The 41,491-nt window shown below is 42.9% G+C and carries 41 protein-coding genes (1 of these 41 running past the window's edge); 24 read left to right on the top strand and 17 right to left on the bottom strand.

Annotated features, from left to right (window positions below):
* Positions 1–348 precede the first annotated feature (348 nt).
* On the bottom strand, positions 349–1,287 hold the full coding sequence (locus tag C8N29_RS13520) for an acyltransferase (protein WP_107866603.1): 939 nt from the start codon (positions 1,285–1,287) through the stop codon (positions 349–351).
* A gap of 191 nt (positions 1,288–1,478) precedes the next feature.
* Between C8N29_RS13520 and C8N29_RS13515 the strand changes: the two genes are divergently transcribed.
* The 4 genes from C8N29_RS13515 to C8N29_RS13500 all read left to right on the top strand — a co-directional run bounded on the left by C8N29_RS13515 (position 1,479) and on the right by C8N29_RS13500 (position 3,563).
* On the top strand, positions 1,479–1,856 hold the full coding sequence (locus C8N29_RS13515) for a DUF4124 domain-containing protein (protein WP_107866602.1): 378 nt from the start codon (positions 1,479–1,481) through the stop codon (positions 1,854–1,856).
* Complete coding sequence (locus C8N29_RS13510) at positions 1,850–2,170, top strand: DUF6968 family protein (protein WP_107866601.1); 321 nt, start codon at positions 1,850–1,852, stop codon at positions 2,168–2,170. Before C8N29_RS13515 ends, C8N29_RS13510 begins: the two co-directional genes overlap by 7 nt.
* The gene (locus C8N29_RS13505) at positions 2,167–2,424 is read left to right on the top strand and encodes a DUF1653 domain-containing protein (protein ID WP_107866600.1); all 258 of its coding nucleotides are present in this window, start codon (positions 2,167–2,169) and stop codon (positions 2,422–2,424) included. Before C8N29_RS13510 ends, C8N29_RS13505 begins: the two co-directional genes overlap by 4 nt.
* A 134-nt stretch (positions 2,425–2,558) precedes the next feature.
* Positions 2,559–3,563 carry an AraC family transcriptional regulator gene (locus C8N29_RS13500; protein ID WP_107866599.1) on the top strand — a complete coding sequence of 335 codons (1,005 nt, stop codon included), beginning with the start codon at positions 2,559–2,561 and terminating at the stop codon, positions 3,561–3,563.
* On the opposite strand, the gene C8N29_RS13495 is transcribed toward C8N29_RS13500, so the two are convergent.
* From C8N29_RS13495 to C8N29_RS13485, 3 genes are all read right to left on the bottom strand, one after another.
* A complete protein-coding gene (locus C8N29_RS13495) occupies positions 3,544–4,002 on the bottom strand; it encodes an HAD family hydrolase (protein ID WP_146164473.1) in 459 nt (152 codons plus the stop codon). The two genes, C8N29_RS13500 and C8N29_RS13495, sit on opposite strands and share 20 nt — an antisense overlap.
* 259 nt (positions 4,003–4,261) lie before the next feature.
* Complete coding sequence (locus C8N29_RS13490; RefSeq protein ID WP_107866597.1) at positions 4,262–6,145, bottom strand: DEAD/DEAH box helicase; 1,884 nt, start codon at positions 6,143–6,145, stop codon at positions 4,262–4,264.
* Positions 6,146–6,715: 570 nt separating this feature from the next.
* Positions 6,716–7,051 carry a hypothetical protein gene (locus C8N29_RS13485; RefSeq protein ID WP_107866596.1) on the bottom strand — a complete coding sequence of 112 codons (336 nt, stop codon included), beginning with the start codon at positions 7,049–7,051 and terminating at the stop codon, positions 6,716–6,718.
* Positions 7,052–7,272: 221 nt separating this feature from the next.
* Here C8N29_RS13485 and C8N29_RS13480 point away from each other — a divergent pair, with 221 nt between their 5' ends.
* Positions 7,273–8,067, top strand: coding sequence for an alpha/beta fold hydrolase (locus C8N29_RS13480; protein ID WP_107866595.1), 795 nt, complete (start codon positions 7,273–7,275; stop codon positions 8,065–8,067).
* 122 nt (positions 8,068–8,189) lie between these two features.
* Here the strand turns inward: C8N29_RS13480 and folE are convergent, their stop codons facing one another.
* From folE to C8N29_RS13465, 3 genes are all read right to left on the bottom strand, one after another.
* Positions 8,190–8,732, bottom strand: a complete 543-nt coding sequence (folE, locus tag C8N29_RS13475) for a GTP cyclohydrolase I FolE (protein WP_107866594.1) — start codon at positions 8,730–8,732, stop codon at positions 8,190–8,192.
* Between the two features lie 450 nt (positions 8,733–9,182).
* Entirely contained in the window at positions 9,183–11,624 is a 2,442-nt protein-coding gene (locus tag C8N29_RS13470; RefSeq protein ID WP_170106994.1) for a hybrid sensor histidine kinase/response regulator, read from the bottom strand.
* 66 nt (positions 11,625–11,690) lie between these two features.
* Entirely contained in the window at positions 11,691–12,374 is a 684-nt protein-coding gene (locus C8N29_RS13465) for a Smr/MutS family protein (protein WP_239987171.1), read from the bottom strand.
* Between the two features lie 159 nt (positions 12,375–12,533).
* Here C8N29_RS13465 and prmB point away from each other — a divergent pair, with 159 nt between their 5' ends.
* Positions 12,534–13,481: a 50S ribosomal protein L3 N(5)-glutamine methyltransferase gene (gene prmB / locus C8N29_RS13460; RefSeq protein WP_420836671.1), complete on the top strand. Its 948-nt coding sequence runs from the start codon at positions 12,534–12,536 to the stop codon at positions 13,479–13,481.
* A complete protein-coding gene (gene aroC / locus C8N29_RS13455; RefSeq protein WP_107866591.1) occupies positions 13,482–14,573 on the top strand; it encodes a chorismate synthase in 1,092 nt (363 codons plus the stop codon).
* Between the two features lie 51 nt (positions 14,574–14,624).
* Here aroC and C8N29_RS13450 read toward each other — a convergent pair whose 3' ends face one another.
* A complete protein-coding gene (locus C8N29_RS13450) occupies positions 14,625–15,215 on the bottom strand; it encodes a TetR/AcrR family transcriptional regulator (protein ID WP_107866590.1) in 591 nt (196 codons plus the stop codon).
* 58 nt (positions 15,216–15,273) lie between these two features.
* Here C8N29_RS13450 and C8N29_RS13445 point away from each other — a divergent pair, with 58 nt between their 5' ends.
* From C8N29_RS13445 to C8N29_RS13435, 3 genes are all read left to right on the top strand, one after another.
* Entirely contained in the window at positions 15,274–15,732 is a 459-nt protein-coding gene (locus tag C8N29_RS13445; protein ID WP_204509361.1) for a hotdog fold domain-containing protein, read from the top strand.
* Positions 15,733–16,009: 277 nt separating this feature from the next.
* Entirely contained in the window at positions 16,010–17,161 is a 1,152-nt protein-coding gene (locus C8N29_RS13440; protein ID WP_107866588.1) for an MFS transporter, read from the top strand.
* Positions 17,162–17,207: 46 nt separating this feature from the next.
* Positions 17,208–17,480: a metal-sensing transcriptional repressor gene (locus C8N29_RS13435; protein ID WP_107866587.1), complete on the top strand. Its 273-nt coding sequence runs from the start codon at positions 17,208–17,210 to the stop codon at positions 17,478–17,480.
* Positions 17,481–17,550: 70 nt separating this feature from the next.
* Here the strand turns inward: C8N29_RS13435 and cydX are convergent, their stop codons facing one another.
* The 7 genes from cydX to C8N29_RS13405 all read right to left on the bottom strand — a co-directional run bounded on the left by cydX (position 17,551) and on the right by C8N29_RS13405 (position 25,274).
* Complete coding sequence (gene cydX, locus C8N29_RS13430; protein WP_107866586.1) at positions 17,551–17,700, bottom strand: cytochrome bd-I oxidase subunit CydX; 150 nt, start codon at positions 17,698–17,700, stop codon at positions 17,551–17,553.
* A 10-nt stretch (positions 17,701–17,710) separates the two neighbouring features.
* On the bottom strand, positions 17,711–18,847 hold the full coding sequence (gene cydB / locus C8N29_RS13425; RefSeq protein WP_107866585.1) for a cytochrome d ubiquinol oxidase subunit II: 1,137 nt from the start codon (positions 18,845–18,847) through the stop codon (positions 17,711–17,713).
* Positions 18,840–20,411, bottom strand: coding sequence for a cytochrome ubiquinol oxidase subunit I (locus C8N29_RS13420; protein WP_107866584.1), 1,572 nt, complete (start codon positions 20,409–20,411; stop codon positions 18,840–18,842). Before C8N29_RS13420 ends, cydB begins: the two co-directional genes overlap by 8 nt.
* A complete protein-coding gene (gene cydP, locus C8N29_RS17440) occupies positions 20,408–20,605 on the bottom strand; it encodes a cytochrome oxidase putative small subunit CydP (RefSeq protein WP_420836670.1) in 198 nt (65 codons plus the stop codon). Before cydP ends, C8N29_RS13420 begins: the two co-directional genes overlap by 4 nt.
* Before the next feature lie 235 nt (positions 20,606–20,840).
* Positions 20,841–24,047, bottom strand: coding sequence for an efflux RND transporter permease subunit (locus C8N29_RS13415; RefSeq protein WP_107866583.1), 3,207 nt, complete (start codon positions 24,045–24,047; stop codon positions 20,841–20,843).
* Positions 24,048–24,051: 4 nt separating this feature from the next.
* Positions 24,052–25,056, bottom strand: a complete 1,005-nt coding sequence (locus C8N29_RS13410) for an efflux RND transporter periplasmic adaptor subunit (RefSeq protein ID WP_107866582.1) — start codon at positions 25,054–25,056, stop codon at positions 24,052–24,054.
* 14 nt (positions 25,057–25,070) lie between these two features.
* Complete coding sequence (locus tag C8N29_RS13405; RefSeq protein ID WP_107866581.1) at positions 25,071–25,274, bottom strand: YgaP family membrane protein; 204 nt, start codon at positions 25,272–25,274, stop codon at positions 25,071–25,073.
* Positions 25,275–25,418: 144 nt separating this feature from the next.
* Here C8N29_RS13405 and C8N29_RS16770 point away from each other — a divergent pair, with 144 nt between their 5' ends.
* Positions 25,419–25,562, top strand: coding sequence for a hypothetical protein (locus C8N29_RS16770; RefSeq protein WP_170106993.1), 144 nt, complete (start codon positions 25,419–25,421; stop codon positions 25,560–25,562).
* Between the two features lie 343 nt (positions 25,563–25,905).
* On the opposite strand, the gene C8N29_RS13400 is transcribed toward C8N29_RS16770, so the two are convergent.
* Together C8N29_RS13400 and C8N29_RS13395 are read right to left on the bottom strand one after the other, a co-directional pair.
* Positions 25,906–26,709 carry a DUF2059 domain-containing protein gene (locus C8N29_RS13400; RefSeq protein WP_107866580.1) on the bottom strand — a complete coding sequence of 268 codons (804 nt, stop codon included), beginning with the start codon at positions 26,707–26,709 and terminating at the stop codon, positions 25,906–25,908.
* Between the two features lie 169 nt (positions 26,710–26,878).
* The gene (locus C8N29_RS13395) at positions 26,879–27,763 is read right to left on the bottom strand and encodes a LysR family transcriptional regulator (protein WP_107866579.1); all 885 of its coding nucleotides are present in this window, start codon (positions 27,761–27,763) and stop codon (positions 26,879–26,881) included.
* A 145-nt stretch (positions 27,764–27,908) separates the two neighbouring features.
* Between C8N29_RS13395 and leuC the strand changes: the two genes are divergently transcribed.
* The 13 genes from leuC to accD form a co-directional block, all read left to right on the top strand.
* Complete coding sequence (gene leuC / locus C8N29_RS13390) at positions 27,909–29,327, top strand: 3-isopropylmalate dehydratase large subunit (RefSeq protein WP_107866578.1); 1,419 nt, start codon at positions 27,909–27,911, stop codon at positions 29,325–29,327.
* Positions 29,328–29,339: 12 nt separating this feature from the next.
* Positions 29,340–29,987 carry a 3-isopropylmalate dehydratase small subunit gene (gene leuD / locus C8N29_RS13385; protein ID WP_107866577.1) on the top strand — a complete coding sequence of 216 codons (648 nt, stop codon included), beginning with the start codon at positions 29,340–29,342 and terminating at the stop codon, positions 29,985–29,987.
* Positions 29,988–30,129: 142 nt separating this feature from the next.
* Positions 30,130–30,480 carry a hypothetical protein gene (locus tag C8N29_RS13380; RefSeq protein ID WP_107866576.1) on the top strand — a complete coding sequence of 117 codons (351 nt, stop codon included), beginning with the start codon at positions 30,130–30,132 and terminating at the stop codon, positions 30,478–30,480.
* A 22-nt stretch (positions 30,481–30,502) separates the two neighbouring features.
* Positions 30,503–31,576: a 3-isopropylmalate dehydrogenase gene (gene leuB, locus C8N29_RS13375; RefSeq protein ID WP_107866575.1), complete on the top strand. Its 1,074-nt coding sequence runs from the start codon at positions 30,503–30,505 to the stop codon at positions 31,574–31,576.
* Between the two features lie 150 nt (positions 31,577–31,726).
* On the top strand, positions 31,727–32,833 hold the full coding sequence (asd, locus tag C8N29_RS13370; protein ID WP_107866574.1) for an aspartate-semialdehyde dehydrogenase: 1,107 nt from the start codon (positions 31,727–31,729) through the stop codon (positions 32,831–32,833).
* Between the two features lie 78 nt (positions 32,834–32,911).
* A complete protein-coding gene (locus C8N29_RS13365) occupies positions 32,912–33,454 on the top strand; it encodes a hypothetical protein (protein WP_146164472.1) in 543 nt (180 codons plus the stop codon).
* Positions 33,455–33,504: 50 nt separating this feature from the next.
* Positions 33,505–34,512 (top strand): quinone oxidoreductase family protein, encoded by a 1,008-nt coding sequence (locus tag C8N29_RS13360; RefSeq protein ID WP_107866572.1) that lies wholly within the window; start codon positions 33,505–33,507, stop codon positions 34,510–34,512.
* Positions 34,513–34,930: 418 nt separating this feature from the next.
* Positions 34,931–37,621, top strand: a complete 2,691-nt coding sequence (locus C8N29_RS13355) for a motility hub landmark protein FimV (protein WP_170106992.1) — start codon at positions 34,931–34,933, stop codon at positions 37,619–37,621.
* A 90-nt stretch (positions 37,622–37,711) separates the two neighbouring features.
* Positions 37,712–38,509 carry a tRNA pseudouridine(38-40) synthase TruA gene (gene truA / locus C8N29_RS13350; RefSeq protein ID WP_107866570.1) on the top strand — a complete coding sequence of 266 codons (798 nt, stop codon included), beginning with the start codon at positions 37,712–37,714 and terminating at the stop codon, positions 38,507–38,509.
* A 154-nt stretch (positions 38,510–38,663) separates the two neighbouring features.
* Positions 38,664–39,308, top strand: a complete 645-nt coding sequence (locus C8N29_RS13345) for a phosphoribosylanthranilate isomerase (protein WP_107866569.1) — start codon at positions 38,664–38,666, stop codon at positions 39,306–39,308.
* A complete protein-coding gene (gene trpB / locus C8N29_RS13340; RefSeq protein ID WP_107866568.1) occupies positions 39,305–40,516 on the top strand; it encodes a tryptophan synthase subunit beta in 1,212 nt (403 codons plus the stop codon). The genes C8N29_RS13345 and trpB overlap by 4 nt, the downstream gene beginning before the upstream one ends.
* A gap of 134 nt (positions 40,517–40,650) precedes the next feature.
* Complete coding sequence (gene trpA, locus C8N29_RS13335; RefSeq protein ID WP_107866567.1) at positions 40,651–41,457, top strand: tryptophan synthase subunit alpha; 807 nt, start codon at positions 40,651–40,653, stop codon at positions 41,455–41,457.
* A gap of 18 nt (positions 41,458–41,475) precedes the next feature.
* Positions 41,476–41,491, top strand: partial view of an acetyl-CoA carboxylase, carboxyltransferase subunit beta gene (accD, locus tag C8N29_RS13330; protein WP_107866566.1) — the start only. Its footprint extends 845 nt past the window's final position; the window shows 16 of its 861 coding nt (coding positions 1–16); it begins with the start codon at positions 41,476–41,478; the stop codon falls past the right edge of the window.

Genomic DNA, 41,491 nt, shown 5'->3' with positions numbered 1-41,491 from the left:
GTGCGCCAATGGTAGTGTGGCATTCGCCATGTGAGAGTAGGTCATCGCCAGACCCCAATCAAAAAAAGCCCTTCTCATGAAGGGCTTTTTTATTTGTAAAGTCTCAGCCTACTTTTTTGTTCTCAATCTATCCATCCAACGACTCTTCTTGTCTTAAAAATTTCGGTTCATGTATTACGCATGATAATTCAGGCTCTACGTACTCTTCTCATTGAGTGGATTATAACGACGGAATATCGACAAAAATATGTCAGCCAAGTTTATAAGATGGCGTTTAGAGCTTTAGTGATGACAAGAAATAAGATGGACGCCTCCCTCATCAGAAACTGATGAGGGAGTGAGAAATAATTAGCTGGCTTGTTTGAAGGCAATGACATTTTCAGGCATTACTTGTGTTTGTTGCTGCATGGCTTGTAGTCTGTCATCTTTTTCTTGCCATATCTGGTTAATCCATTGTTGGAATTGGGTACGGAATTTCGCATCTTCCTCATAAGAGCCTACTTGTAACTCGCTAGGGATTGCGCGTTTTTGAATATGAATGTTAACGTTTTGGGTTTTGCCAGCCATAAAGTCCCAAAAACTTGGAATTCCATCGGGATAGTCAATGGTGACATCGACTAGCGTATCAATTCGCTCATTCATAATATTTAAGGCATAAGCAATCCCTGCGGCTTTAGGTTTGAGCAGGTGTTTATAAGGCGACTGTTGTTGCTTGTGTTTAGCAGTGGTAAAACGTGTTCCTTCTAGAAAGTTCATGATAGAAACAGGTGTGTGTTTGAATTTCTCACAGGCTTGTCGTGTCGTTTCTAAATCTTTTCCTTTTAATTCAGGATGTTTAGCAAGAAATTCTTTGCTATAGCGTTTCATAAAAGGAAAGTCTAATGCCCACCAGCATAAACCTATGACAGGTACATAAATTAATTCTTGTTTGAGGAAGAATTTAAGCATTGGAGCACGACGGTTAAATATTTTTTGCAGGACAAAAATATCAGCCCATGATTGATGGTTAGCAATAACCATATACCAACCATCGTAATTAATATCGGCAAGTTCGCCAGTAATGTGATACTGCGTATCTTGCGTTTTTTCTAAGTAATAGCTGTTAATACCAATCCACGTTTCGGCAATTTTAATACAACCTTGAGTAGAGGCTTTTTGTAATTGTTGGATAGGGAGTAACTTGGCTGCCGCTAAACTAAATAGTGGCGTGGATAAACCGATAGTATTTACGGCAAGTGCACCCACATTGAGAGACCCTTTAAGCAGGGTAGGTAGTTTTTTTAACATGAAAGCCCCCAATAACGTGCAGGTAAATGAATAGAAAAGAGTCTAACATTGTTAATATACAGTTGTATATTAAATTCTGATGAACAAGCATTGGCCAACTGCGACAAAAATTGCCAAACGCAGTAACGTTGTTGGGAGCAATATGCTATAACTGAAGAGCAAAGGATGCGCATTTAGCAAAGGATTGAGCGATGAAAATAGTGTTTGTGTTATTTAGTTTGTGTGTATTCAATAGCGCGTACGGTCAAACCAATTTGTATCGTTGGCAAGATGAACAAGGACAATGGCATTTTGGCGATGAGGCAAGTCGACAAATGCGTGCGGCAGAGCCTGTCACTATGGCGCCTGAAACACAAAATGTTGTCAAAACGAAAGTGATTAAACTACCTAAAATTAAACCAGAAAAAAATACTAAAGTACGCCAAAAAATCAAAGATGATGTAGAGATGTCGATGCGAGAACGTAAAGAGTGGTGCCATAAAGAAAAACAACGTCTTTATTTGCAGGGCTTAAGAGCAGAAGAAAAATGTCAATACGATCGTGAATGTGTGAGAGCGGTAAAATGGTGACAGAAAAAAATAGCATGGTGAAGTATGTCATTGCTGAGCGCCATGTGGTTGCCAAAATGAAAGCGGGTGATGTGCGTTTAGTAAAGCTACAGATTGGCTTACCAGAACCTGTCGAGGGACGTTGGCAATCCGAGATTGCATTAGATGGTTTGTATCCTAATGTTGTCAAAGTCCCAGGTGTAGATTCGTTTCAATGCCTAAACTTGGCCTTTGGCGTAGTGCGTACGGCTTTAGAAAAATTTGTGGAGTCGGGTGGACAACTCTACTGGCGAGATGGTTCTGGCCCTTTGGGTTTAGCGGATATTTTTTCATGACACAACCGATTGTTAACGGTATTTATCGTCACTATAAAGGTAAAGATTATCGCGTGCTTGCCGTGGCTAGACACAGCGAAACCGAAGAATATATGGTGGTATATCATTTACTGTATGGTGACTTTTCGTATTGGGTGCGCCCATTAGCCATGTTTACAGAAAATATAGTGATTGACGGGGTTGAACAAGCCCGTTTTGTCTTACTAAAAGCAGACGAGCCAATCTCTGCTGTGGCGTTGAAGCACCATGAATGATAGGTGATACATCATTAGTGACTGTTAATATTGTGCGTGTGAGCGGCGTTACTACTAAAGATATCCATGTGATAAATAGATGGCGATTGCCAAGTACCTATATAACAAAAGACGATAATAAGAGAGAGTGAATTATGCAAGGCCATATTTCGGGAACTTATGTGCGCTTGTTATTTGAGTGGTTAAATGACCGAGGTCATCATGCTGAACATGTGTTACAGCGTCCTTGTCCTGAGCTTGATGAGCGTATCCGTATTCCTTTTGAAGATTGGCGCGCGATGTTAGAGCGTACCTATCAAGTCACCCATGACCCATTTTTTGGTTTAGACGTCGGTAGCCGCATTACGCCGCGTCATTTGGGGGTCTTGGGTTATGTCTCTTATTCGTGCAATACCTTAGGTGAAGCCTTATTGCGCTTGCAGCGTTTTGAAGACCTTGTGCATGCAGTCAATGACCTCAAAGTGAGCTTTGAGGGCGACTTGGTACTGTTACAATGGGGCGCTGAGTTGGGCGTGACAGGCGAGTTTGCTGACCAAACGGCGCAATCCGTTTTGGTAAGTTATGTGCGTTATTTGATTTCACCTGAGTTTTCGCCTGTATGGATGAGCTTTATCAATCCCACACCTAGCTCGGTTAAGCCTTATGAGGATTTCTTTCGTTGTCCTGTGCGCTTTGAATCAAACTATACGACAATGGCGTTTCCCGCTTTATGGTTAGCCAAGCCTGTTGCCAAACCTGACCCTGTATTACGCGACATTCTGGACAGACAAGCCGAAAATCTATTACAGCAATTACCTGCCAATGACGAATTTGTGGATGCCTTGCGTCATGCGATTCATGCTGCCATTCATGCTGCAACACCCAATTTAGATGTCGTGGCTATGCGTATGCACTGTTCACCGCGTACTTTACAACGTCGCTTAGATGAGCGTGGTTTGAAGTTTCAAGTGTTATTGGATGACGCACGCTTACAGTTAGCCAAGCGTTATTTGAGTAAAGCAGGCACTTCGTTGAGTGAAATCGCCTTATTGTTGGGCTATGCCGAGCAGAGTGCCTTTAACCATGCTTTTAAGCGCTGGACAGGAGTAACCCCTAAGGTATGGCGTGAAAAAAATGCCGCTATTGTGGCAAGCTGGTAAGAAAAATCACACCTGCTAGATAGCTGTTGACACTGATATAAATCAGGCGCACATCCATTGCTTGTGTTTGATGCAGTTGATTGTAGGCAGCGGGGATGTTAATACCCAATTCCTGCATCAACGGCAAGTTGCCTAATGCAATAATGCGGCCATCAACTAAACCCGTCAAACCATATCCTTGATAGGTTTGAAACTCACTGACGGGTTTAATCGGTAACTGCCGTTTTTGTGCTTCGTGAACAATCGCTTGAGACAGTGGGTGGCTACTACCTTGCGCCAAACTCGCCGCTACATGCAACACCACTTCACTACTAAATCCTGTTCTCACCTGCAGTTCGCTAAAAACAATCTCTGTTGTTTTGAGTGTAGGTGATGATGCGTTTATGACTGGCTTAACTTTATGCTGTTTGGCTAAGTACCAAATAAGACCGATTATCATGGCCACAAGAACAGCAATCAATAAATAAACTGGGGAGTTAATAACACTAAGTTGCATAAAGGTATGGTAGTTGAATCGTGATAATCAAAACCCTAACGGGAAAAGAGATGTACTTAAACGGTCTTTGTGAATTCAGAATTTTAAGCGCATATAGCCACTATAACAGAGACTGTGCGCAAAGGCATGAATTCATACATGAAATATGCGCTATGAATGAGCGAATAAAAAAGGCGAACTTCAGTTCGCCTTTTGCATGTCATTAACGACGTACCCACTCTTGGCTAGCGCGGCGTGGTCGTTGTTCGCTAACAACCTCGCTACTGGCCGTACGACGTGGTTTGTCGTGTAAGGGACGACGTTCATCACGGGCTGGACGTGCACCAAAATCACGAGAGTTTTCGCTAAAACGTCGGGGCTGTTCACGGTTAAACTGATTCCCGTTTGCCTCATCACGTCCTTGGAAGCGTGCTGGACGACGTGTACGTTCAGTCTCACTGTTGAAAGCAGGCGCTTGGTTATCTTCAAAACGACGCGGGCCACGGCCTGCCTCACGACGAGGGGCTTCGTTGCGATAAGGCTCACGCTCTAAGCTGTTGCCTTGAAAGTAATTTGACTCTGCAGGACGGTCAAAACGTTCGGTACGAGCTGTAGAGCGGGCTTCAAAGCGTGGAGCATCGTCAAATTGACGACGTACGGGACGCTCTTCGAAACGTTCACGTTGCGGTGCTGGACGGTCATCTTGACGGAACGCACGGTCTTCAATACGACCATCACGACGACCACCACCACCGCTGTTAGTGCGGCGTTCACGACGGTCATTACTCCAACGCTCTTTGTTACGACCAGCGCCATCACGACCAGCACCCATGCGTGGTTTGGGGGCACGTTGCGGTTCTAAGCCTTCAATTTCTACGACTTCAACGCGTATAGGCAGTAAACGCTCAATACGTTGCCACTTAAAGCGGTCACCATGTTGAATTAAATTGATAGCAACACCACTGCGGCCTGCACGGCCTGTACGGCCAATACGATGGATATAATCTTCGCCGTGTTTGGGTAAGCCATAATTGACCACGTGCGAAATAGACGGTACGTCAATGCCGCGTGCAGCCACATCAGTTGCTACTAACACTTTGATTTCACCACGACGTAAACCCTGTAAGGTACGATTACGCATAGATTGTTTCATATCACCGTGCAATGCACTGGCGGCATAACCTTTGTCACTTAAATCATCGGCCAATAAATCGGCTTCGGCTTTGGTCGCTGTGAAGATAATCATTTGTTGTAAATCATCTTCATTGCTTAATAAGTGGTCTAATAATTTATCTTTATGATTGCTGTCATCGACATAATGCACACGTTGTTCAATACGTTTGTAGTCCATTTGCTCTTGAGCAATCGCAACACGTACGGGGTCATTTAACATTTCTGCGGCTAATTCACCCGTACGGCCATCTAAGGTTGCCGAAAACATGAGGGTTTGACGCGTTTCGGGGGTTTGCCCCACAATCGCATCAATATCATCAGCAAAGCCCATGTCTAACATGCGGTCGGCTTCATCAAAGACCAACATAGATAATTCACTCAAATCAATACGACCTGAGTTCATGTGGTCTAATAAACGACCTGGTGTTGCCACTAAAATGTCAGGCATTTTGGCTAACATTTCTAACTGGCGAGGATAGGGCATCCCCCCGACAATACTGGCACAAATGGTACGACGTAAATATTTATCAAATTGGGTAGTTGCAGATGTCACTTGTTGTGCGAGTTCCCGCGTGGGAGTCAACACAATTAAGTGTGGGCGTGCAGGGGCAGGACGTGGGCGACGACCTTTAGTCCGTGGTGCTGTATTAATTTTTTCGGGTAAGGGTTTTTGCGAAATGAGTTGTAACGCAGGCAACATAAAGGCGGCGGTTTTGCCAGACCCTGTTTGGCTGGACACTAATAGGTCACGGCCAGCTAAAAACGCAGGAATGGCTTGAGCTTGCACGGGGGTAGGCTTTTTGAAATTTAATTCATCCAAGGCTTTAATCAAGGCTGGATGTAAACCTAATGCAGCAAATTCATTTTCAAGAATAATTTCAGAGGCAGCAGTAGTAGACGTAGACAAAGGCAATGCATCATGAGCAGTGGTCATGTTAAAACTTCTATAGTGAGAAGACCCGATGAGGCGGGCAAAAGGCTAACGGCTAGGTGCATAAACACACGCAATCGCTGATTCGGTCAAGAAAAAGCAGACTGACAAGTTAGAACCCTCATATGACGAATGCATTTTTGCATTGCAATGACTTATCTGCTCGGCAAACAAGCCTAAGCGCAGAGGTTCTAAAATAGATGGTGTTGTCCTAATGTGGTGTTAGCCACTCAGGCTTCGACGCCAATCACTAAGACCGATATGACAAGTGTCGTCATACGGAGAGGTGTACAGGGGCTTAAATGACAGTGTACTTTGGGATGATATTGCTCAAAATAAGCAGCAGACGGCCATCAAAAGATGGGTCAATATCCTGAAGTCGTTAAACACTGAAGGCAGCCCGTCAGAACAGGATAAACCTGCAAGACTTTACAATAGATCGGAGGCGAGGCTTTCATGCGTATTGTACGCGGCGCGGATTATATAGGGCTTTTTGATAAAAGGATAGGGCTAATTTTCACAAAGCCAAATTAAACCAGATTGGCGCGTATTGGCTTTGTGTAATGCGAGAAGTTATCGTGGTGCTTCAAAAAAAACATACGCCGTACTGTAGTCACTGATTTCAAAATAGACCTTCTTTTCGGTACTTTCAACGACCATATTTAAATTTTCATCTAAAACGCCATACCCATAACGGTAGGGACGAATGACGCCATCTTCGGTACCTGTTGCGGTACTCAACTTATCTACTTGAATAAAACGTCGAACTAACTTATCGCCTGCATAAATTTCTAATACGCCGTTGGTGCCTGTCCAGTTTTGTAAACTACGACTGATTTTATTTTGCTGCTCTTGTGAGCATGCACTGATTAAACCAAGACTGACTAGACATAAGACGAGTTTTTTCATGATGAAGTTGAACCTATAAAAATACGACTTAGTCGGCCAATGTAACGCGAATGGAGCAAAAAAACATGCGTCATTTTGTACTGTCGTCTGCGCGTATGACAGTGATTGTGGTAAAAGCAGTATCTAAAACGCATTCTTTGCGTAAAAAACTGGCATCTGTATACGCCTCATGTTATCTAACGAGAAATCATAGTGGCTATTTTTAGTAAAGAGATGAACGAATGCCTAAACCGATTCTACATTTTGCGCATGCTAATGGTATTCCTTCGGCGTGTTATCGCAAATTATTAAATGAGTTAGCGCGAGATTATCAAGTGGTGACCTTGCCATTACTCGGTACTGACCCACGTTATCCCATTGATGCCCACTGGAGTCATTTAATCGAGCAGGTGACGGATTCTATTTTGCGACAAAGTGATGGACGACAAGTGTATGTCTTGGGACATTCATTAGGTGCAATGACCAGTTATATGGCGGCACATAAATACCCTGATTTGTTCAAGGGGTTAGTGATGCTTGACCCGCCGTTAATTAATGGTTTGGGTGCCTATTTGCTCCATGCTGCAAAATTATTAGGACTGGATGAAAATATGACCCCTGCGGCTAAAAGTAAAAATCGGCGTGAGGTTTGGCCTAGCCGTACGGAGGCAGCCGCTAGCCTAAGACATAAAGCGTTATTTAAGACTTTTGATGCAGAATGTTTTGCGGATTATATTCAATACGGTTTAACCGATTGCCCCGAAGGTGTACGTTTGACGATTCCTGCCGCGACAGAAGTCGCCATTTTTCGTCATACACCCAGTAATCCGTGGCGTTATCGACACCGTCTTAAAGTCCCTGCGGCGATTGTGGTAGGCAAAGAAAGTCATTTTGCAAAAACAGGTTGTCCTGAGCGTTTGGCTAAACAACAACCTGTCAAGTTAATCTATACCGATGGTGGCCATATGTTTCCGTTAGAGCATCCACTGGCGACCGCCGCTTTAGTCCGCAAGACCTTTATTGAACTTGCAAGCTAAGTCTATGATGGTTTAGTCTATAGACAGCACCTGAGAAAGTCTGGTTTGACTTGTTATTCAAGTTATTGGGTAGGCTAGAGTTCCCACTAGCGGCCATGAGCTCAGGTGCTGATTAACTTGTATTAGGCTTTGATTAAACTCAAAAATTCATTACGCGTTTGTGCGTTATCACGAAAACGACCCAACATCACCGAGCTGCTCATCACCGAGTTTTGTTTTTCTACGCCTCGCATCATCATACACATGTGTTTGGCTTCAATAATCACACCGACACCTTTAGCACCAGTCACTTGTTGAATCGCATCGGCAATCTGTTTAGTTAAGTTTTCTTGAATTTGCAAACGACGGGCAAACATATCCACAATACGTGCCACTTTTGATAAACCAAGGACGTTACCATCAGGTAAATACGCAACATGGCATTTGCCAATAAATGGCAGTAGATGATGTTCGCATAACGAATACAGCTCAATATCTTTAACAATCACCATTTGGTCGTTATCAGAAGGGAAAATCGCATTATTGACAATGGTATTGAGGTCTTCTGTATACCCTTTACATAAGTATTGAAAGGCTTTAGCCGCACGCTTAGGCGTATCAAGTAAACCCGCACGATTAAGGTCTTCGCCGACAGCCGTGATGATGTTAGCGTATGCTTGTTCCATGGTTACACTCTCGGTCAGATAAAGGTAATAAAAAAATGTATAGGGGCTGTTGATATTTTACGTGTGAGCCACGTTGCTGATAAAAATTGACTCAGGCAAGGCACAAAACGCAGTTAATAGTCGTTCTATTGGCCTGTTTTGTCACGTAGAATGAGCCAATTTTTAACGCAATCCACAGGGAAAAAGCTATTTTTTGAGGCTACGTTGTTGTTCATCGCTTATTTAGAATAACCAAACTACGCGCTTCACGCCGTGTATCCTCTAAAAAATACCCTCTTTCGCAACCACAATCAAAACGTCAACAGAACCTAGTATCATAGTCCAAGCGCTGTATACGATTGAGGGCAGAACCTTAGCCTAATCTTATCGGATGGTAAAGACTACAGCGATAGATTTTGTCTTGGACAAAACCTGCGAATCACTGTCGTTGGTGCAGGCTGAAGCAAAACATCAATCAGGTGCTGTGGATAGTATGTCTGATGAGGCATTGGTAGGTGTCTGTGCCGATTTCTGATAGAGGTGAATGAGTTTAAGAATCAGGTCATTTAACATTAAAGGTTTAGTCAGATAATCGCTCATCCCTGCTGCTAGACATTTTGCTTGATATTCAGGTAATGCATGGGCGGTTAAGGCAATAATGGGAATAGGGGATAGACTATTTTCGGCTTCCCATGCTCTAATTTTTCGGGTGGCAGCAATACCATCTAAAATAGGCATTTCGCAGTCCATCAGAATCACATCAAATGCGTCATGTTGTTTGCTAATCAGGGCAAATGCCTCTTCACCGTTATGTGCCAGTATGGGGTCTATACCTAATTGTTTAATCAATGAGCTGAGTACCAATTGGTTAACCGCATTATCTTCTGTTAATAAAACCCGTAATTTACCCAGTTCTAACCACGGTAATGCAGGTAGAATGGGGTTGGTCATGGTGAGAATTTCGGTGCTTAATTTACAAGGTAATAATAAAATAAAGCTCGTGCCTTCACCGATTTTACTCTGAACATGAATGCTCCCGCCCATTAACTCAATAAGCTGCTTACTAATCGCCAAACCTAAACCCGTGCCGCCATATTTACGCGTAATGGATGGGTCGGCTTGATGAAAGGCAGAAAATAAATGTTCAATCTGATGTTTAGTCAGACCAATCCCTGTGTCACTAATAATAATTTGTACTTGTACTGTCTTTATATTGATTTGTACCACTCGTTTGGCTTGTAGTTTGACAGTGCCTTTGGGGGTAAATTTTAAGGCATTACTCAATAAGTTAAATAAAATTTGTCGTAAACGGGTGGGGTCGCTTTCTATCCATTGGGGTAAGTCTGAATCAATTTCACACAACAGTTGTACAGGCTTTGCTTCAGTATTAGCCGATAAAATATCGTAAACACTAGAAATCAGTTTAGGTAAATTAAAGCTGGTGGCTTCTAAGCTAATATTGCCAGAATTGATTTTGGAGTAATCTAAAATATCATCAATAATATTCAGTAGTAATTTACCTGAGCTATTTAGTAGCTGAGTATATTGGCGTTGAGAGTGATTTAAGTCGGTAGATTCTAATAATTGAGTTACCCCCATAACGGCATTCATTGGGGTTCTAATTTCATGGCTCATACGGGCTAGAAATTCGGTTTTAGCGGCACTCTCGGCTCTGGCTAATAACATTTCTTGTTCTTGATAGTCTCGTTCTTGCTGTAGGGTTTTTAGGCGTTGTGCTAAGGCAATTGACAGTAAAATTTGTTGTACGGCGAATGCAACTTGTGCGCCCAGTAAGGTATGCGCAATATCGGAGCCACCCATGTGCATCATTAAAATCATGGCAGCACCGATGAATAGTAGTAAGCCCCACGCTAAAATAAACAATCGGGCTTGCGCTAAACCATCATGCCAACGTTTAATACCGACTAAAAATAAGGAAATAATAACCAATAAGCCAATCAAGGAATTAGCCGTTGCAATATAGGGAGTAGGCAGCCAAATATGTAAAAATGCAAATAATGCTAAAATAATAGCAGACCATTTTAGTGTTTTATGTAATCTGGGAAGTGCTTTAGTATTTAAATAGCTACGAGCAAATAACGTGCCTGTAGCCAGTGATAAAAATGAAAAACTATAGACAGAGTAATTATTCCACGTAGTTGCTGTTGGCCAAAATTGATATAGAGACCCTTGCTCGGTGGCAAAAAATAGCAAGGTACACAGCACATAGCCAATATAAATAAGTTGTACTTTTTCTTTGGTTAAAATCAATAACAGAAAGTGATAGCAACATAGCCCAATCACAATGCCATAACAAATCCCAATTAAGGTATCTTCACGGGTATCTGTTTTGATAAACATGGGGAAGGAGCTTAATCGTAAGGGTAAATAATAGTTACCTGTGGTTTCTGCTCTTACATAATAGGTGAGATTAAATTCGGGCGGTACAGCGAAAGGAATGGCTAAGGTTCTGGTTTCTAATAAGCGAGTATTATAAGCGACATTGTCGCCAATCGCCTGTTTTTTATAATGTTGGCCATCTGGCTGATAAAACTCTATCGTGTCAAATATATTAAAATTGCTGGATAATACTAAATCAATATGCGTAGACGATTGATTCTGAATTTGCCAACGAAACCAGCAACTGGGTTGACGAAAACCAAATGAAATTTCATCACGTTGGAGTGGGTGAAACTTTACCTGCTGAATAGTGTCTATGGTATGTGTATGAGACGGGTCACAGACATAGTCTACATAAGTGGCGAGGCGGACTTTACTAAAATCCGAGTTGATGAGCAGCGTTTGTTGTGCATAGCTTTGGCTGAAACCAAATAGCCATAACAAAAGCCATAACATAACAAATAGAAAATTTGGACGATGCTCACACATGCGTGGCAACAGCATATACCTCATTGATAGCATTTCCTTGTCATGTGATACATACCTTGCCTATCTTCATCACGCAGGAGCTGAGTGTGACTAGCGCGTCGTTTCGGCTTTTTTATTTTCTTTCTTTAATAGCACTAAAACTGCCCCGTTACCACCCTCTTTTGCGGGGGCGCTATGAAAAGCTAAGACCGCGCGGTGTTGTTGTAGCCAACCATTGACACAGGTTTTTAATAAGCCCGACTGAGGACTGTTGCCATAACCTTTACCATGGACAATTTTAATAATATGGATACCTTCGGCTTGTGCATCATAAATCAGTTGTAAAATCGCTTGGCGAGCTTGCTCCACCGTACAGCCGTGTAAGTCAACTGCCGCTTTCCATATCAAATGGCCGTCTTTCAATTTCTTAAACACGCTTTGTTGAATCCCGATACGTCTAAAGCTCAAAATCGCTTCACTGGCAACAGGATTGAGTAAAGCGACCGTATCAGAAAGTGCTTCGTAGGGCGTATCGGCAGCACCTTCGGCAGCAGCGCGGCGGGCAATGATATTGGTGTCCCATGCAACATGCCTTGGTTTTATGGGTGGCGCTTTGACCTCGGTGATTAATCGTTTTACGCCCTGAGTGGCTTGGGCAAATAGGGTGGCTTCATCAACATCGTCATTGTATAAATGTGACTTGGTAGGGGCATTGACAGGCGATGGCTTAGGCTCTGCGGCGAGTTTTTCTTGCACTAATTGTTTCTTAAAGTCAGAGAGAAGTTTTTTATTCATAACGACCATTCATACGCGATATTATCGCCATAGTATACAATCGCTTGGCCTTAACCTATATGTTTATTTACGGCGAAATCACTACTGGGCAATTAAGACTGCTACAATTAGCGGTTTTATTGTTAGTTACTTTGACTTATTTTCTGTGAGGACGTGGGCGTGGAAGACACCCTGTTAATACCGAGTACCACCTTTGCTGAGGCGGTTGCCGAATTATCAAGCATTCGTGATTTTATCCGTTTTACTGTCACGTGTTTGCGTGCGGCTGATGTGCATATTGGTCATGGTAGCGAAGACCCTTTTGCCGAAGCTAGTGCTTTGGTAATGCAAAGTTTGTCATTGCAATGGTCGGCTGACCCCGAAATTTTAGATGCCAAATTGTTGACTAGCGAAAAACAAGCCATTGTTGAGTTAATCGACAAACGTGTTAATCAGCGTATTCCTTTAGGCTATTTATTAAATTTAGCCTATTTTTGTGGTCATCCCTTTTATGTTGATGAACGTGTGCTTATTCCACGTTCTCCAATTGCCGAATTGATTGACAATGGTTTTCAAGATTATATTAATCAAGAGCCACAACGCATTTTAGATTTATGTACAGGTTCTGGGTGTATTGCTATTGCGTTGGCTTATGCCTTTCCTGATGCTATTGTTGATGGCACAGACATTTCTTTAGATGCTTTATCTGTCGCAGCGGTTAACGTTGAACATCATAACTTGATTGAAAATGTTAATTTGATTGAGTCTGACTTGTTTAGCAAATTACCTAATCAACGTTATGACTTAATTGTCAGCAATCCACCGTATGTTGATGCCCAAGATATGGCTGACTTACCTGATGAATATCAAAAAGAACCCGAATTAGCGTTAGCCGCAGGTGCGGATGGTTTAGATATTGTCCGTCAAATCTTGGCACAAGCCGCAGACCATTTAACAGACGATGGTTTGTTAGTCGTGGAAGTAGGTAACTCTGAATGGGCGTTAGCTCAAGAGTTTTCCGACGTGCCTTTTACATGGATTGATTTTGAGAAGGGTGGCTCTGGTGTGTTTGCGTTAACGGCGGAACAATGTCGTCAATATCAAGCAGTGTTTCAGGAGAGCTTATAAATGGCAGGTAATACTATCGGTCAATTATTTCGTGTCACTACCTTTGGTGAGTCACATGGTTTGGCATTAGGCGCGATTGTGGATGGTGTGCCACCGAATTTGTCACTCACCGAAGCTGACTTACAACTGGATTTAGACCGCCGTAAACCCGGTACGTCACAGTTTGCTACACAGCGTAAAGAAGAAGACCAAGTTAAAATTTTATCAGGCGTGTTTGAAGGCAAAACCACAGGTACGCCGATTGGTTTATTAATCGAAAACACCGACCAAAAGTCTAAAGATTACGGCAATATCGCCACAACGTTTAGACCCGGCCATGCCGATTATACCTATAGCCAAAAATACGGTTTTAGAGATTATCGGGGTGGCGGTCGTTCTTCTGCGCGCGAAACAGCGATGCGTGTTGCCGCAGGTGGCATTGCCAAAAAATATTTATTTGAAAAGTTTGGCATTGTCATTCGTGGTTTTGTGCAACAAATTGCCCATATTAAAGCCACTGAATTAGATTGGGATTATGTCAATCAAAATCCTTTCTTTTGTGGTGATAAAAATGCTGTGCCTAAGTTTGAAGAATTAATTACTCAATTACGCCGTGATGGCACAAGCTGTGGCGCACGTTTATGTGTGGTTGCAGATAATGTGCCTGTGGGTTGGGGTGAGCCAGTTTTTGACCGTTTAGATGCCGATATTGCCCACGCAATGATGAGCATTAATGCGGTGAAAGCGGTCGAAATTGGTGATGGTTTTGCGGTTGTTGAACAGTTTGGCCATGAAGCCCGTGATGAGTTAACCCCACAAGGCTTTACCGCGAATCATTCAGGTGGTGTGTTAGGTGGCATTTCGAGTGGTCAACAAATTGTCGTGTCGATTGCCCTTAAACCCACATCCAGTATTACCACCGCAGGTAAAAGTATTGATTTGCAAGGTAATCCGATAGAAATGCTGACCAAAGGTCGACATGACCCTTGTGTGGGTGTGCGCGCCACGCCGATTGCCGAAGCGATGTTAGCGATTGTATTGATGGATCACTTTTTGCGTCATCGTGCGCAGAATGCCGATGTGGTGATGCCGTTAAAACCAATTGCACCTTAAAAAACTTTCCCTCCCCTCATTTAGGGGAGGATTAGCGAGAGTAGAAAGATACTAGTTATTTTTAATACTCTGCCATGCAGCATCTGCCAAAATCTCTTTATATGCTTCTAATGTCGTTTTCGTTCGTCCTGCTAACCAATGACGTGCGTAGTCATGGGTTGCACCAATAATTAAGGCAGACATCAGCGGGGGGGCAAATAGTTTAATACTGCCCGCTAAAACATGTGGTCTAAACCACGTCTCTATAAACTGATAAAACACTTTATTCTCTGCACTAAAGGTTTCGGCTGCCTTGCCATGTTTAACCGCTCCTCGATGATGAAAACAATAGCTCGCCCATGCAGGATTGTCAGTTATCCATTCGACGTTGGCATAGACAATCGCTTTAATACCTTGTTCAGCGGTTTGTGCGGCATTGACACGCTCGCGCAATAGCTGAGCGAATTGACGCATACCTTCAATAAATAGCGCGGCAGCAATCTCATCTTTTCCGCCAAAGTGATGGTAAATACTACCGACACTGGCATTGGATTCTTGGCGAATCATCTCAATCGTTGTGCCTTCGATACCGTATTTATCGAAACAAGCGAGAGCTGCCGCTAATATGGCTTGCGGGCGTGTTGGCGTAGTCATTTCGGTCATTGTGTTGGTCTAAAATAATATTCTAGAATTAAATTCTAGCTTAAATGGAGAAATGAGAGTGAATAATTTACAGTTATTTCGTTTTGCACAAAAATTACCCCTAGGTACACGGCTATTTAGCATCGCACTTAATCAAATAGCCCCTTATTTTGGCTCTATTCGCGCACATGTTGAACAACTTGAACCTAATTATGCCCGAGTTAGCCTAAAAAATAGAAGGTCTGTACAAAATCATTTGCAAACTGTACATGCAATTGCGATGTGTAACATGGCTGAATTGGCAGGGGGATTGCTGACGGATGTTTCTATTCCGCGAGGTAGCCGTTGGATTCCTTCGGGTATGACCGTGCGTTATCTCAAAAAGGCTAAAACTGATTTAGTAGCGGAGGCAAAAACCATTGATATTGATTGGTCACAAGCGAGTGACGTCATGGTGCCTATTGAAGTACGAGACGTTAACAAACAGCTAGTATTTACCGCACAAATTACCATGAATATAAAACACAAAAAACGCTAGCAATAAAAAAGCCCTCAAATTTGAAACTAATCCCGTGCATAAATCTGGCAAAAGTAAGCAGGGGCTTAGCCTAATAGGAGGGCTGTTTTTTATTTTAGTTAGACAAAATCAAAAATTACAGTAAACAAACGGTAAAAAATACTCAGTCCTTCACTCGGTATGGTGGGTAAAACGTACAGATAGCAATATAAGTCTCAAAGATAGTGATTGTTTACTAACGACGAGACGACATTTAGCGGCATAATTTGACCTTTATTTTGTTCAATAGACTCTAGTCATGAGTACAAGTTTGTATTGGCGTTTATCTCTTTTTTATTTTTTTTATTTTGCGGTGTTGGGCGGTTTTATGCCGTATTGGAGTTTGTACTTAAAACAGCTCCAGTTTGATGAAAAAGCCATTGGTCAGTTAATGGCAATAGGCATGTTAACCCGAATTTTTGCGCCAAATTTTTGGGGCTATTTAGCTGACAGCACAGGCAAGCGTATTGAGCTTGTGAGATTAGGTGCAAGCATGGTGGCGGTGTTTTGGGCAGGCATCTTTTTTGTGGGCAGTCATTTTTGGTTAATGGCCGCCGTATTGTTTGCCTATAGCTTTTTTCAAAATGCCATTTTAGCCCAATTTGAAGCAGTGACGATTGGTCATTTGCAAGAACAACGTGCCTTATATGGTCAAATTCGTTTATGGGGGTCATTGGGATTTATTGCCACGGTGGCTGGTTTTGGTTATTTATTAGATTTAATCAGTGTTAAATGGTTGCCGATTTTGTTGTTAATTTCGGCAATTGTTGCCGCTTTATGCAGTTATATTATTCCGAGGCCGCCGCAACAAACGCAAAGCAAACAACGTAAGCCTTTTTTGTATTTGTTAAAACAACCCTTATTGTGGAGTTTTTTTGCTGCCCATTTTTTGTTGCAATTGTCTCATGCGCCATATTACAGCTTTTTTAGTTTGTACTTAGAAGAACACCACTATAGCCGAAGCACGATTGGTTTGTTGTGGTCATTGGGCGTATTAGCGGAAGTCATTGCTTTTACCCAAACGCATCGTTTATTAGCCAAGTTTTCAGAGTTACAACTGATTATTGCTTGTTTGTTATTAGCAGCAGTACGTTGGTGGGTGATTGCGCTGGCGGTGGATGTACCGTGGTTATTGTGGACAGTGCAAACTTTTCATGCCTTTAGTTTTGCGGTGTTTCATGCAGTGGCGATGCAGTTTATTTTTAGAGAGTTTGATGCAGGCCAACAAGGGCAGGGGCAAGCGGTTTATAGTGCTTTATGGGGTTTAGGCGTCGCGATAGGTTCATGGTTGACAGGCATGGTTTGGGTAGCGTGGGGCGCAACATGGGTTTATAGCCTAGCTGCTGGGGTGTGTGTGTTTGCTGCGCTGATGATTGTGAAGATTTGGCAGCAACAAACACTGCAAAATTGATAAGTTATGATACTATGGGGGGTATATAAATTATAGGTGATTTACCATGAATAAGCCTGAAAATAAGCAACAAACAGAATTGTTAAAACGTCTTGCCCGCGTAGAGGGACAGATTCGTGGTATTCAAAAACTCATTCAACAACCTGATGCCGATTGCGAAAAGGTGTTGCAACAAATGACGGCTGCGCGTCGTGCTTTAGATAAGGCTTTTTTTGAGATGTTGGCCTGTGTGATTGAAAGCAATGTCTTGGATGAGCAACAAGGCGATGCGGCTCAACGGATGACAGAAGTCAAAGAGTTATTGACGCGGTATGCGTGAGGGGTAGTGTCGGTTGAGGCACGTTATATAAATTAAAAAAGCGCACTGAATGCAGTACGCTTTTTATCACTTAGCTTTTGTTTTTAAAGTCTTCAAAACGTTGTTTAGAGCCTTCTTCAGTACGGCGACCAAAGGCGTAATTAGATTCTAAATACATCGCATTTAAAATACTAAAACATACGGCCAAACCCAAACCTAACATCCAACTAAAGTACCACATAGATCACCTATTAATATAAACTATGTTGATTGTCACGAATGGTTTCTTCAGAAACCTTACCACGCATCACATGATAAACCCATGTTGTATAACTCAGCACAATCGGTAAAAAAATCACAACCACCCAAAACATGATTTCTAAAGTTAAATAACTAGACGTTGCATCCCAAATGGTTAAGCTACTTTGAGGATGACTGGACGATGGCAACACAAAAGGAAATAAGGCAATCCCTGCGGTAGCAACAATAGCAGCACTGGTTTTGGCACTGCTAATAAAGGCAAAACCAGTCCATTTTTTCCATGCGGCAAGACTGCTAAATAATGCACCCAAAACACCAGTTAGAGGAACTAACCACAATACAGGATAGACATTTAAAAAGCCCAACCAACTGCCTTGACTACGGTCAACAGTTTTCATTAATGGGGTGAGTGTGCTGTTAACATCAGGAATGTGGTTAATGTGATAACCTTTTAATTGGGCAACAAAAAAGCCACCCATCGCAAATAATGTGGCGGTGCTTAAACCTGTTATCATCGCAACGATACGCGCCCGTTCTGCTACTTTGCCATCTGCACGTAAATGCAAATAGCTCGCACCATGCAACACAATCATGCTTAAAGAAACCACCCCACAAAACAGAGCAAAAGGATTGAGCAAATCAAAAAAACGGCCTGTATAACTGACCATCATATTGTCATCAAATTGAAAGGGTAAACCAATAAACAAATTACCCACTGCTACGCCAAACAAAATTGCGGGTAATACACCCGAAAAACACAGGGCATAATCCCATGCTTGTCGCCATTGTGGATTGCTTAATTTGCTGCGATAGTCAAAACCAACAGGCCGAAAAAATAAGGCAAATAGTACCAACATTAACGGAATATATAACACCGAAAATGAGGCTGCATAAATCAAAGGCCATGCGGCAAATAAAGCTCCACCTGCGGTGATTAACCACACTTGATTGCCTTCCCATGTTGCTCCGACTGTATTAATGGCAATGCGTCTTTCTTCATCGGTTTTAGCAACAATAGGTAATAATGCCCCAACTCCAAAATCAAAGCCGTCAGTGACGATAAAGCCAACAAACAATGCACCAATCAAAATCCACCAAATAAATTTTAAGGTTTCGTAATCAAACATGGCTGTTAGCTCCTTCGGTCAGGTTTTCTTCACCGTGATAACGGCCTGTATGTAAACTGGCAGGGCCTAACTTGATATATTTGAGCATCAAATACATTTCAATCACAAACAAGAAGCTATAAATACCCAGCAAACCCAACATACTAAATATCAACTGGCTTTTATCGAGTTGTGATGCCGATAAATGGGTGGGTAAAATGCCACTAATTGTCCACGGTTGACGACCATACTCAGCGACAATCCAGCCCATTTCTGCTGCAACCCACGGTAAGGGAATAGAAAATACACATAACCACAATAACCAACGTTGTGGGGCAAGGTTTTTGGTTGATAAAAACCAAAAGGCCGCGGCAAAAACAAACAAGAAAAAGAAGCCTAAGCCCACCATAATCCTAAATGACCAAAATAGCGGTGCAACTTGCGGAATGGTATCTTGAGCGGCTTGTTTAATTTGTGCCTCAGTCGCATCGGTGACATTAGCGGTATATTTTTTTAATAATAAACCGTAGCCTAAATTAACTTTGTGGGCATCAAATAAACTACGCACTTCGGCAGTATTTTCGCCTGCTTTTAGTCTTAATAGTGCCGCATAAGCAATCATGCCATCACGAATTTTATCTTCATGTTCAAGGCGTAGCTCTTTTAAACCTTTAACCTCTTTATCTAAAGAGCGTGTGGCAATAATTCCCAAGGCATAGGGGATTTTGACGGCGTAGTCTGTGCGTTCTTCGGCTTGGTTGGGAATGCCAAATAAAGTAAACGAGGCAGGTGCAGGCTGTGTTTCCCATTCAGATTCAATAGCAGCAAGTTTGACTTGTTGCACTTCACCTGCGGTATAACCCGATTCGTCACCCAATAAAATCACCGATAAAATCGACGCTAAACCAAAACTGGCGGCAATAGCAAAAGAGCGTAAGGCAAAATTAACATCACGAGCTTTTAATAAGTAATAAGCCGAAATACCTAACACAAACATGGAAGCAGTGACATATCCTGCGGCAACCGTATGCACAAATTTGACTTGTGCGACTGGATTAAAAAAGACATCGGCCATGCTACTTAATTCCATGCGCATGGTGGTGTAGTTAAAGTCTGCGCCGACTGGATTTTGCATCCAACCATTAGCGACTAAAATCCACAACGCAGATAAATTAGAGCCAACAGCAACCAAAAAAGTCGCCATTAAATGTTGTACTTTTGATAATCGTTCCCAGCCAAAAAAGAACAAACCGACAAAGGTCGATTCTAAAAAGAAGGCCATTAAACCTTCAATTGCTAAGGGTACACCAAAAATATCACCAACATAATGTGAGTAATAAGCCCAGTTTGTGCCAAATTGAAATTCGAGAGTGATGCCTGTGGTCACGCCCATCGCAAAGTTAATACCAAATAATTTGCCCCAAAACTTGGTCATGTCTTTATAAATTGGTTGGCCAGTCATCACATAAGTGGCTTCGCAAATAAATAAAATCCATGATAAACCTAAGGTTAGCGGCACAAATAAAAAGTGAAATAGAGCAGTCGCACCAAATTGTAGGCGTGACAGCTCGACAACTTCGTTCATCGTGTTGACTCCTGAATAGAATGAGAAGAAGAAGGGGATAACAGTTGTTGTTGAATTTGTTGGGGAGAGACCTGCATATGTTTTGCAGTGGGTTCAGAAAAATATAGATGGCGAATAAGACTTAGCAGACAAAGTTTGATAACGAGAATGATAAGAATATCTCGTTGTAGTGCAGAGAGTTTTTTAGCTTTCATCGTGAGGTTATCCTCAACAAGCAGCGAACCTGCTTAAATATACTATGACTTTCATAAAAGACATACAAAAATTGTGGTCTTTATGGAGCTATTAAGTGTCTATTACTATGCCTTGATATTGGCAGTAGAGTAGACGGGAGTCACTAAACAGCTAGCATCATCCACATCCATGTATTGTTTGATAAGCTAACTATATAAGAATTAAAGAGTTTTTCTATGTGGCATAATGTCGCAGTTATGCCTTAATCCTTTTTTGCAAGCCAAAATATAACAAGGGAATTAACACCAAGGTTAAAAATGTTGATACCAAAATACCCGAAATTAACGAAATCGCTAAACCATTAAAAATCGGGTCATCCAAAATAAATAACGCCCCTAACATAGCAGCTAAACCTGTGAGCATAATGGGCTTAGCGCGTGTGCTGGCAGCTTGAATCACTGCTTCATCCAAGGCCATGCCTTCGGCTAATTTTAATTGAATAAAATCTACCAACAAAATCGAATTACGGACAATAATACCTGCCAAGGCAATCATGCCAATCATTGAGGTGGCGGTGAATTGTGCGCCCAACAAAGCATGGCTGGGCATAACGCCAATAATGGTTAAGGGAATTGGCATCATAATCACCGCAGGAATAGCATAAGAGTGAAATTGGGCGACGACTAACAAATAAATCAACACCAAACCCACCGCATAGGCAATGCCCATATCTCTAAAGGTTTCATAGGTAATTTGCCATTCACCGTCCCATTTAATGGCAAACTCACGCAAGGCATCATCAGGCTGACGAATAAAATACTCTGTCAGTTTGGCCGAATAGGGCAAGTTTAATTGCGCTAAACCGTCACGCATGGCAAACAAACCATATAACGGCGAATCCAGTTTTCCTGCAAAATCGGCAAACACATAACTAACTGGCAATAAGTCTTTATGATAAATCGCTTGTTCAGATGGCTCTTCGCTAATGTTGACCAATTCGGATAAAGGAATTAACGAACCATCATCAGCTTTAACCGGTAATTTTAAAATATTCGCCAATTGTGATTTGTCGTTATCTGCCAAACTCACACGCATCGGCACAGCATATTTGGCATCGTTGGCAAATAACACGCTGCTTTGTTGACCTGTTAAGGCCAGTTGTAGCGTTTGGGTAATGGTTTGCGAGTTAACGCCCAACATCATGGCTTTGTTTTGGTCAACCAATAGCCGTTTTTGCATGGCTTGGGCGACAACCGTGCTATCAATATCGACCATGCCAGCCTGTTGCTTAAATTTGGCTTCTAACAAGGTGGCCACTTGTTGTTGGCTTTGTTGGTCTGGTGCATAAATCTCAGCAACAATCGGGGCTAACACAGGCGGGCCGGGTGGCACTTCAACCACTTTTAGTTTCGCTCGATGTTGACTGGCAATTTTTTGCAAATCAGCACGAATACGACTAACAATGGCATGGCTTTGTTGGTGGCGATGATGTTTATCCACTAAGTTAACCTGAATATCGCCTTGTTCGGCTTGAGCACGTAAATAATACTGACGTACTAAACCATTAAAGTTAATCGGTGCGCTGCTACCTGCATAGGCTTGATAATCAGTGACTTCGGGAACGGTGGCTAAATACGCGCCTAAATCGTGTAATACGGCGGCGGTTTTTTCTACAGGTGTGCCTGTTGGCATATCAACCAAAATTTGAAATTCAGACTTATTATCAAAGGGCAACATCTTTAACACCACCCATTGCACCACTGCCAAACTGATGGCTAAGGCAATTAATACGACAATGCCCAAATACAAACCATGACGACGTTTTTGGCCTTGTTGTGGGTGTAAAAAAGGCGTCATGATTTTTCTAAAGATTGGCTCTAAAGGGGAGTGGACTTCGTGGCTTTCATGGCTACTGGTGGGGGTATGTTTGGCCATTAATTTTAAAGCTAACCACGGGGTAATGCTAAAGGCAATAAGCAAAGAAATGAGCATGCCCATCGAGGCATTAATCGGAATAGGGCTCATATAAGGGCCCATTAAACCACTGACAAAGGCCATCGGTAATAACGCAGCAATCACCGTAAACGTGGCTAAAATAGTGGGATTACCCACTTCATCAACGGCTACAGGAATCACTTCGGCTAAAGGCTTGTTGTCTAATTGCATCCGACGGTGAATGTTTTCAACTACCACAATCGCATCATCGACCAAAATACCAATCGAAAAAATTAAGGCAAATAAAGACACACGATTGAGGGTAAAGCCCCATGCCCACGAAGCAAACAAAGTCGCGGCAAGGGTTAATAACACTGCTAAACCGACAATCACCGCTTCACGTTTGCCAAGCGCAATAAACACCAACACAATGACTGATAAAGTCGCAAACAACAACTTTTGCATCAGTTTTTGCGCTTTTTCGTTGGCTGTTTCACCATAGTTGCGTGTGACCGTCACTTCAACATCGGCAGGAATCATCGTGTTTTTTAGGCTATTCACCCGTTGTAACACGCGCTCCGCCACATCTACCGCGTTTTCGCCCGTTTTTTTGCTAATTGCTAAAGTAACAGAAGGAAATTCACCTTGTTGGCTAATGCCTCGTTGTGCGGCAGCCATGCCTGTCCCCAACCAACTGTATTGGCTGGCGGTGCTTGCACCATCGTGAATGGTGGCGACATCATTTAAATAAATCGCTTGGCCATCATTAACCGCAATCACCAACCGACCAACATCTTCAGCAGAACGCAAAAAATCATTCGCTTCAATAGGGGTCACACGGTTATTAGCCACTAAGTCGCCAGAGCTTAAGGAGCTATTACTTTGTTGTAAACGTTGACTGACTTCTAAAGCACTGAGCTGATGTGCTTGTAAACGTGCACTATCTAACTCAATGTTTAATACCCTAGGTGATGTGCCAATGCTATATACTTCGCGAGTGCCTGAAACCCGTTTTAGCTCTAATTCGATGCTATGGGCAATACGGCCTAAATCATAAGCACCTTTGTTGCCTTGCGCTTGCCATAAGGTTAAAGACAAAATCGGCACATCATCAATGCCTTTGGTTTTAATTAAGGGTTCGCCAACGCCTAATTGTGGATTTAACCAATCTTTGTTGTTATTAATCGCTTCATATAAACGCACAATGGCTTCGTTGCGCGCGACACCGACTTTAAATTGTACGGTTAACAAGGCCATATTCGGTTTAGAGACCGAATAAACGTGTTCAATGCCTTGAATTTGTGACAACACTTGCTCGGCAGGCACAGACACTAAACGTTCAACATCGCTGGCTTTTGCGCCCATAAATGGAATCATCACATTAGCCATCGTCACATCAATTTGTGGTTCTTCTTCACGAGGTGTAACGGCTAAGGCAAACAAACCCAGCAAAAAGGCAATCACCGCTAACAAGGGTGTGAGTTGTGAGCGCAAAAAAAAGCGACTTAACTTACCTGAAATACCCATGAGTTTAGACTCCTAACCCAGCAGCAATCGGTTCAAGGGCAATGGTTTCACCTGCTTCTAAACCTGCCAACACTTCAACCCAACCATTGGCCAGCGTTTTACCCAAACGAATTTGACGTAATTGCGGTTTTTGTTTTGGTTTAATCACATACACCGCATTTAATTCGCTACGTTGTAACACGCTGGCTTTTGGAATTACTAAAAGTTGTTCTTGACCAACAACAAAATGTACTTTGGCGAGTTGATTGGGTAAAACTGAGCTATTTTCGGGCAGAGCAATACGCACTTCGCTAGTATGGGTTCGAGCATTAGCGGTAGGAATAAACGTTATTTTTGAGTCACTTAACCATGAGCTTTGGCTGTTAAGTTCGATATAGGCTTTGTTATAACGTTGAATGGCTGACATTTGGCTTTGAGGCACATGACTGCTTAGGCGCAAATAACGTGGATCATAACCTGTGGCCAATGGTTTGCCAGCAAAAGCCATTTCACCCACTTCAACATGCAATGCCGACATCACGCCAGAGTAGGGGGCATTAATGGTGCTAAAGTTGCGGTTAGTTGTTGATTGTTTAAGACCTGCTTGTAAGGTATTTACTTGAGCAATAGCACTTTTGTAGTCAGCTTCTGCTTTATCGAGTTGTGCTTGACCGACATATTGCTGCTGAAACAATTCTTTAATCCGTTGATATTGCTTTTGTAAATTATCGCGTTGTACTTCGGCTTCACGCACACGCGCTTGCATTCCTGCCACATCATCATTAGCGGTGGCGGCATCAATACGCATAATTGCTTGACCTTGTTGAACTTTATCACCCGCTCTAAAATAAATATTCACAATACGGCCAGTCACTTGTGCGCTGACTGTTGATTGACGTTCTGCTTCAGCATTAGCCACCGTATCGTAGGTGTTTTCCACCAAACGATAACTTACCGTGGTCGTTTTTAAGGGGGCAGCCGCTACCGAAGTGACTAAGGTAAGACTGGCTAATGCTAAAGCAGTTTTCATGGCGTGACTCCAAATCAATTAACCACAACTTCGCGTTTAAAGCCCAATTTGCCTAATAACCATACCATCGGACACCAGCCTGTAAACGCCGATTGAATCAAGTTGAGGCCAATAAAGACGGTAAACAAAAACCACATCGGATTGACAAAGTGCGCTAATAACACGCTGATAATCACAAACGTACCTGCCACCAAACGTAAGCCTGCATTAATAGTCATGATCTTTACCTCTGTTATTTGTTTATAGTTAATATACTATACCCCCTATGGTATATTGGCAAGCATGATGCAGCAAAATATTCTGTGCACCGCCAAAACTCGGTCAAGAACCTATCGCAAGTTTGCCATCACGATGAGCTTAATTTGGCATCTAGTTGTCAAAATGGGGTAGGTGAAAGGTGTAATCTGAAACTTAAAGAAGGCAAAATTGCGGGCAATCAGTTGGGTAATGCGGTGTATTTGTGTACCTCTTATCCTGATTCGGCAAGAATTGTGTTGGATGCTTAAACGTATTTGCTCTTATGTAATGAACTTGAGTAAGTTGCCTGTATGAAGCATCGCGGAATACAGGGTTTATTACTCCTGTGTTGCGTTGCACTTCACAGAGGCTACGAAACTGTGGAATTGTAGAGGTTAATAATAAAAAGGCGGAAAATTTTTATTCAGAAGATTTGAAGCTTGAAAAATTGAGTAAATTGTTCCCTGACAATGATGAGGGTTTGCCTGTTGGAATATAATATGCGAAAATTGCTACTAACATGATGTTTGTGTCAGTGTGTAGCCTTTAGAAGCATCACAAAAAACAGGATTAAATGCTTAATTTTAAATCCTATTTTTCGCTACATCAAACCTACGAACTCACCTTAAAACTACCCATACAATTTGGCAACGCAGGGGCAATGGCCTCTGCCACACGCTCGCCAAACTCCTTACCAATACTCAACATTGCCTCATTACGCGCCTTAAAATATTTTTGTCCAACCGCGCTTTGAGCAAATTGCAAATAGGCTTGCAAATCGACATCACTCACATTCAAATATAAATTACTTAACGAACGTTGCACCTGCCGTTCCATAAAAGCCACTTTATGACGTTTTGCCATTAACAAACCAATATTAGAACCAGGAATTTGCCGAATCGCCAAACACTCATAACTATCTAAACGACTAATCACCGCATCCGCACTACTGATAAATACATTATGCAGCAGGGTTGATAACAGTGTCGCTTTAATAACCTCACTTGCTAACGCTGTGCTATCTGAGCTTAAATTAACCCGCTCTCTAAAACTTTGCTCTGCTTGTAAAATATTTTGGCCTGTTATTGACTGATAAAAATCAATCACTTGCTGTGTTTCTGTACTGCTTAATTTTTGCGAAAGCGCTAACCGTAGTTGTGTGTCGGTGTAGGGATAATTTATGGTGTCATCAATACTTTTTTGCACATCATCTAAAAATTTTTGTGGAATCCATTCTTTCACTTCGGGGTCATACAGTGGTGCTTCTAAATAAAAAAGCGGTGTACGAAATTGGCTAACGGTTAAGAGTTGATTGATATTGGCATGGGGAGGAGCAATCACGGTGGTTTGTTGAGGGACAGTTTGACAAGCCGCTAATCCTAAAAAAGATAATGCTAATAAGGTTCTAGCTATCATATTTCCTACCATTTTTCAGCATTAAGTTAAATATTTGTAGCCTGTATGTAGCGTAGCAAAATACAGGAAAAACAAAACGTTATGATGATTAATTCGGTGTTGGGTTACACTGCACACAGGCTACCAATCATCATGTTTTTTGCATAACGAACAGAGTAAACATATCTGCTTAAGGCTTCAACTCATTTTGTGTCCGCAACACCGCTAACATGGCACTCGCCGCCCTCGATAACGTTCGACGGGGATGATACACCACGCCTAAATCGCGGTGCATTTTTGCTGCTTCGGCTAAAGGCAACACCACCATTTCTTCATTGGCCATGCTGGCAGGCAACACACTCCAACCCAAACCTATCGACACCATCATCCGAATAGTCTCTAAATAATTGGTGGTCATAGTCACCGTTAAATTGAGTCCAGCAGCTTGAAATAGTTCGGCGGCAATTTGACGGGTAAAGGTATTGAGTGACGGTAAAATAGCAGGGTGCTGGGTTAAGTCGGCCAATAGCACGTGTGTCTGCTGTGAGAGTGGATGGTCTACACCAGCCACAAAAGCTAAAGGGTCATCCCAAATTTTTTCGGTTAACAAGCGCGGGTCAGCTACAGGTGGCAGCGTAACAATGCCTAATTCTAAGTCGCCACTTAATACTGATTCATAGGCGGCTTCGGAGTCTATAAATTGAATATCTAAGCGTACTTGTGGATAAGCCTGCGAAAAAGCACGTAAGGTCGGAGGTAAACGGTGCAAACCAATATGATGACTCGTCCCAATTTTGAGTATGCCACTGATGTCTCCTTGTAAACTGGCGACACTGTTTTTAATTTCTTCAAAGTCAAGTAACCATTGTTTGGCGCGCGGCAATAACGCGCGTCCTGCTTCGGTGAGCTGTACGCGACGGCCAACGCGGTCAAATAAATTAACGTTTAAGGTCTCTTCTAAATTATTGACCCGTTTACTCATGGCAGGCTGTGTTAGATGGAGCTTTTCGGCAGCCAATGTAAACGATTCGTGTCGTGCGACTTCAATAAATGCGGCTAAATCGGCAGTATTCACACAAACATCCTCTGGGTTTATTTATTCCATAAAGTTATCAAATAAATAAAAATTATAAAATTGTTTTATTGTTTGTGCTTGCATAAAATACAAACATTCGCTGCTATAGCCCGTGATAGCACACCGATTTTTGAAGGAGATAGCCATGTCAGCCAAAACCTTATATGACAAATTGTGGGATGACCACTTAGTCAAGCAACGTGATGATGGTTCTTGTTTAATTTATATTGACCGTCAATTATTACACGAAGTTACCAGTCCTCAAGCCTTTGATGGCTTAAAGTTAGCCAAGCGTCAACCGTGGCGTTTAGATGCCAACATTGCCACGCCAGACCACAACGTGCCAACCGACAAAGCCGAGCGTAGTCAAGGTATTGCTGGCATTAAAGACGAAACTTCACGCATTCAAGTACAAACCTTAGATGACAACTGCAAAGAGTTTGGTGTCGTTGAGTTTGATATTTTTGATGAGCGTCAAGGCATTGTCCATGTGGTAGGGCCAGAGCAAGGTTTAACCTTACCCGGAATGACCGTCGTCTGTGGTGATTCTCATACGGCAACGCATGGTGCATTTGCTTGTTTAGCACATGGTATTGGCACTAGCGAAGTAGAGCACGTCTTAGCGACGCAATGTTTGGTGCAGAAAAAATCCAAAAATATGTTGGTCAAAGTGGACGGCGTATTGGGCGAAGGTGTGACTGCTAAAGATGTCGTTTTAGCGATTATTGGCAAAATTGGTACGGCAGGTGGTACAGGCTACGCGATTGAGTTTGGTGGTCAAGTGTTCAGAGACATGAGCATGGAAGGCCGCATGACCGTGTGTAATATGGCTATCGAAGCAGGTGCGCGCGTGGGCATGGTGGCGGTGGACGAAAAGACCATTGCTTACTTCAAAGACAAGCCATTTGCACCTAAAGCGGAGCAATGGGATGCCGCCGTTGCCTATTGGCAGGGCTTAACATCTGATGCTGATGCTCAATTTGATGCGGTGGTTGAATTAGATGGTAATGCCATTGAGCCGCAAGTATCTTGGGGAACTTCACCCGAAATGGTATTGCCCATTAGTGCTAAATTACCGACCTTAGACAGTGCTAACGATGCGGTACAACGTAGCTCTTGGCAACGTGCGTATCAATATATGGGCTTAACACCTGAACAAGCGATTACCGATATTAAATTAGATCGTGTGTTTATTGGTTCTTGTACCAACTCACGGATTGAAGATTTGCGTTCTGCGGCGGCAGTGATTAAAGGCCGTAAAGTGGCCAATACCGTCAAACAAGCCATGGTGGTTGCAGGTTCTGGTTTGGTAAAAAAACAAGCCGAGGCCGAAGGTTTAGACAAAATCTTTACCGAAGCCGGTTTTGAATGGCGTGAACCTGGTTGCTCCATGTGTTTGGCGATGAATGCTGACAAATTATTGTCTGGTGAGCATTGTGCTTCAACCTCAAACCGTAACTTTGAAGGTCGTCAAGGCAATGGTGGTCGTACGCATTTAGTCAGCCCAGCGATGGCGGCGGCGGCGGCGATTGCAGGTCATTTTGTTGATGTTCGTGGCTTCTAAGAGGATAACATTATGCAAGCATTTACCGTATTAACTGGTTTGGTTGCGCCTTTAGACCGCGCAAACGTCGATACTGACCAAATCATTCCTAAGCAGTTTTTGAAGTCGATTAAACGCATTGGTTTTGGTGTGAATTTGTTTGATGAATGGCGTTATTTGGATGAGGGTTATCCTAATCAAGATTGTAGCAAACGCCCCATCAATACCGAGTTTGTGTTAAATCAAGCCCGTTATCAAGGCGCACAAGTGTTATTGGCACGCCAAAATTTTGGTTGTGGCTCTAGCCGTGAACATGCACCTTGGGCATTAGATGAATATGGTTTTAGAGCGGTTATTGCGCCAAGTTTTGCGGATATTTTCTTTAACAACTGTTTCAAAAATGGCTTATTACCTGTGGTATTAAGCGAAGAACAAGTTGATATTTTATTTAAAGAATGTGAAGCCAACGAAGGCTATCAGTTAACAGTAGATTTAGCCAAGCAACAAGTGATTCGCCCCAATGGCGAAGCATTTAGCTTTGAAGTCGATGCTTTCCGTCGTCATTGCTTGTTAAATGGTTTGGACGATATTGGTTTAACGTTACAAGCAGCCGAAGACATTCGTGCCTTTGAAGCTAAAGCTAAAGTGGCTCGTCCATGGGTATTTAATGCTTTGAGATAAGTACATAGGGCAGAGTATTGTGTGATAGACGTAACACTTTACCCCTTGTCAATCATTCACTATGATGAAAGGCAGAATCATTATTAGAGTCAATTTAGCTCTTTTTATCTCCTGTCTTTTCCCATCATAGAGGGTCAACATCATGCTAAAAATAATAACAACAGCGCTATTGCTGAGCTTAGGTTTAAGTGCAGCTAATGCCGATGGATTGTATCGTGACTTAAAAATCAAGGGTTTAACTTATCGTGCGGTAGGTAAAGCCATTTGTTATAACACGAAAATTAGCGTGAATGATGAAATGGTTGATGCCAGTATTCAAGGCCAACTGCAAGAGGTGAGAGGACGCGACTTGCATGTTTTAGTCAACACGATTAAAGCCGCAGAAAATCCACCCTCTGTCTTGGTGATGGATAATGTGGCGTTTAGTAGTGGTGAAATTGTCTGGACAAAAAATGAGGGCTGGTTTGTCTGTGAGGGCAATCGCTCTTTGTAATATCAGTGAGTGATAGGAAAATATGAGTAAGCATATTGTTATTTTAGCGGGTGATGGTATTGGCCCAGAAATTATGGCCGAAGCGGTTAAAGTGTTAGATAAAGTCAATCAACAATTTAACTTAGACCTCACGTACTCCCATGAACTATTAGGCGGTTGTGCGATTGATGCGACAGGCGTGCCATTACCTGATCAAACTCTAGAAGCAGCGCAAAAAGCGGATGCTATTTTATTGGGGGCAGTCGGGGGGCCAAAGTGGGATACCATTGAGCGTTCGATTCGTCCAGAGCGTGGCTTGTTAAAGATTCGTTCTGCACTAAACTTATTTGCAAACTTACGCCCAGCGATTTTATATCCCCAATTAGCCTCTGCCTCTAGCTTAAAGCCTGAGATTGTTGCGGGTTTGGATATTTTGATTGTGCGTGAATTAACGGGTGGCATTTATTTTGGTCAACCGCGTGGTATTCGCACCTTAGAAAGTGGTGAGCGTCAAGGTTATAATACGGATGTCTATAGCGAAAGTGAAATCCGTCGTATTGCCCATGTTGCTTTTCAATTAGCGATGCAACGCAACAAAAAAGTGTTGTCAGTGGATAAAGCCAACGTCTTAGAAGTCACTGAATTGTGGAAAGAAATTGCTACCGAAGTGGGTAAAGAATATCCAGAAGTGCAATTAAGCCACATGTATGTTGATAACTGTGCGATGCAATTGGTACGTGCCCCTAAACAATTTGATGTGATTTTCACAGGCAACTTATTTGGCGACATTTTATCGGACGAAGCCGCGATGTTGACGGGTTCGATTGGTATGTTGCCATCGGCTTCTTTAGATGAAAACAAAAAGGGCATGTATGAGCCATGTCATGGTTCTGCGCCTGACATCGCAGGCAAGGGCATTGCTAACCCATTAGCAACGATTTTATCCGTTGCCATGATGTTGCGTTATACCTTTAACCAAGAAGCTGCCGCTAAAGCGATTGAAGATGCGGTGGGTAAGGTGTTAGACCAAGGGTTACGCACCGCCGATATTTGGACTGAAGGGTCACAAAAAGTCGGTACTAGCCAAATGGGCGATGCAGTGGTTGCTGCTATTTAAGTTTACCCCTTCCCAGCCTCCCCCTAAATTAGGGGGAGCATGTTCCCTCCCTTAATTTAGGGGAGGGTTGGGGTGAGGTTCTACAGATTACCGCCTTTTAGTTTGCCCCTTAGTCAATGGGGGAAGAGGGCGATGAACGAGGAAAACAGAATGCGTGTAGGTTTAGTGGGTTGGCGTGGCATGGTGGGTTCTGTGCTCATGCAACGTATGGTTGAAGAGAATGATTTTGCTCATTTTGAACCCGTTTATTTTTCTACCAGTAATGCTGGCGGCAAAGCGCCTAATTTTGGCGGTAAAGAAGCGCCTGCCTTATTAGATGCGAATGATGTTGATGCCTTAAAAGGCATGGATGTAATTTTGACTTGTCAAGGTGGTGATTACACTAATGACATCTATCCAAAATTACGTGCTGCGGGTTGGAATGGTTACTGGATTGATGCAGCTTCTGCTTTACGCATGGAAGATGATGCCATCATCGTGTTAGACCCCGTTAACTTAAATGTGATTAAAGAGGGCTTAGCCAAAGGCATCAAAAACTTCATTGGTGGCAACTGTACTAACTCCATTATGTTAATGGGTATGGGCGGTTTATTCCATGCAGGTTTGGTGGAGTGGGTCAGTTCGATGACTTATCAAGCCGCGTCTGGTGGCGGTGCTAACCATATGCGTGAATTATTAAAAGGCATGGGCGTGATTCACTCAGCGGTTGAAGCAGAGTTAGCAACACCATCGTCTGCCATTTTAGAAATTGACAAAAAAGTCGCTCAGTCTATTCGTCAAGACGTACCCACAGAGTTTTTTGGTGCACCATTAGCAGGTGGTTTAATTCCTTGGATTGATAAGCAATTAGACAATGGTCAATCTAAAGAAGAATGGAAAGGTCAAGCCGAAGTCAACAAAATCTTAGGCAATACCGATGTTGTGCCTGTTGATGGTTTATGTGTGCGTATTGGTGCAATGCGTTGCCACAGCTTAGCCTTAACCCTAAAACTGAAAAAAGATTTACCTTTGGATGAAATCGAAGCAATTATTAAATCAGCTAATCCATGGGTTAAATGGGTGCCAAACAATCGTGAAATTTCGGTCAACGAATTAACACCAGCTTCTATTACTGGCAAATTAGATATCGGCGTTGGTCGTGTGCGTAAATTAAACATGGGCGGTGAGTATATTTCTGCTTTTGTGATTGGCGACCAATTATTATGGGGTGCTGCTGAGCCATTACGCCGTATGTTACGCTTGTTAATTGAAGGTTAATATAGAAAGTTATCAGGCAAGCACTTAGCTTGTCTGATAATTTTAGCGAGAGATAAAGTGGCTTTTATATACAGGGAAATGAGTAAACAAGATAAGAAAAAAATTCGATGGAAATCCATAATATCTTTGGGACGACTACAAAAAATTAAAGAAGAAAAACTGTATTGGGCGATTGATAGCGAGAAAAATTTTTTTATTATCTGTTACTTAGATGGAGATTGGACAGGAGAGTATTTGCTAAGGTATGGAATATATAGTTATAAAGGCCAACAGGTTAAATTTGCTTACATTGATGATTTTCAGGGGAATATTATTGTAGAGCGTTTAATTATTCCAAGAAAAATAAAAAACAGTTTGAATCTAATTAAAGAGTTGTTTAAAGAAGGTATTAGTGCATATATGACAGGTATTTTTAATTACGCGCATACTAATACAGCTAATGTTACTATCAAGGAAGTTTTTATTCTACCTAAACGCACCTTTAGCTCGTATTATTATGAATTCAAAAATAGATTAGTACAAAACGCTATTGATAAAAAAATCTTGCGTTTATTTTGGTTGTTTTGTTATAGCCTTAGTATATTTTTTGCAGTGTTTGTGTGGGGGTTGATAACTGATTAATTCCCTGATGTTATTTAAATAAGTTATATTTTTGAAAACTAGGATGCCCTATGAAAGCTCTTGTACTCACTTCCAAAGAAGACGGTATTGTCTTTAATCCAGACTATCCTCAGCCCCTCGCTCAAGCAGGCGAAGTACGCATTAAGGTTTTAGCTGCTGCCTTAAATCACCGTGATGTATGGATTACGCAAGGCCAATATGCAGGCATTAAGTTTCCAACCATTTTAGGTTCTGATGGTGTAGGCATCGTTGAGTCAATAGGTGAAGGTGTTAATAGTGCGTGGTTAGGTAAAACTGTGATTATTAATCCCAATAATCACTGGGGCGAGAGTGAACGTCATCAATCCAAACAATATCATATTATGGGTTTACCCAAAGACGGTACGTTGGCAGAGTTTGTTATCGTGGATGCAGATAAAATGCGTCTCGCTCCCCATCATTTAACCATAGAGCAAGCCGCCGCTTTACCTCTAGCAGGCTTAACGGCTTATCGTGCTTTATTTGGTCGTGCTCAGTTACAAGCAGGCGAAAAAGTCTTAATTAGCGGTATTGGTGGCGGTGTCGCATTATTTGCCATGCAGTTTGCGATTGCGGCAGGTGCTGAAGTGTATGTGACCTCGAGTAGCGAAGAAAAAATTGCCAAAGCCGTACAGCTAGGTGCCAAAGCTGGTGTACTTTATAACCAAGAAGGTTGGCAAAAAACCTTTGTAAAAACCTATGGCGAAATGGATGTGGTGATTGACAGTGCCTGTGGTAATGGTTTTGCCGCCTTAATTGATGTCTTGGGCTTTGGTGGTCGTATTGCTTTTTACGGGGGGGGACAAGGCGCAATTAACGGCTTAAATCCACAAAAAATCTTTTGGAAGCAGGTGTCTATTTTAGGCTCGACGATGGGTAGTGACCAACAGTTCGCCGACATGGTAGATTTTGTCGAAAAACACCAAATTAAACCGATTGTAGATAGTATTTATGCTTTAGAGGATGGTGTGGCCGCCTTTAGACACATGGCACAAGGCGCACAATTTGGTAAAATTGTCATGCGTGTGCCGCAAGCCTAAATCACACCAAAAACTGCTGTTGGCTGATATGCCCAGCAGTGTTGGTTCAACGCTGTGACTGTGAGCCTGTTGGCCGTTATAAACGGTGAACATGTCGCTAAAGACCATGTAAATAGGAGCCAACGTCATCTCTCAGGTTCAAACGTTTGATATTAGAACAACAACCTCACAATTAACTGCATTAGTGATTGCGAGTCATAGAAGGCTTATGATAAAAACACGTATTATTGGCAAATGTCTATAAAAATACGGTTTGCCTCCGTTGTTATCGAAAAAAGCCTCCATCTGTGGGGTGTTTTTTCGGAAGTGTCACAGAGAGACAGGGTATATCCATAAGTCATACGTCATGAGGGTGTCGCCCAACAGTGATGATGAGTGTAGACTCATAACAAAGAATAACCAGCAAAGGAAACAAACAATGGTTCTGCGTAAGCTTACAATGGCCTTATTAAGCATAGGGGTCATGCTGCCGGGATTAACTCATGCCTTAGCCATACAAAATATCAAAACGAAGTCTGCATTGGGTGAACCATTTCGTGCAGAAGTCGAACTCAGTGATATTGGCGATTTGACCGAGGAAGATATCAAAGTCAGTTTGGCGAGCCCCGAAGACTTTCAACGTTTAGGTATTGAGCAAAATTATTTTTTGACCGAGCTGCGTTTTGAAGTCAGCATGCAGGCTGGTCGTTCGGTGATTAAAATCAGTAGTCATAAACGTGTGACCGAACCATTTTTAGATTTTGTGTTACGCATTACATGGCCTAATAATACCCGTTTGCAAGAAGTCACCGCTTTTCTTGACCCGCCAACGGCAAAATCAAGCCAGCAAATGCCTGTTGCTGCCCCCGTCGTGGTCAAACAAGTTCCCCCTCCGATTGTTGCCCCCTTAAATGTAGAGCCGCCACCGATGGCAGAGGAACAAGAGTTGGTGGCTGAAGTAAATACAGACACGAATAAGACATACCAAGTAAAAAAGTATGACACCTTATGGAGTATTGCTCGGCGCGTAAGACCGAGCACCACCATTTCTGTGCCAGAAATGATGAAAGTACTTCATAAGGCGAATCCGCAAGCGTTTATTGCGAATGATATTAACATGCTTAAAAATGGCGAAGTCTTACGCGTGCCAGCCCTTTCCAATCAAAACGCCAATACGCAAGTTGCTGCTCAGGCTAAAGCCATCGTGATGCCGCAAGCAGCAAATAAACCGTTAGCGCGTCAGCAAATTGATGCAACCAGTCATGCTAAAGCAAGTTTGGCTGTTCAAAAAGCGCCTAAAGCTCAAATGAAACTTGTCGCTCCTACAGGTAACGTGACGGCCAAGGCAGGGGTTCATTCCAAGCAAAAAGAGGGTACTCAGACAGCAATGCCGAAAGGTGCTGTTAGTGTGACGAATCAAAAATTAGTGACTAAAACCACTAAAATGAGTCACGAAGTAGCCGTGCTTGAACAAAAACTGAAAGAAAACGATCAAAAAATTGCACTACAAAACGCTAAGCTGGCTCAGTTAGAAGCCCAGCTTAAAGCGCGACGTCTGAGTGCCGAACAAGCAGCGAAGCAAAAAATGAGTGAAAAAAACACCTTAGAGAAAAAAGCGCTCGCCACAATGGCCTGTGCAGTCGTTACCCAATCTTTTTTGGCAACTGAAGCTAAAGCAGCACCAGATGCACCTGCACAACAATCAGGCGGTTCTATGATGCCTATTATTGGTGGTGTTGCACTGATTGTCATTATTGCGGTGATTTTCTTCTTAAAAAGTAAAGGAAAGAAATCTGAGCCTAGCCGCCCCAGTGCACCGCCGCCTGCGCCAAAACCAGCTGCACCAGCACCTGCACCGGAAGTGGCTAAACAACCTGTGCCTGTTAAGCCTGCACCTGAAGTTAAAAAGCCAGCCGATCCATTAGAAGAAGTACAACCTTACTTAGAAATGGAGCGTTATCCACAGGCAGTTGGTATTTTAAGTAAAGCCTTAGTACAAACGCCTGAGCGTGCTGACTTGCACCTCAAACTGTTAGAGATTTTTGTTAAACAAAAAGACCGTCAGAGTTTTGAAGAGCAGTTTGCAAAACTGGAGCTATTGGGTGAATTAGAGGCAACGGTTGAGGCCGAAAAGTTAAAGGCTTTGTTACCGCCACCCCCTAAAGTTGCGGTTAAAAGTGACGAAATTCAATACGAAAAAGTTGCTATCAAACCGCAACAAGACGAGGAAATGCCAAGTTTAGAAGATCTTGAAAAAGATTTTGCGATGAGCTTGTCACAACCTAACTTAAAAGCCTTAGACATAGAAATCATTCCTGACCCTGTGGAGCTACAACAAGCGGCGGTTGAGCCGCCAAAAGCACAGGAAATAGAGTCGTTATTAAATAACAGCTTAGAATTCTCTTTTGCTAAAGAAGAAAAAATTGAGCCACCACAAGCGCCAGCCTTAGATTTATCCTTAGACTTAAACTTGGAAACTAAAGCAGAAGTCGACGAGAAGCCTGCTCTTAAGTTTGATAATAACCTGTCGCTTGATAGCTTAGATGATTTCTTAGCCGAGCATAAAGTTGATGCACCCGTCCAAGAGGCACCAGCCCCTGTCTTAGAAACGTCCTTAGATTTTGAGCAAGCACTGGCTGAGTTTAAGGAAGAGCAAAAAGACGAAGTTGACTTAAATCTGACAGAAGGTTTTGAGTTAGAAGAGTTCAGTGTTGCCCAAGCTGAACCGGCAGTAGACACGGATTTAGCCGCTTTAGATGTCGATTTCTCTATTGATGAAACCAAAGTTGATGCGCCTGCTGAATTAGCTGTTCCCGCCATAGATAGTATTGATTTAAGCCAAGCGGCGGCAGCTTTTGACCAAGATTTAGCGCAGCAGTTACCTGATGTAGCTGCAGATGACCTTGATTTTGATGTCAATGTTGCCAGCGATGATGTAGTTGCCGATTTAGATAAAGAGTTTTCTTTCTTGGCAAGTACAGACGAAAATGCAACTCGCTTAGATTTAGCACGCGCTTATGCGGATATGGGCGACCGTTCAGGTGCGCGCGACCTTTTAGAGGAAGTGATTGCTGAAGGTAATAGCGAGCAAAAAAATGAGGCACAAGGTTTGTTAATGCGTATTAGCTAATCTACAAAATATCTTGACTGCCCACAAAGGCCGCCTTAAAAAGCGGCCTTTGTTTTTGTTTATAGGATTAAGGGTAAGAAATTGACTAACATGACGCGTTTTGCGGTAGGTATTGATTATGATGGCTCTCATTATCGTGGCTGGCAAACACAACAAGAGGGTATTGCGAGCATTCAAAGCACACTCGAACAGGCGTTAAGTAAAATCGCTAACCATCCTGTCATTTTACATGCTGCAGGACGTACGGATGCAGGTGTACATGCCGCAGGCATGATTGCCCACTTTGATACGACAGCTGTGAGGGGGCATAAAAATTGGCTCTTAGGTACAAATACCTTATTGCCCCCCGATATTGCCTTACGTTGGCTTCAACCTGTCAGTGATGATTTTCATGCCCGTTTTAAGGCCATTGCACGTCGTTATCGTTATGTCATTTTTAATAGTCCGCAGCGCTCAAGTCAGCTCGCAGGTAAAGTCACGTGGCATTATCATCCACTCAATGTTGAGCGTATGCAGTTAGCTGCACGTTATTTGGTGGGACATCATAATTTTAACTCGTTTAGGGCAGTGGGTTGTCAATCACGCAATCCGAATCGTCACGTTCACTTTTTGCATCTGACTCAACGTGGTTCATTGATTATTTTAGATATTCAAGCAGACGGATTTTTACATCATATGGTGCGTAATATTGCAGGCGTCTTGATGGCAATTGGGCAGGGCAAAGCAGAACCTGAGTGGGTGCAAGAATTACTCGCTGTTCAAGACCGAACACAAGGCGGTGTGACGGCATCAGGGAGTGGGCTATATTTTGTTGATGCCTTATACCCACCACAATTTATGTTACCCAAAGAGCCGATAGGGCCCATTTGGTTGGCAGATTTATTATAAATCAGTGGTGAAAAATGTCTTCAGAGCTAAATGAATTTTAGTGGTCTGCGTAATTTGTGTACAAGCATGCTGCAATCGTCATCAATTTAGTCAGCAAAAATGCGATAAAAAACCTAGTAATCAAGGCGGTCTTTGTTACAATCGACGGCTAATGATGAATTACAGAGCAGAACTAGTTTTGTCCTATCGTACACGCGTTAAAATTTGTGGCATAACTCGCTTAGCAGACGCCCTAGCCGCCATAGAGTTAGGTGCAGATGCACTAGGTTTTGTCTTCTATGCACCCAGTCCACGAGCAGTGACAATCGCTCAGGCAAAAGCCATTATTGCGGCATTACCCCCCTTTGTAACAACCGTTGGTTTGTTTGTTGATGCAGAGGTGACGGAAGTGCAACAAACACTGGCAGAAGTCCCCTTGAGTTTATTGCAATTTCATGGTGATGAGCCGCAGAATTATTGTCAACAATTTGCCAAACCGTGGATTAAAGCCTTAAGCATGCAGCCTGATGTGGATATTCACGCTAAAATAGCTGCGTATGACCAAGCCTCAGCCATTTTACTCGATGCTTGGCATCCGCAGTTAAAAGGCGGGACGGGAGAGTGTTTTGACTGGCGACATTGGCCAAAAAGTCAAAAACCTCTCATTTTGGCAGGTGGGTTGACCCCTGAAAATGTTGCGGAAGCTATCCATCTTACGCAACCTTATGCTGTTGATGTCAGTGGTGGTGTGGAAGCAAGTAAAGGGATAAAAGAGTTCACGTTATTACAAGCCTTTATGGCAGGAGTCAATGCAGCATGACTGCGATTAACTTTAATCAATTTCCAGATGCCCGTGGCCATTTTGGAGTACACGGTGGCCGTTTTGTATCCGAAACCTTAATGGCTGCCTTATTGGATTTAGAAAAATTATATGTTCGATTAAAAGATGATGCTCAATTCCGTGCAGAATTTGACCGTGATTTAGCTTTTTATGTGGGTAGACCCTCACCACTCTATCATGCCGAGCGTTGGAGCCGAGAGTTAGGTGGTGCACAAATTTATCTAAAGCGTGAAGACCTAAATCATACAGGCGCACACAAGGTAAATAACACCATTGGTCAAGCACTATTAGCGAAGCATTCAGGTAAAACCCGCGTGATTGCCGAAACAGGTGCGGGACAGCACGGCGTGGCAACGGCAACTATTGCAGCACGTTTAGGCATGGAGTGTGTGGTGTATATGGGCGCAGAAGATGTCCAACGTCAAGCCATGAATGTCTATCGTATGCGCCTGTTGGGGGCAACGGTTGTGCCTGTCACCTCAGGGTCAAAAACGCTTAAAGATGCCATGAACGAAGCCATGCGTGATTGGGTCACGAATGTCGACAACACCTATTATGTGATTGGTACTGTCGCAGGGCCTCATCCGTATCCGATGTTAGTCCGTGATTTTCAGTCCATTATTGGTCGTGAAGCACGCCAACAATGTTTAGCACAAACAGGTAAGCTGCCAGATGCCTTAGTGGCGTGTGTGGGTGGGGGGTCTAATGCGATTGGTCTGTTCCACCCATTTTTAACCGACGAATCTGTCGCCATGTATGGTGTAGAAGCAGCAGGTGATGGTGTTGACACGGGTCGCCATTCTGCACCATTGTCCGCAGGTAAAATTGGGGTTTTACATGGTAATCGTACCTACTTAATGACCGACCCTAATGGCCAAATTATTGAGACGCATTCTATTTCTGCGGGGTTGGATTACCCTGGTGTTGGCCCCGAGCATAGCTGGTTAAAGGATATTGGGCGGGTTAATTATGTCGCCATTACAGATGATGAAGCGCTAGCCGGTTTTCGTCATGTCACCCGCACCGAAGGTATTATCCCTGCTTTAGAGTCGAGCCACGCCTTGGCTTATACCCATAAACTCGCCCCTACTATGGCGAAAGACGAAATTATTATTTGTAATTTGTCAGGTCGTGGGGATAAAGATTTGCTGACAGTTGCCAAATTAGATGGTATTAGCGTTATTTAAGTCAAAAATTGGGACAGCATAAGTACAGGGTTACTGTGTTTGTCCTGAGTGGTTTTAGACGTGCGTGATGGTTATTTTAATGGAATAGTCATCAGGTATTGTAAAAACATTCTACTTCAAGTTAGTTGAGAATTATGTCCAGAATTGCCGCATGTTTTGCTAAGCTCAGCGCCCAGCAGCGTAAAGCCTTGATTCCTTATATTACCGCAGGTGACCCGCATCCTCAGCATACTGTTGCCATGATGCAAGCCTTAGTAGCAGGCGGTGCGGATATTATTGAGTTAGGCGTGCCTTTCTCTGACCCGATGGCAGATGGACCAACGATTACCAAAGCGCATGAGCGTGCACTCGTCCACGGCACGAGTACAGCCGATGTGTTAAAAATGGTGGCGGAGTTCCGTCAAACTAATCAAGAAACCCCGATTGTACTGATGGGCTATTTGAATCCCCTAGAAATTATTGGCTATCAGGCCTTTGCACAAGCAGCACAGCAAGCGGGTGTAGATGGGGTATTAACCGTCGATTTACCGCCTGAAGAGGCTGAGTGCTTAAGTGCTATCTTTGCGGAACATCAAATTGACCCGATATTTTTGTTAGCGCCAACGACAACCGATGACCGTATCCAGCATATTACTCATATCGCAAAGGGATATGTATATTATGTGTCCCTCAAAGGAGTGACAGGCTCTAGCGCGTTAGATGTTGATGCGGTTGCCGAGCGTGTGGCACGTATTCGTCAATACAGCCAATTACCTATTGGGGTCGGTTTCGGTATTAAAGATGCGGCTTCTGCTGCGGCTGTTGCGGCGCATGCTGACGGGGTTGTCGTGGGGTCGGTATTAGTGAACCGCATTGCGGAATTAGGACACACCCCTGAGCATATTCCCCAAGAGTTACAGCGTTTAATGGCGGATATGCGCCAAGCAATGGATACCGTTTAACAGTTAGAGGTTTGCGCCATGAGCTGGATAGGCA

The organism is Agitococcus lubricus (genome assembly GCF_003051055.1).
Taxonomy (GTDB): domain Bacteria; phylum Pseudomonadota; class Gammaproteobacteria; order Pseudomonadales; family Moraxellaceae; genus Agitococcus; species Agitococcus lubricus.
Note: the sequence above shows the minus strand (reverse complement) of the source record. Positions and strands in the feature narration are given on the sequence as shown.

Bases quoted from the DNA above. Each gene is read 5' to 3' on its own strand.
- C8N29_RS13520 (WP_107866603.1), bottom strand. From the start codon at position 1,287: ATGTTAAAAAAACTACCTACCCTGCTTAAAGGGTCTCTCAATGTGGGT.
- C8N29_RS13515 (WP_107866602.1), top strand. From the start codon at position 1,479: ATGAAAATAGTGTTTGTGTTATTTAGTTTGTGTGTATTCAATAGCGCG.
- C8N29_RS13510 (WP_107866601.1), top strand. From the start codon at position 1,850: ATGGTGACAGAAAAAAATAGCATGGTGAAGTATGTCATTGCTGAGCGC.
- C8N29_RS13505 (WP_107866600.1), top strand. From the start codon at position 2,167: ATGACACAACCGATTGTTAACGGTATTTATCGTCACTATAAAGGTAAA.
- C8N29_RS13500 (WP_107866599.1), top strand. From the start codon at position 2,559: ATGCAAGGCCATATTTCGGGAACTTATGTGCGCTTGTTATTTGAGTGG.
- C8N29_RS13495 (WP_146164473.1), bottom strand. From the start codon at position 4,002: ATGATAATCGGTCTTATTTGGTACTTAGCCAAACAGCATAAAGTTAAG.
- C8N29_RS13490 (WP_107866597.1), bottom strand. From the start codon at position 6,145: ATGACCACTGCTCATGATGCATTGCCTTTGTCTACGTCTACTACTGCT.
- C8N29_RS13485 (WP_107866596.1), bottom strand. From the start codon at position 7,051: ATGAAAAAACTCGTCTTATGTCTAGTCAGTCTTGGTTTAATCAGTGCA.
- C8N29_RS13480 (WP_107866595.1), top strand. From the start codon at position 7,273: ATGCCTAAACCGATTCTACATTTTGCGCATGCTAATGGTATTCCTTCG.
- folE (WP_107866594.1), bottom strand. From the start codon at position 8,732: ATGGAACAAGCATACGCTAACATCATCACGGCTGTCGGCGAAGACCTT.
- C8N29_RS13470 (WP_170106994.1), bottom strand. From the start codon at position 11,624: ATGAGGTATATGCTGTTGCCACGCATGTGTGAGCATCGTCCAAATTTT.
- C8N29_RS13465 (WP_239987171.1), bottom strand. From the start codon at position 12,374: ATGAATAAAAAACTTCTCTCTGACTTTAAGAAACAATTAGTGCAAGAA.
- aroC (WP_107866591.1), top strand. From the start codon at position 13,482: ATGGCAGGTAATACTATCGGTCAATTATTTCGTGTCACTACCTTTGGT.
- C8N29_RS13450 (WP_107866590.1), bottom strand. From the start codon at position 15,215: ATGACCGAAATGACTACGCCAACACGCCCGCAAGCCATATTAGCGGCA.
- C8N29_RS13440 (WP_107866588.1), top strand. From the start codon at position 16,010: ATGAGTACAAGTTTGTATTGGCGTTTATCTCTTTTTTATTTTTTTTAT.
- C8N29_RS13435 (WP_107866587.1), top strand. From the start codon at position 17,208: ATGAATAAGCCTGAAAATAAGCAACAAACAGAATTGTTAAAACGTCTT.
- cydX (WP_107866586.1), bottom strand. From the start codon at position 17,700: ATGTGGTACTTTAGTTGGATGTTAGGTTTGGGTTTGGCCGTATGTTTT.
- cydB (WP_107866585.1), bottom strand. From the start codon at position 18,847: ATGTTTGATTACGAAACCTTAAAATTTATTTGGTGGATTTTGATTGGT.
- C8N29_RS13420 (WP_107866584.1), bottom strand. From the start codon at position 20,411: ATGAACGAAGTTGTCGAGCTGTCACGCCTACAATTTGGTGCGACTGCT.
- cydP (WP_420836670.1), bottom strand. From the start codon at position 20,605: ATGAAAGCTAAAAAACTCTCTGCACTACAACGAGATATTCTTATCATT.
- C8N29_RS13415 (WP_107866583.1), bottom strand. From the start codon at position 24,047: ATGGGTATTTCAGGTAAGTTAAGTCGCTTTTTTTTGCGCTCACAACTC.
- C8N29_RS13410 (WP_107866582.1), bottom strand. From the start codon at position 25,056: ATGAAAACTGCTTTAGCATTAGCCAGTCTTACCTTAGTCACTTCGGTA.
- C8N29_RS13405 (WP_107866581.1), bottom strand. From the start codon at position 25,274: ATGACTATTAATGCAGGCTTACGTTTGGTGGCAGGTACGTTTGTGATT.
- C8N29_RS13400 (WP_107866580.1), bottom strand. From the start codon at position 26,709: ATGATAGCTAGAACCTTATTAGCATTATCTTTTTTAGGATTAGCGGCT.
- leuC (WP_107866578.1), top strand. From the start codon at position 27,909: ATGTCAGCCAAAACCTTATATGACAAATTGTGGGATGACCACTTAGTC.
- leuD (WP_107866577.1), top strand. From the start codon at position 29,340: ATGCAAGCATTTACCGTATTAACTGGTTTGGTTGCGCCTTTAGACCGC.
- C8N29_RS13380 (WP_107866576.1), top strand. From the start codon at position 30,130: ATGCTAAAAATAATAACAACAGCGCTATTGCTGAGCTTAGGTTTAAGT.
- leuB (WP_107866575.1), top strand. From the start codon at position 30,503: ATGAGTAAGCATATTGTTATTTTAGCGGGTGATGGTATTGGCCCAGAA.
- asd (WP_107866574.1), top strand. From the start codon at position 31,727: ATGCGTGTAGGTTTAGTGGGTTGGCGTGGCATGGTGGGTTCTGTGCTC.
- C8N29_RS13365 (WP_146164472.1), top strand. From the start codon at position 32,912: ATGAGTAAACAAGATAAGAAAAAAATTCGATGGAAATCCATAATATCT.
- C8N29_RS13360 (WP_107866572.1), top strand. From the start codon at position 33,505: ATGAAAGCTCTTGTACTCACTTCCAAAGAAGACGGTATTGTCTTTAAT.
- C8N29_RS13355 (WP_170106992.1), top strand. From the start codon at position 34,931: ATGGTTCTGCGTAAGCTTACAATGGCCTTATTAAGCATAGGGGTCATG.
- truA (WP_107866570.1), top strand. From the start codon at position 37,712: ATGACGCGTTTTGCGGTAGGTATTGATTATGATGGCTCTCATTATCGT.
- C8N29_RS13345 (WP_107866569.1), top strand. From the start codon at position 38,664: ATGAATTACAGAGCAGAACTAGTTTTGTCCTATCGTACACGCGTTAAA.
- trpB (WP_107866568.1), top strand. From the start codon at position 39,305: ATGACTGCGATTAACTTTAATCAATTTCCAGATGCCCGTGGCCATTTT.
- trpA (WP_107866567.1), top strand. From the start codon at position 40,651: ATGTCCAGAATTGCCGCATGTTTTGCTAAGCTCAGCGCCCAGCAGCGT.